General features: G+C 64.2%; 39 protein-coding genes and 1 pseudogene (1 of these 40 only partly in view). 11 read left to right on the top strand and 29 right to left on the bottom strand.

All coding sequences use genetic code 11. From position 1 onward, the window contains the following. Positions 1–601: 601 nt before the first annotated feature. Entirely contained in the window at positions 602–844 is a 243-nt protein-coding gene (locus B5F40_RS04305; protein ID WP_087193142.1) for a helix-hairpin-helix domain-containing protein, read from the top strand. Between the two features lie 780 nt (positions 845–1624). On the opposite strand, the gene B5F40_RS04300 is transcribed toward B5F40_RS04305, so the two are convergent. Next, complete coding sequence (locus tag B5F40_RS04300; protein WP_087193141.1) at positions 1625–3064, bottom strand: MATE family efflux transporter; 1440 nt, start codon at positions 3062–3064, stop codon at positions 1625–1627. Between the two features lie 359 nt (positions 3065–3423). Then, positions 3424–3564 (bottom strand): hypothetical protein, encoded by a 141-nt coding sequence (locus B5F40_RS16170; protein ID WP_162610885.1) that lies wholly within the window; start codon positions 3562–3564, stop codon positions 3424–3426. 330 nt (positions 3565–3894) lie between these two features. Between B5F40_RS16170 and B5F40_RS04295 the strand changes: the two genes are divergently transcribed. Further along, a complete protein-coding gene (locus B5F40_RS04295) occupies positions 3895–4551 on the top strand; it encodes a molecular chaperone TorD family protein (protein WP_162610884.1) in 657 nt (218 codons plus the stop codon). A gap of 39 nt (positions 4552–4590) precedes the next feature. On the opposite strand, the gene B5F40_RS04290 is transcribed toward B5F40_RS04295, so the two are convergent. Further along, entirely contained in the window at positions 4591–6303 is a 1713-nt protein-coding gene (locus B5F40_RS04290; protein WP_162610883.1) for a helix-turn-helix transcriptional regulator, read from the bottom strand. 284 nt (positions 6304–6587) lie between these two features. Between B5F40_RS04290 and B5F40_RS04285 the strand changes: the two genes are divergently transcribed. The 3 genes from B5F40_RS04285 to nrfD are packed head-to-tail and all read left to right on the top strand — an operon-like array spanning position 6588 to position 11203. After that, positions 6588–9695, top strand: a complete 3108-nt coding sequence (locus B5F40_RS04285; protein WP_087193139.1) for a molybdopterin dinucleotide binding domain-containing protein — start codon at positions 6588–6590, stop codon at positions 9693–9695. 18 nt (positions 9696–9713) lie between these two features. Continuing rightward, positions 9714–10346, top strand: a complete 633-nt coding sequence (locus tag B5F40_RS04280) for a 4Fe-4S dicluster domain-containing protein (RefSeq protein WP_087193138.1) — start codon at positions 9714–9716, stop codon at positions 10344–10346. Beyond that, entirely contained in the window at positions 10346–11203 is an 858-nt protein-coding gene (gene nrfD, locus B5F40_RS04275; protein ID WP_087193137.1) for an NrfD/PsrC family molybdoenzyme membrane anchor subunit, read from the top strand. Before B5F40_RS04280 ends, nrfD begins: the two co-directional genes overlap by 1 nt. Here nrfD and B5F40_RS04270 read toward each other — a convergent pair. From B5F40_RS04270 to B5F40_RS04260, 3 genes and pseudogenes are all read right to left on the bottom strand, one after another. Further along, complete coding sequence (locus tag B5F40_RS04270) at positions 11200–11445, bottom strand: HAD hydrolase family protein (RefSeq protein WP_087193136.1); 246 nt, start codon at positions 11443–11445, stop codon at positions 11200–11202. The genes nrfD and B5F40_RS04270 overlap by 4 nt on opposite strands. Further along, positions 11442–12655, bottom strand: a pseudogene (locus B5F40_RS04265) (ATP-binding protein). The gene B5F40_RS04270 and the pseudogene B5F40_RS04265 overlap by 4 nt, the downstream one beginning before the upstream one ends. A 286-nt stretch (positions 12656–12941) precedes the next feature. Continuing rightward, a complete protein-coding gene (locus B5F40_RS04260; RefSeq protein WP_087193134.1) occupies positions 12942–13733 on the bottom strand; it encodes an HAD family hydrolase in 792 nt (263 codons plus the stop codon). A gap of 1220 nt (positions 13734–14953) precedes the next feature. Between B5F40_RS04260 and B5F40_RS04255 the strand changes: the two genes are divergently transcribed. Then, positions 14954–16111, top strand: a complete 1158-nt coding sequence (locus B5F40_RS04255) for a helix-turn-helix transcriptional regulator (protein WP_162610880.1) — start codon at positions 14954–14956, stop codon at positions 16109–16111. Positions 16112–17178: 1067 nt separating this feature from the next. On the opposite strand, the gene B5F40_RS04250 is transcribed toward B5F40_RS04255, so the two are convergent. After that, a complete protein-coding gene (locus B5F40_RS04250) occupies positions 17179–18603 on the bottom strand; it encodes a helix-turn-helix transcriptional regulator (protein ID WP_087193132.1) in 1425 nt (474 codons plus the stop codon). Positions 18604–18790: 187 nt separating this feature from the next. Here B5F40_RS04250 and B5F40_RS04245 point away from each other — a divergent pair, with 187 nt between their 5' ends. Continuing rightward, on the top strand, positions 18791–20509 hold the full coding sequence (locus tag B5F40_RS04245; RefSeq protein WP_087193131.1) for an FAD-dependent oxidoreductase: 1719 nt from the start codon (positions 18791–18793) through the stop codon (positions 20507–20509). Positions 20510–21338: 829 nt separating this feature from the next. Beyond that, positions 21339–23261 (top strand): flavocytochrome c, encoded by a 1923-nt coding sequence (locus tag B5F40_RS04235; protein WP_204217325.1) that lies wholly within the window; start codon positions 21339–21341, stop codon positions 23259–23261. A 74-nt stretch (positions 23262–23335) separates the two neighbouring features. Here B5F40_RS04235 and B5F40_RS04230 read toward each other — a convergent pair whose 3' ends face one another. The 4 genes from B5F40_RS04230 to B5F40_RS04210 all read right to left on the bottom strand — a co-directional run bounded on the left by B5F40_RS04230 (position 23336) and on the right by B5F40_RS04210 (position 31602). Further along, complete coding sequence (locus B5F40_RS04230) at positions 23336–24958, bottom strand: helix-turn-helix transcriptional regulator (RefSeq protein WP_239442906.1); 1623 nt, start codon at positions 24956–24958, stop codon at positions 23336–23338. A 1482-nt stretch (positions 24959–26440) separates the two neighbouring features. Then, positions 26441–28291: an ABC-F family ATP-binding cassette domain-containing protein gene (locus tag B5F40_RS04220; protein WP_087193127.1), complete on the bottom strand. Its 1851-nt coding sequence runs from the start codon at positions 28289–28291 to the stop codon at positions 26441–26443. Positions 28292–28582: 291 nt separating this feature from the next. After that, positions 28583–30469, bottom strand: coding sequence for a glycosyltransferase family 39 protein (locus tag B5F40_RS04215; protein ID WP_162610879.1), 1887 nt, complete (start codon positions 30467–30469; stop codon positions 28583–28585). Further along, on the bottom strand, positions 30466–31602 hold the full coding sequence (locus B5F40_RS04210; RefSeq protein WP_087193125.1) for a glycosyltransferase family 2 protein: 1137 nt from the start codon (positions 31600–31602) through the stop codon (positions 30466–30468). The genes B5F40_RS04215 and B5F40_RS04210 overlap by 4 nt, the downstream gene beginning before the upstream one ends. Positions 31603–31733: 131 nt before the next feature. Here B5F40_RS04210 and B5F40_RS04205 point away from each other — a divergent pair, with 131 nt between their 5' ends. Then, the gene (locus B5F40_RS04205) at positions 31734–32696 is read left to right on the top strand and encodes a ChbG/HpnK family deacetylase (protein WP_162610878.1); all 963 of its coding nucleotides are present in this window, start codon (positions 31734–31736) and stop codon (positions 32694–32696) included. Positions 32697–33240: 544 nt separating this feature from the next. Here the strand turns inward: B5F40_RS04205 and B5F40_RS04195 are convergent. The 5 genes from B5F40_RS04195 to B5F40_RS04175 are packed head-to-tail and all read right to left on the bottom strand — an operon-like array spanning position 33241 to position 37606. After that, a complete protein-coding gene (locus B5F40_RS04195) occupies positions 33241–34362 on the bottom strand; it encodes a DUF1648 domain-containing protein (RefSeq protein WP_239442905.1) in 1122 nt (373 codons plus the stop codon). Then, complete coding sequence (locus B5F40_RS04190; protein ID WP_087193121.1) at positions 34356–34853, bottom strand: GntR family transcriptional regulator; 498 nt, start codon at positions 34851–34853, stop codon at positions 34356–34358. The genes B5F40_RS04195 and B5F40_RS04190 overlap by 7 nt, the downstream gene beginning before the upstream one ends. Positions 34854–34869: 16 nt before the next feature. Then, the gene (locus B5F40_RS04185) at positions 34870–35202 is read right to left on the bottom strand and encodes a DUF1648 domain-containing protein (RefSeq protein WP_087193120.1); all 333 of its coding nucleotides are present in this window, start codon (positions 35200–35202) and stop codon (positions 34870–34872) included. A 51-nt stretch (positions 35203–35253) separates the two neighbouring features. Beyond that, positions 35254–36843, bottom strand: a complete 1590-nt coding sequence (locus tag B5F40_RS04180) for a putative ABC transporter permease subunit (protein WP_087193149.1) — start codon at positions 36841–36843, stop codon at positions 35254–35256. Between the two features lie 13 nt (positions 36844–36856). After that, complete coding sequence (locus tag B5F40_RS04175; RefSeq protein WP_087193119.1) at positions 36857–37606, bottom strand: ABC transporter ATP-binding protein; 750 nt, start codon at positions 37604–37606, stop codon at positions 36857–36859. Positions 37607–37820: 214 nt separating this feature from the next. On the opposite strand from B5F40_RS04175, the gene B5F40_RS04170 reads away from it, so the two are divergent. Further along, entirely contained in the window at positions 37821–38807 is a 987-nt protein-coding gene (locus tag B5F40_RS04170) for a CPBP family intramembrane glutamic endopeptidase (protein ID WP_087193118.1), read from the top strand. Positions 38808–39169: 362 nt separating this feature from the next. Here B5F40_RS04170 and pth read toward each other — a convergent pair whose 3' ends face one another. From pth to B5F40_RS04115, 11 genes are all read right to left on the bottom strand, one after another. Further along, positions 39170–39727: an aminoacyl-tRNA hydrolase gene (pth, locus tag B5F40_RS04165; RefSeq protein WP_087193117.1), complete on the bottom strand. Its 558-nt coding sequence runs from the start codon at positions 39725–39727 to the stop codon at positions 39170–39172. A gap of 302 nt (positions 39728–40029) precedes the next feature. Beyond that, complete coding sequence (locus B5F40_RS04160; protein ID WP_087193116.1) at positions 40030–40995, bottom strand: ribose-phosphate diphosphokinase; 966 nt, start codon at positions 40993–40995, stop codon at positions 40030–40032. 140 nt (positions 40996–41135) lie between these two features. Then, on the bottom strand, positions 41136–42701 hold the full coding sequence (locus tag B5F40_RS04155; RefSeq protein WP_087193115.1) for a helix-turn-helix domain-containing protein: 1566 nt from the start codon (positions 42699–42701) through the stop codon (positions 41136–41138). Between the two features lie 57 nt (positions 42702–42758). Continuing rightward, the gene (locus tag B5F40_RS04150) at positions 42759–43682 is read right to left on the bottom strand and encodes a 4Fe-4S binding protein (RefSeq protein ID WP_087193114.1); all 924 of its coding nucleotides are present in this window, start codon (positions 43680–43682) and stop codon (positions 42759–42761) included. Continuing rightward, positions 43679–44317: a 4Fe-4S dicluster domain-containing protein gene (locus B5F40_RS04145; protein WP_087193113.1), complete on the bottom strand. Its 639-nt coding sequence runs from the start codon at positions 44315–44317 to the stop codon at positions 43679–43681. The genes B5F40_RS04150 and B5F40_RS04145 overlap by 4 nt, the downstream gene beginning before the upstream one ends. 19 nt (positions 44318–44336) lie before the next feature. Then, a complete protein-coding gene (locus B5F40_RS04140) occupies positions 44337–45005 on the bottom strand; it encodes a TorD/DmsD family molecular chaperone (protein WP_087193112.1) in 669 nt (222 codons plus the stop codon). Between the two features lie 195 nt (positions 45006–45200). Beyond that, complete coding sequence (locus B5F40_RS04135) at positions 45201–46010, bottom strand: dimethyl sulfoxide reductase anchor subunit family protein (protein ID WP_087193111.1); 810 nt, start codon at positions 46008–46010, stop codon at positions 45201–45203. Position 46011: 1 nt separating this feature from the next. Next, positions 46012–46596 (bottom strand): 4Fe-4S dicluster domain-containing protein, encoded by a 585-nt coding sequence (locus B5F40_RS04130; RefSeq protein WP_087193110.1) that lies wholly within the window; start codon positions 46594–46596, stop codon positions 46012–46014. Beyond that, positions 46586–49282, bottom strand: coding sequence for a molybdopterin-containing oxidoreductase family protein (locus B5F40_RS04125; RefSeq protein WP_087193109.1), 2697 nt, complete (start codon positions 49280–49282; stop codon positions 46586–46588). The genes B5F40_RS04130 and B5F40_RS04125 overlap by 11 nt, the downstream gene beginning before the upstream one ends. A gap of 108 nt (positions 49283–49390) precedes the next feature. Continuing rightward, a complete protein-coding gene (locus B5F40_RS04120) occupies positions 49391–50008 on the bottom strand; it encodes a hypothetical protein (RefSeq protein ID WP_239442904.1) in 618 nt (205 codons plus the stop codon). 189 nt (positions 50009–50197) lie between these two features. Continuing rightward, entirely contained in the window at positions 50198–51292 is a 1095-nt protein-coding gene (locus B5F40_RS04115; RefSeq protein ID WP_162610877.1) for an alpha/beta hydrolase family protein, read from the bottom strand. A 668-nt stretch (positions 51293–51960) separates the two neighbouring features. On the opposite strand from B5F40_RS04115, the gene B5F40_RS15840 reads away from it, so the two are divergent. Then, positions 51961–52437: a hypothetical protein gene (locus B5F40_RS15840; RefSeq protein WP_140396406.1), complete on the top strand. Its 477-nt coding sequence runs from the start codon at positions 51961–51963 to the stop codon at positions 52435–52437. A gap of 400 nt (positions 52438–52837) precedes the next feature. Here B5F40_RS15840 and glmU read toward each other — a convergent pair whose 3' ends face one another. Both glmU and nhaA read right to left on the bottom strand, forming a co-directional pair. Further along, a complete protein-coding gene (gene glmU / locus B5F40_RS04100; RefSeq protein ID WP_087193106.1) occupies positions 52838–54217 on the bottom strand; it encodes a bifunctional UDP-N-acetylglucosamine diphosphorylase/glucosamine-1-phosphate N-acetyltransferase GlmU in 1380 nt (459 codons plus the stop codon). Positions 54218–54242: 25 nt separating this feature from the next. Further along, positions 54243–55547, bottom strand: partial view of a Na+/H+ antiporter NhaA gene (gene nhaA / locus B5F40_RS04095; RefSeq protein WP_087193105.1) — the 3' portion only. It continues 564 nt past the right edge of the window; 1305 of the gene's 1869 nt are visible here — the last part of the coding sequence; its start codon lies beyond the right edge, outside the window; the stop codon is at positions 54243–54245.

Here is a 55547-nt window from a genome sequence, read left to right as displayed (position 1 = left end):
CCCCGATCCTGACCCCCGGCATCCCTCGCCCCAGCCCCTTGGCCTCTCGCCCTCCGGCCCCTCATCTCGTGCATGGACGTGAAACGCGAGCCGATGTTTCACATGAAACACTCGTTCGCGCTCCTTCCATCCATTCTCTCCTGTATAAACGCTGGCCACATGGCACTTCCTTCGCTTGCTCAAACATCGGCCCAACTCTTTCTCGCACATGCACGGAGAGCTGGGCGAACGTGCGCACCTTCGATTGTCGATAGCGCCCCTCCTCGCGTGCGAAACGCTTTGGGACTTTCCCATCGCACGTTTCTGGCATTCGGCCCCTCTTCACACGCATGCGCGGAGCGCCTCATTGCCGGCGCGCACAGGGAACATGTCGATATTCCCCTCGCAGGCGCGCGCAGAGCCCCTCGCAGTTGCCGAATCGAACAGGCGCGCCTCCATGCCCCCTTGCACGCGTGCGCGAAGCCCCCATTCGCACATACGCTCCCTATCGCTTCAGAGCCTTAAGTCGGTCGCCCGCCCCCGCTTCTTGATCTCTCACACATACCCCAACCTGGTACAATGGCCCCAATGACGTTCAACGCCACTGCGCAAAGGAGCAAGCATGGCAGATGTGACGACCATTCCCACGATCGGGCCGCGGCTGGCTCAACGCCTACGCGACATCGGCATCGAATGCGTCGAGGATCTGCGCGGCCAAGATCCCGAAGAGCTGTACGCGCGCGACGTCCTCGTTCACGGAGAGGCCGACCGATGCTGCCTGTACGCATACCGCGAGGCCGTGTACTTCGCGGAAGCGAAGCAGCCCGATCCGGCAAAGCTGAAATGGTGGCTTTGGAAGGATTGACCCCCTCTTTTTTCCACGCGCAATTGCGGCCCTCGGACATGGTGGCGCCCCATCCTTTTGCCACCCAACAGCCAGCGCAGCTCGGCTCGCCCTTTCTTGCACGCAAGCATCTTTCCTTGGCGCATAAATCACCAGATTGCCGTCGAAACCGATAGAGATCGAGCCTGTTGCTCGCACTTTTCCCGGATTTTCGGATTCTCGACCCAACGGACAAAGACGCAACCTAGGAAAATGAGGGAATTGCCTCGTCGGACGCGCCCCGCCCCCCCAAGCCCGGTAGCAATCTGGCGATTGTCGCGCCGCAGGTCGTCCGTGTCGCGCATCACAACTCTCGAACGATCACGCGCAGGGAAGCGCAGGCCTTTGCCAAGCCAGGATCGATCCGGGCTCATGTTCGCCGAGCCACGAACCGAGCCTCACCAGACCGGGCGGTGCGGGAGGCCCGTCCAGCGCGCGAGGCCTCCCGCGGCCTCGACGGGGCCTTGCCCGCCGGGTCGACCCCACCTGTATCGACCCCCGTTTGACGAAAGGAGGCCCCTTTCATGGCGGAAAATGACGGAAAACCGCTATCAGAGGATGGCGAAGGCGTCCGACATCGCTACCTTCCATTCGACGTCCCCACATATAGCCTGATCAACATGTCATTCATTCTCACTCGCCAAGAAAACGACGCTTCGTGATCGCGGATTTCCGTCGTTTTCCGCCATCAAGCCCCGCCCTCCGCGCGCCAGACGCCGAAGCCGCACGGCGCCGCTCGTTCAACTCGTCAGCGCCGCTCGCTCACTTCAGCCAGCGGGGTCGTCCAACGCATGCGCCGTGCGGCCCATCGCCGCCCAGATGCAAACGCGACCATCGGCGCACGTACGCGCGCCCGATAAGAGCAGGAACGACCGGCGAGGCCGCCTGCGCCACGAAGATGCCAACGAATCCGCAGCCGAGCACGCCGCTCAGCAAAAACGCGAGGCCGAAACGCACGGCGAACGCATCAACAAGCGAGTTCGCCAAAACGAGCCGCGGCGAGCCGGCTGCAAGCGCAAACGAGTCGAAGCTGAACATGGCGGCATAGAACAGGCCGTTCACACTGCAGGTGATACGCAGGTACAGCACGGCAAGGTCGTGCGCCGCGCTGCCAGGCGCACAACCGTAGGCGGCCACCACCGCGGGTGCAAGCAGCTGGACGAGAACTTGGACGCCCGTGGTCACGCCCACGTTGAGCCGTGCGCCGAGGCGTACGACCTCGCAGGCGCGAAGGGGCAACGCAGCACCCATGTTCTGCGCAGCAGCCGTGGTGATGGCTTGGCCGACAGCCCAGCATGGCAGCCCCGCGACGGTGCTGATCTGCAGGCCGACGCCCGCCGCGGCGGCCACGTCGGTGCCGTAACGATTGAGCAAACCCGTGACCAGCGCGTACGACAGGTTCACCACGGCCATCTGCGCGGCTGCAGGCATGCCCACGCGCAGCACGGCAGCCACGCTCGCTCCGAGGCGCAGCCCGTCGCCCAACCCGCCGAACGCGCCCGCCGCACGACCCCGTCCCGCGAGCACCCGAGCGCCCGGATAGCGCCGCCACGCGACCACGAGCGCACCCGCAGCCGCCACGCCCTGCGCGATCACCGTGGCGTAGGCCGCACCCTCAACGCCGAGCCCTGCCGGCCCCACGAGCGCAAGGTCGAGCGCCACGTTCACGAGCGCCGACATGCCCACCAGCAGAAGCGGCGTGCGCGCGTCGCCATGCGCTTTCAGAAACGCCACGGCGGCGTTCAGCAAAAACGACCCTGCGCAGCCCGTGCACACCACCTGGGTGTACGCCACCGCCGCATCGAACGCCACGGGCGGCACCGCGTTCGCCGCGAACGCCGGTCGCGCGAGCACTGCGCCCGCCAGCGCGAGCAGCCCCGCCGTGCCCACCGCCGACAACAGCGTGGCCGCGTACGCGCTCCGCTGACCGGGCACGTCGTCTGCGCCCACCGCTCGCGCCACCGCCACGCCTCCCCCGGTGGCAAGCCCCATCACGAACGCGCTCACCAGATACGCCGCGTTCGTCGCGTTCGAGATGGCCACGAGTCCCGCTTCGCCCACCACGTGGCCAACCACCACCATGTCCACGGTTTGGTACACGTATTGCAGCAGATTGAGCGCCATGAGCGGCAGCGCAAACGCGACGAGCCGCCGAAGCAGCGGCCCTTCGGAAAACAAGCTGTCGGAATTGAAGTTCGCCATGATCCACCTCGATGGTCTTGGAATGCGAAGGACAACCTCACCGCCATCGCCCCCGACGCAGGCCCCTGCCACGCCGCAAAGCGGCAAAAGCAGAGGACGCACGCCCGCACCGGAAAGTCCACGACCCCCTCAGCACGCCCGCAATGTCGCGCTCGAAACCGAATCCGCAGGCAGACGTAATGAAAACGCAGTCGACACAAAGGACGAGAGGAGGCCCGAATCGAACCGGACGCCGCATGGATTCTCGGCGGCAAGGCGCGCCGTCGGCAATGGGGCCGTCGGTACAAAAAAGCGCCGCGGACGAAGCCATCCGCAGCGCTTGGAATCACCGGCATTCCGGCATCGACAACGCAGCGCGCCTACGCGACGCGCCTCCCGATGCCGACGATCATACCCGTTCCCGCTCCGTGCGGCGCTTCATCGGCGAACGCGCACAGAGCAGCTGCCCTGCAGAGCTTCATGAAATCCTCCCGAGAGGTGAACATAGCGACTAGAAGCATACCTCCGGCGCTCCTTCACGTCAACCGCAGGCGGCAGGCTGCGCCAAAGGGGTCGCTCAACGACACTCGGGGCCGCATCCGCAAAAGCCGCTTCGCACCTCCGACAGCCCAACTCGCCCGATTCGGACGATGCTCTCGACCCCGCGCCGCTCACGTGCGAGACGGCCCGGCTCCATGCCGACAGGCCGTCCCCATCCGCTGCTGGCGAATGCCGCGCGAAGCCTCGTTCGGCCGTCCGCCAAGCCGCATACGCGGCAAAATGGTCATATCGTGCCCATGCGAAACCAGCTCCAGCAAGGTATCGTAAAGGCGCTGGAAGAAAGGATTACCATGACCGATAGCAACGACAGCGCGCCGCTCGTTCGCGGGTTGGGCGTAGTGCTCGACGCATGCGCCGAAGCGTTCCTGAACGAACCGACCTCGCAGGTCGTATCCGACATGCGCCGCGTGGCGAACGTGCTCGGCGCACCCGGATTCGACGACATAGAAGCCGACGACGGCCTCAAACAACGTTACTACGACCGGATGTTCGTAACTTCAAGCCCTCTGTACGTGCCGCTCAGAGAAGGAAGCATCGTGGGAGGAGGCGTCGACCAAAACGGGGCCATGCGCTACGCGGGAATCGAGAGCGGCCGCGCCGACCACGTCCTTCGATGCTACCGTGCAGTTGGCTTCGACCATCGGGCCCTCGTGGGCTATCCGCTGGCCATCTCGACGCTCAAACCCGACTCAATCGCCTCAGAACTGGCATTTCTCGCATTCTGCGTGCAGCGTTGCGCCAAGGCGAACGAAGCGGGGCAGCGCGACGAAGCCGCGCGTTGGATCGAGCTTGCGCAAACGTTCGCCCGAGACCACGCTTGCACCTGGATCCCTGCAGCCGCCGCATGCCTCGAACGCACGTATCGGGACTTCTACGCCCGCGTATGCACTTTGGCCGCCCAAGCGGTTCATGCCGTTCTCGACGAAGCCCTCCGCAAGCCTTCCTAAGAAAGCGGCAGTAAGAGGTAGCCACCCTCATCGCCGACATCAATCCCGGCAGTACGCCAGATCGATCAGCTCCTGCTGGGAATGAACGTCGCATTTCTGGAAGATATTGCTGACGTGCGAGTGCACCGTGTTCAGGGAGATCGTCAACTCGTCGCGAATGTAGGGGCGAGTGCGTCCTGCGAGCAACAGCTCCAATATCTCCGTCTCGCGCCTGGTCAGCCCATAGCGTTGCTGCAAAGACCGCGCCTTGAGCTGAAGCAGGCGCTCAAGGCGCACCTCCTCGCGCTCCGGCTCGTCCCCATCGGCATCCGAGGCGCCATCCGCAATGAGAGCGCCAGCCGAGAGGCCGCGGCTTTCGCGTGCGTTCCGTTCAGTCTCAAAGCCCCCTTCGCACGTCGTCTCTACGGCCAAGTCCCTTGTACCCCTCGCATCCTGCCCGCCCAGCCTTTGCGATCGGGCGTCCAAGCGCCAATGGGGGTTGAACCCCGTGAGCATCGTCGCGAACACGGCTATCGCCACCGCCGCAAGGGCGGCCCCAAGCCGTACGTCCATCGGCAGCAGGTTCACCGCCGCAAGCCCCGCAGAGCACCCCAGCACGATGCCGAGCCCTTGCCCGGCGGCGATCCCCAGAAACACCGCCGTCGCCAATTCGCGGCGTCTCCTCAAATGCTTTGCGGCGGCCATCCAGCAGCTCAGCTGAATGCCGAACATCCCCATGAAATTCATCGAGTAGGCCACTATGCGCGCATACAGGTTCTCATGCCCGAGCCAGAGCACGCTCAAAACAAGAAGGGCGAACGGTATCTCCCAGCGGTACGACAGCGTGATGCTGATATAGCGCGCGTAGCGCAGAAGCAACGCGAACAGGGCCACCGCCACCACGATGGCGCACAAAAACGGAATCAGGTAATGAAGGTAGCGGTCGTAAGCGCCCACCGGAGCAGCCACGACGCGCATGAAGGAAACAAGAAACCACAGCGCCGAGATCATGGCGAACGTCGAAAGCGAGCGCCGCATTTCGCGGCAAAACGCCCCTTGCGAAGCCGGCGCCCCTTCGAGCTCACGGAGCCCGGGCGAAGCCCCGTCCCTGAAGCGGCGCGACCCGGCCTCCTCGGCACCCTCCCCCGCAGCCGCGACAGCCGTTGCGGTCGGCGTCTCGACCGCCTCGGCAAGACCGGCTTCAACCCCGTCCGTCCGACCCTTCGACCGAAACGCCAGATACATGGACGCCGCCGGAAGGGCGGACGCCACGATCAAGTCGACCACGCCGTACAGTTTGATGGGAAGCGTGACGCAGTACAGCGCGAACGCGATCACGAAACTCGCCATCGTGTCGAACTCGATCGCCGAATGGGAGCTCAGCGAAAAGCGTCCGCCCCACACGGCCGTCATGACGGCAACGCCCACGCCCAGAAGGAGGCCTGCGATGGCGAACGTCGTCCAATACCACTCTATGACGATGTAGCTCAACCATAAAGCGATGTTGCCGGCAACCGCGCACGCCGCCCCCGCCACACCCCAAGAAGGGTGGTCGAGGGACACCCCGCAACGCGCAAGGCCCAAGCCCGCCAATGCGCACACCAACTCCGACACCGCCGACGCTATCCAAATGAATTCAAGATTGTAAGGAACGAACGTCCCTACGGCCATGCCGCATCCGAACAGCGCGATGTAGTTCCACGCCAGAAAGAACGCGAATCCTATGTTACGCGTCACGTACGTCCGAATGCTTCCCGCAAAGCCTTCCGCCATGAGCCTTCCTCTTACGCAAGACGCCACGCGCCCCCGCACTGCTTCCCTAATTGACACCAAATGAATCAAGTATATCATAACACCTGTTCGCAGATCGTGTTCCAACCGATCTGGTCACATCATGGGGATGCCCTCCCCTCGTGCTTCTCACCCCGTTCTCACCATGCGCCGCCTCGCTTTTACGCCCCACGACCAACAAAATGGTCACGACCTGCCCATGCGCGCCGCCGACCCACGCACCACAATAGGCTGGCTTTCAACCCACGAGACGAGAAGGAGGGAGCATGGAATCGGTGAACCTGAGCCGAAGGAGCTTCGTGAAAGCGACCGCCGCAGCGGGAGCCCTTTCGGTTATGGGAGTAGGACTCGATCATCAAAGCACCGCCGCCCTTGCGAGCGAGGCCGACTTCCCCGCGCCAAAGCAAGGACAGCCTGTCGAAGCGACGGTCGACCCCAAAACCGGCGAGGTGACCGTCAACGACGACGTCATCATCCGCTACAGCACCTGCCTAGGATGCTACTGCGATTGCGGCAACCGCGTGAAAATGGACCGAGAAACCGGACGCGTCCTTTCCGTGGCCGGCAATCCGTACCATCCGAACTGCTCGTATCCGGTGCTGCACTTCGAGGAGCCCCTTGAAGAGGCATACCGCTCTATGAGCTATTCGAGCGCCAAGGGACAGGCCATGCCCGGAACCATGTGCGCGCGCGGCATGGGAACATGGGACGCCTACAACCAGCCAGACCGCATTACCACGCCGCTCAAGCGCGCCGGCGCGCGAGGCGAGGGCAAGTGGAAGCCCATCAGCTGGGAGCAGCTCATCCAAGAAGTGACCGAGGGCGGCAAGCTCTTCGCCGAAATCGGCGAGGATCGGCACATCGAAGGTCTGAAAGCGCTCCACGACAACGAGACCCCCATCGACCCCCAGCAGCCCGACCTGGGAGCCGTATCCAACCAGGTGCTGCTCATGGGCGGTCGAGCCGACGGTCGCCAGGCTATCTGGCAGCGCTTCGGAGGGGCCTACGGCACCACCAATGTATTCGGCCATTCGGCCAGCTGCGGCGGAGCGCAAGTGGCCAAGAACATGTCGAAGATCGGCGGAAAGGGAGCCATCTCCGATGTGGACTTCTGCGAGTACCTGCTGTGGTGCGGATCGTTTCCCGGAGCCACCGGCAACAGCTTCCAGGGCATGGCCAAGCGTTCGGCGACGCGCCTTGCGGCAGGCGAGTGCACGATGGACGTCCTCGACCCGGTTCTGGGCAACGGCAATGTGACCCCCACCATGAAGGGCATCAACTGGATCCCCATCAAAACCACCACGAACGCCGCCTTCGCCTGCGCGGCATCGCAGTGGATCATCGACAACGAAGCGTACGCCGAGGACTACTTGACGGCACCGTGGATCGAACCCGCCTGGGAGGCCGGTTACGCCTCGTTCAGCAACGCGACCCATCTGGTCATCGTGGACGAAAGCCACCCGAACCATCGCAGGCTCATGCGACCGGCCGATGCCGGCCTTGAAGAGCCCGCTTTCGAAGGGAAGGCGGCCGACAAACCAACGTACAAGGTGGTGATCGACGCCGCCACGGGGCAGCCGACGGTGAACACCCAGTGCGAGAAGGCCGAGTTGCGCTTCGAAGGCGAGGTCAACGGAGTGAAGGTGCGCACCGCCTTCTCCCTGTTCGACGAGTCGGTGCACGAGCGATCCATCGAGGAGTACTCGGAGGAATGCGGCGTGCCGACATCCGAGATCGAGCGCATCGCCAAGGAGTTCACCTCGCACGGCACCAAATCGTCGGCACGCCTCATGGGCGGCTCGGCATGCGTGACCGGCGTGGACACAACGTTGGCCTACCGAATGCTCAACGCGCTCATCGGCTCGGACGAGATGATCGGCGGATGCGGGCCTTCGAACATGGGCGCTAGCACCACAGCCGACGGCAAGCGCTACAAGCTGGGCACCGTCGAGGGCAAGCCCGACATCTCGAAAGCCCAATGCATCGCCCGCAACGGCAAGGCGTGGGAGAAAACCGACGAGTACAAAAACCGCGTGGCCGCCGGAGAGAAGGATCCCAAGCCGATGCTGCCATGGTTCCCCGTGGAAAGCTCTGCCGACAGCCAGGCCCTCGCCTCCATCGTGAACCAATACCCTTATCAGGCGAAGATCATCCTCAACTGGATGCGCACCTCGCTCGAATGCATTCCCGGCGCCATGCGCTCCGAGGTCATCGACAAGCTGAAGGATCCCGAAGTGGTTCCGCTGTTCATCTCCTGCGACGTCGTCATCGGCGAGGACACGCAGTACGCCGACTACGTGGTTCCCGACACGAACCCCTACGAAAGCTTCGGAACGCTCAACATGGAAGGCTGGGTCGGCTACGGAGACGCCCTGCGCTGGCGCGTCAAAGAGCCCGGCTCCATGAAACTCGACGACGGTCGCTACGCCAGCATCGAGACGTTCCTCGTGGACGTCGCCAAAGCCTGCGACGTGCCCGGCTTCGGCGACAAGGCCGTGCAGGACGCCGAGGGCGCCTGGTGGCCCATCAACGACGCCTGCGACTACTTCATGAAAGCCTTCGCGAACCTCGCCTTCGACGGCGAGCCCGTAGCCGATATCTCCGAAGAGGATGTTCGTTTGCAAGCGCTCGACGACCTTCCCGAAGAGTGGAGACAAGCCGTCACCGAGGAAGAGTGGCCGAAAGTCCTGAACGTGATCTCCCGTGGCGGTCGGTTTCATCCCGTTGAGGACGCCCTCGACCCCGAAAGCGGACGTAACGCCTACATCAAGCGAGACAGCACCGCTCCTTTCGAGGCCCTCTTTTACAGCGAGGTGCGCGCCACGCGCAAAAACGACTACGATGGCAGCTATTCGTCGGGCACCCTGTCCTACACGCCCCAGGCGTTCGCCGACAAGCGTCTGTTCACCGATGTCTACTCCGAAGAGGAGTTCCCGTTCGTCTCCACGAACTACAAGCCGCGCTTCCGCTCGATCTCGATGCTGGCGAACAGCCCGCTCATGCGCGACCTCTGCGAGCACAACTACATCGAGATCAACGAGAACGATGCTGATGAGCTGGGCATCAAGGACGGCGACACGGTGCGCGTGACCAATCCCACGGGCGACGTCATGGAAGGCGAGGCATGGGTGCGCGGCGGCGTTGCGAGGCGCACGTTCGCCGTGGCTTACGGATACGGACATCGCGCCTACGGAGCCCAAGACGTCGAGATCGATGGCAAGCTCACCAAAGGCGATCCCGCCATCGGCGCCGGCGTGCACCTCGACACGATGCTCGATCCCACGTTGGGCGACGACGTCGTCTACCCGCTCAACGACAACGACTCCGGAACGCCGGGACGTTCGGGCGGCATGTACAAGATCGAGAAAGCGTAAAGGAGGGTCTGAGCGATCATGGCTGATCGAAAGTATGAGATGTTGGTCGACCTCTCGCGCTGCATCGGCTGCAACGCCTGCGTTATAGCATGCAAGATGGAAAACGAGGTCCCGCTGACCAAATTCAACACCTGGATCGAGAGCTGGGATGTGGAGGACGGCGCCGGATTCATCCGCCGGGCAAACCTGCCCAAGCTGTGCAACCACTGCGAGAATCCCGCTTGCGTCCACGTATGTCCCACGGCCGCAAGCCACGTCGCCGACGACGGCACGGTTCAAATCGACGTTGACAAATGCATTGGCTGCAAGTACTGCATGGCCGCCTGCCCCTACGGCGTGCGCTGGTTCAACGACGAATCGGGCGATGTCCATAAGTGCACGTTTTGCGAGCATCGCGTAAGCAACGGACTGCTGCCAGCATGCGTGGGCAACTGCGTGACCGGAGCCCGCATGTTCGGCGATCCGAACGACCCCGACAGCGATCTGTCCCGCCGCCTTGTCGAAGCGCCGGGAACCGAAGTGCTGCTGGAGGACATGGGCATGGCCCCCTCGGTGCGCTACGTGGGACTTGACGACACAATGGGCATGACGCGCGTCTCCGCCATCCACCAGGGCGGCAACGTGAAGACGCCCTACGAGGGGAGGCAGTAATGGTTTGGGACGGCATCGTCGCATGCGACCTTTTCTGCGCGGGAATGGGCGCATGGACGTTCATCTTCACCGCGCTCGCATGCCCGCGCGCCGAAAAAGCGCGCACCGTGAGGCTGGCTGGGTTCGTCGTAGCCGCGGCATCCGTGGCCTTAGGCGCGCTCATCTTGGCAGTCGACGCGAAAGGCGGGCTTTTGCATCCGCTTCGCTACTTCAACCTGCTGGGGAACTTCGGCTCCGTGATGATGTGGGGCGTCGTGCTCATCAGCCTGTTCCTTGTCGGAGCGCTCGCATGCATCGTTTCGCTGGCGCGCTGCCGGGTCGTCCCGCGAGCGCTTGAGCTTGCCTGCGTTGCACTTGGCCTGGGCGTTTCGCTGTACACGGGCGTTTTGCTGGGAACCTCTCCGGCATTTCCGCTGTGGAACCTCGCCGTCTTGCCTATAGCCTTCCTCGTATCGGCTGCGTACAGCGGGTACGCAGCGTATGGGCTTATCGACCGCTTCGCCGGAGGCGAGAGCCACGACCTGCCCGCATGGGTGCGCGCCGCGGGCATCGCGCTTCCGATGCTGCTGGCCATCGCGATCGCAGCCCTGCTCATGGTGGCGGCAGGCACGCAGGGCAGCGGAGCAGCGGCCGCAAACGCTTCTGTGTCGAACTTGGTTTCAGGATCGTACGCAGCACCGTTCTGGGGAGGCGTCGTGCTCGTCGGCATTGTAGCTCCTCTCGCACTGGCCGCCGTCCGTCTGCGACGCGAGAACGCGGCGAGCTGGCTTCCCCTTGCGGAGTGGGCGCTCATCTTGGTGGGCGGCTTCGCGTTCCGCTATGTCGTGGTGATGGGAGCCGTGCCCGTCTTCGCTTAGGACCCCCCCGGCATGAGAGACGCTGTCGAGCTGCGCGATCCCCTCAAAAGGGCGCGCAGCTCGGTCTGCACCGCGCGCTCGGCGTTCGTCCCGATCGCGCGAGAGGCGATCTGCCTGATGGCGGGACGCACGTTGCCCATAGACACGCTTGCGCCGGCCATGCGCAGGATCTCGTAGTCGTTCATGGAATCGCCGAAGGCCATCATCTCGTCGGCGGCGGGCCCTTGGTCCGCAAGCCTCACGCCCCAAGGGCCCGTGCAGGAACCACGAGCACTCCGTCATCGCGTCGAAAGGCAAGGGAACCAATCCCCTCGACAACAGCGAGGAACGAAGGCTCGCGACCCCCTGCGGACACGATCTTCCGTTTGAGCTTGAGCAGGTTCGCCGCAGCCGCATCCGCTTGATTGTGCCCTAGCTTCACCTCGATACCCGCCCAAGCCCCGTCGGACGCTTCGATGATGGCATCGACTTCGAGTCCTTCTTTGTCACGATAGAAGAACACCTTCGCATGGCCTCCGCGTAAACGAGCAAATCCCTCATGCAAAGGGATTCGAACAGGAACCCGAATGTGTTGAGGTCGCCAAGCAGCTTCGCGCTCGACGCTCCGAGGATGGCGGCAGGAAGGGAAGGGTCGACGAAATGGTATTTCGGCTTCTTGTTGACACGCAAAGACGACCGGAGGTTGGGAGCCCACGAGGGAATCTCCTCAATGACGAATACCTTCTCCAATGCCCGGAGGTAGTCGGCAACGGTTTCGGCCGAAAGAGGGGCGCTCGACGCGTCGGCAGTCATGTCGCGTATGAGCGTCTTGTCGGTTGTCGCCTGCTCCATGGTGCGCGCCAGCGAATGCAGGAGTCGGGAAACCTTCTCCGGATCGCGCCTTATTCCGTCAACGCGAGACAGGTCGTCCGAGGAGAGCGTGTCCACATAGTTGCGCGGCATACGCTGGGCCGAGGATTCGGCAGATTGAAGCGATCCCGGCCATCCACCTCGAACCACCAGATGGATAAGCACCTCGAGCGTCGTCTCAGGAGCCTTGCGCAAAAGGACATCGCCTTCGAACAAGCCATGGAGAGAGACTTCGGCAGTTGAATCCCCCGACTCCTGAAGGGTCATGGGACGCATCTTCAGCTTTTCGATACGGCCAACGCCACTGTGCCTCGGCTTGCTTTCACGGGGAACCGCCGACCCAGTCAGAACGAACGTGGAGGACTTGCCAGTTCGGTCAACCTCGTTTCGCACCGCGTCCCAAAGCGATGGCACCTCCTGCCACTCGTCAATGAGGCGGGGCGGGTCGCCCTGCAGAGCAAATGACGGCGCAAGCTCTGCCATTTCCCGGTTTTGGAAGCTGCCCGACGGATCGAGCAAACTTATCTCGCTGTTCGAAAAACTGCGCCCGGTCCACGTTTTTCCGCAATATTTGGGCCCTTGGATGCATACGGCACCGAACACCTCCAAATCCTCCGCAATGCGCTTGTCGAGGAGACGCGGAAGTTATCGTTCGTTTTTGAGTTGCCCGTACATAAGGGTGTATCCCCCGATCCATCGGTTTACCCTGCATTTTGGAGATACTTTCCTCTTTGTTTTGCCAATATTCAACTCTTTGTTTTGTCGAGAATCTATCCTTCATTTTATCGAATGAGTTGATTGCCGAATAATCGTCCCAATGGCTCTGATCGCCCTCCATGTTGCCGAGAACCGCAAGGGCAAGGCGGGACGGCATGCGAAAGCGAAGCCCTCACCGCGCTCCCAGCAGGCGCTCCAGTTCGCGCTGCACCGCGTGCTCGGCGTTCGTCCCGATCACGCGAGAGGCGATCTGCTTGATGGCGGGACGCGCGTTGCCCATAGCCACGCTTGCGCCGGCCATGCGCAGGATCTCGTAGTCGTTCATGGAATCGCCGAAGGCCATCATCTCGTCGGCGGCAATCCCGTGGACGGCCAGCACCTGGCGAACGCCGGTGGCTTTCGTCACGCCGCGCTGCATGACGTCGATCCACCGGCGGCCCGAGGGCGCGAACACGAAGTCGTCGCCCAGTTCGCGCGAGAGGATGTAGGCGAGATCCATTGGGTCGTCGTCGCAGTACACGGACGCCTTCAAAATGTGAACCTGGGGTGCGGGCACCGAGTGGATGCGCACGGGGCTCGGCAGGTTCTTGTCCTTCTCGCGCTCGAAGCGCGCCTCGTCGTCGAGCAGGTAGCTGCGCGTCTCGTCGAACAGCGCCAAATGCATGGCACCGAACTCGTCCACGATGCGCGCGAGCCGCCGCACGGCCGCATGCGAGAACACCTCGAGATCGGCCAGCTCGCCCTCCACGTACACCTGCGCGCCGTTCGACGCCACGAAGTCCATGCAGTCCGCAACCGGTTCGAACAGCTCGCACAGCGTGTCATAGCGCCGTCCCGACGACGCGACGAACCGGATGCCCGCATCGCGCAGCCTCCGCACGAGGTCGAGCGCGCCTTCGGGCACGCGTTCGCGCTCGTCGAGGAACGTTCCGTCCATATCGCTGGCCACAAGCTTGACCGCCATCGCTTCCTCCTGCCTTTGCACCCTTTGCGCCTTCCAGCATGGTCGGCATCTTCATGGTAAGCCACGAGGCGCGACCGACGCGACCGCAAACGAAAGCTTTGCGAGGATTTGATCCAGCGGTTACAAAACGGGGAACCCAACTTCTGCGCCGACCGCGCTCCGATCCGGTCGCGCGCCCGCAGCCGCTTGACGTTCGCCACCGACCCCGCACCCCGCCGCACCGGCGATTCAAAGGATGATCGGCCCGGGGTCCTGCCAAGCTCCGAGGAATCAGCACATTGGCTGCGACCCACCGACCCCGCTCGCGCAAAACGCATCCGCGAACCCCCCCCCTTTTTTTCGAATTCGTCCGCAGAGCAGCTTGAGGCCGACCCCACCAAAAGGCAAGAGCGGAACGGACCGACGCTCGCAGGATCCCGGATCGCGCCCCTGCGACGGGACGAAGCGAAAAGCCGCTCCGTCGGACAAGGAGCCCCACGCCGGAGAGATCTGCGTTGCGGGCAGGCTGGCCTCTGCCGATCTTGGTTTGGCGGCGTATCGGCCCCATCCGCCGCCAAACGGCCGTTGACACGGACACGCGTTCGCGGATATCGAGCCGAGCCCTCCGATTGAGCGTTTCAGGCTCCCCCGCCCGACGAGCGGGGCCTCCCGAAGCGCTGGCAGGGCCTTGCGCAACGAACCGACCCTATCTCTGCCAACGGCGGCTTATCGACAGACGGCCCTTGCGAGGCACGCTATTCGCCAGATCGCCATCGACCTCGGCAAAATCGAGAGCCTCCATCAAAACATCAGGTGCGTTTTCCCAGATCGCATGTTCTTCTTACAGACCGCAGGGCAGCGAATCCGGGGCACGACGCAACAAAGATGCGACTTTGATGGAGCCCGATAGCAATCCGACGCATTTTGCGTCGATGGAAAGACGGGAGCAACGGCGATCCGCGCGCAGCGAATCATGGCGCCAAGGAGCGAACTCGAACGAGCGGATCGAAATGACGACGGCGGCCCGCGCAAGAAGCAACCGACCTTACGCGCCCCGCGGCCCGCTCGAACAAACCCCCAGCTCACGCTTCCGCAACCTGAAGGTGCGCAAAAAACCGCGAAACGCGCGCTCAAGTTGGTGGAGTGGACGAGAGGACATCGGCATAATGGGCCCTGCGAAGCGCCACTTGACCGAAGGCGTTTCGGATATCATGTAAGCAACCATGAAGAAGGAGCCTCGTATGAGTTTCGCCGAAAACCTTGTCTGCCTGCGCCAGCTCCATGGCATCACGCAGGAGAATCTTGCAGAGCAGCTGGGCGTGTCGCGCCAGACCGTGAGCAAATGGGAGGCGGGAGCGAATCACCCCGAGATGGACAAACTAATCGCGCTGTGCGATCTGTTCCATGTGGGCATGGACGATTTAATGCGCGGCAACGTTCGCATCGTCAAGGAGAGCGACACGGAACGCTATGACCGTCACATGAACCTCCGCAGCGCATCCATCGCCATCGGCGTTTCGTGCATCATCGCAGGCGCAGGCCTGCAGCTGCTGTTGGCGGCGGTTGGGCTGCCGGGCAACCTGCAGGTGACGGCGATGCTGTCGTGTCTGGTCGTCGCAGCGTCCATTCTCATCGTCGCAAGCCTTGGCCATCGAGAGTTCAAACGCCGCAACCCGGACATTGAGCCCCACTACGCCGACAAGACGCTCGACCGGTTCGGCCGTCGCTATCCCGTGTTCGTTGCAGCAGGAGTCGCGCTCGCCCTCATAGGCATCATCGCGATGATCGGATTTGCACCTTACGGAAGCGCAAGCCCAAGCGAAAACGCGCTCGAAAGCCTTTCCACTCCCATTTTCGTGTTCACGCTCGCCGTGGCCGCGGGGCTTCTCGTCTGGGCCACCATGCAAAAATCGAAGTACGACCTTTCCGAACTCACCCACATAGCGCACGGCCAAGATGCCAGAACGGTATCGCCGGCCACCGTTGCGGACAAAAGCTTCGGTCGCGTGCGCGCCAAACGCATTATGTGGGCGGCCTGCGGCGCCATCATGTTGCTGGCCACCATCGTGTTTCTCATATGGGGCTTCGCACCGTTGCTCGACCAGATCGGCGCAGGAGGCAGCGTGAGCGGCAAGGCTCTCGAAGACACGCTGCGGGATGTCGTTCGCGAGGGTCGGGGAGGCTTCGCCGTCAGCTGGATCTCGCTTGTGGCGGGCATCGTTGCATGCGGCATCGTGTGGATGGTCGGCAACGCAGCACTCAAAACGGAAGGCTGCTGGGCAGACGCAGCGTTCAAAGAGAACGCCCGCCCGAAACGCACTCAAGACGACGTTCCGCAAGATCGGCGGCCATGCGGCGTCGAAGGGAGGGGCGCCACGTCGTGCGAACGGACGCGATAAGTTTGCACCATCGCAATCACGCCGTCTTCTCTGCAGGCAAAGATCCTCAGTAGAGTGTTTGAGGCAAGCAAGGTCGCGATCAGATACCACATGGCCGCTGGCCGATCGAAAGCGAGAGGAATGCGCACCCAGCTCTGCAGACGGCTTGCGCGAAGCTTGCATGCCAATCCGCCGGACGTCGGAAGGATCTCGTCGCCCGGCGGATCGAAAGCCAGCTTCCTCTGCCCAAAGCGCACGCCGACCGAACCGTCCCGCTGGACGAGGGCACCGCATGGCGCAGGAGCGTTTACGCGGCGTTCACGCTGTAGCGCCACAAGGTGGACACCGCGAAATCCTGCCGTCGCAAACGCAGAGGGCCCCGCATTCTGAATGCATAAGCACGGGCAATCTGCCGCGCACCGCCCATCACGAACATGCAGAATGGGGAAGACCACCCGCATCGTCAATGCCGACAGAACCAGGCAACGCCCCCTCCACATCAAAGGGATGAACATCTATGCGCAACTTGCCCCAAAGGGCAAACGGCTTCCCTCATTCGCACGCTCGACTGGGACTTCCTTGGATTCGACCTGTGCCGAGCTTGGATTTCCCTCGTTTTCGCATTGCCCGCGCCGGCTATGCCCGCCACCGACACGGCCGAAGAGGCCCGGCCCTTTCTCCCCACAGCAGCCGCGCGCCTCTTTTTGCTCGTCACCTCGCGAAAACCCCTTCGCCATAAATACGCGCTTGCGCTCCCTGCGGCAGGGGCGTTTTCATTCTGCGGGATTCTTCTGGCTCTGGCAGGAATGCAGACGGAGCGAGGCTTTCTCGCGATAGTCGGGCCTAGACGAACTTTTACCGAGCGTCCGCCATCGCGCTGCCTGTGCGCCCGTCGCCGCGGAAACGGCGCGCAGACGCCCGGCGCGTGCGCGCCGACAAGCGGCTTCGCCGTCCCAACCCAGCTGCGGCCGCGGTGCCGAGCGCAACCTGAACCCGACGAGCAATAGCAGAACCCCTCCCGCTCCATTCCCGCAGCACCTTCACGTCGCGCCCCGATCAGCAGCATCCCTCCCGATCCGCACAGCCACCTACCCTCGCAGCGCCGCAACGAACTCCTGGAGTTCTTGGCGATTCTTCACGCCCACTTTCCGGTAGATATGCCGCGAATGGGTCTTCATCGTCGAATCAGCCACATACAACTCCGCACCTATACGCGCAAGCGTATAACCGCGCATCATGAGCACGAGCACCTCCTCCTCGCGGCGCGTCAGCCCATAGCGCCGAGCCACCCGCGCGCACGTCTGCGTCGTGCGCTCCTCCTCGTCGAGCACCGTGAGCAGCTCAGTCCCCTGGCTGCGACTCGCGACGCCCCAAGTCGTTGCGAAATCGCGGTCGGACACAAGCGTCATCGACAACGCCACCATCAACACGACGAGCCCCGAGATGACCACCACGAGCATCGCGGGATCGGCGTAGAGCGGCTTTCCGAACGTCGAAGCCAGATTGCCGACGAACGAGCCTATCGAGCGGCTCGCTTGCGTGATGCCGAAGATCCACACCGCATTGACGCCGTACCGGTACGAGATGCCGCAGAACACCGCCGTGACGAAGATCGAGAACAGCGCGTAGGCCGCGTTCGAGCATAATGCGGCGGCCACTCCGCTCCATCCGAAGCTCATGAGCACGAACAGAAAACCGGCCACCAGAACAGGCACCGAAACCTGGTACAGCGATTTCACCTCGAATCGGTCGATGCGCCAAAACACCGCCACGAGAACCCCGAGCGCCGCAACGCACACTCCCAGCAAAACGGTCACCTGATCCTCGGTTCCGATGAATCCATGGATGGTGGCGTTCGAGAACCCGAAGGCTCCCAGCAGCAACAGCGGTCGCACCGAGATGGTCCACCCCGTTTTCTGCCGCTCGCCTTGACGGTACGCCGCGTTGCGCGTTCGGGCGTTCGCCTTCAGCAGCATCGCCAGCGATCCGAGGGGCATGAACGCGGCGATGACCGTGACGGCGACCTGAGAGGCGATCGATTCGACGAAGAAGGTCGTCAGGGCCGACGCGAAATGCGTCAGCGTGAAGTACACGAGCACGTGCATGAGCCCCATCTGGGAATAGAGCTCCAACCACGTCAGATAGAGTACTGCGAGCCCTGCGTTCAACAGGATCGAGAGCAAGGCCGCCGCCGTCCACAGCGGCACTCCCGAAAGCGCCAGCGGAGCCGCGGCCAGGCCGGCGGCGCCTGCGGTCATCATCGCCGCCGCTCCCGCCACCAACGCAGTGCGCTCGAGCACAGTGCTCAAGCGCCTTGCCAGCAAGGCAAGCGCCACGAACACGGCCGGCCGCACCAACTGGGAAACCCAGCCGAGAGGAAACGGCCCCGCATCAGACACGGCTCCAGCCAGCCGCATGCCGACGATCGTCGAAAACGACACGACCAAGAACAGGCCGAGACACCACCCGCTGAACTCGAACCGCGCTTTGCCTTGAACCTGAGAATCGTCCATTCAGCACCCCTTTCCTATAGTAAAGCAAAAAAGGCCGTATTCATCCCACGCAACATGCAGGGTGGACGAAAATCCCCCCTTGATCCCCCTTCGCCTCCACTGTGGCTCCCACGGAGAAGACACCATACTGGCGACATTCAGGCGGGAGCAGCGATCCCGGGGATATCCGTTCCAAGGAGGGAGCATCATGAAGCAAGAATTGTCTCGCAGGTCTTTTCTCGTGGGAGCAGGAGTGCTGGGCGCCGGACTCGCCGTGTCCATGGCAGGATGCGCGCCGCAGGCAGCCGGCAGCAAAGGCGCGAGTTCGCAGGCGACCACGGCGTCAACCACCGACGGCCCGGCATTCCTCGCCGCGCCCGAACCCATCACCGATGTCAAGGAAACGCTCGAGGGCGACGTGGTCGTGGTGGGACTCGGCTTGGCGGGCGTGTGCGCGACCCGTGCCGCCGCCGAGGCGGGCCTGAAGGTGGTCGCCTTGGAACGATGCCCGGAGCCGTCCGCCCGATCCGGCCAATTCGCCGTCTTCAACTCAGACCGCGCTCGCCAGATGGGCATCGAAGATCTGGACACCGCCGAGCTGGTCAACGAGATGATGGTCCAGACCGGGCATCGAGCCGACTTCCGCATCCTCAAGACATGGGCAGACAACTGCGGCGAGGCATTCGATTGGTACACCGGCGCATACGACGGGCTCTTGTGGCAGATGCCGGACGGAGAGAAATACGACGCCGATTCGCAGGTGTTCATCAGGGCGAGCAACGTGTTCGAGCCGTATCGGTTCGGCGTCGACCATGAGCGCGTGTTCTCGGGCACGATGTCGTTCAGCGCCCCGGAACGCGGCGGGCACAAGCCCGTCATGCTTGCCAACTTCGAGAAGGCGCAGGCCACCGGCAACGTGGACGCTCGCTTCAACGCCCGAGCCCGCCAGCTGGTGAAGGACGGCGAGCGCGTGGCGGGCGTGATCTTCGAGGATGTCACCACCGGCGAGCACATGCAAGTGAACGCCAAGAAAGGTGTCGTTCTGGCAACCGGCGGGTACGTGCGCAACGATGAGCTGCTTGCATACTACATCCCGTGGATTTACAACATGAAGGACAGGTACGCGTTCACCTATGCGCACATGGATGTCAATGGAGACTTCACTGACCAAGGAGACGGCATGCTCATGGGGCACTGGGCAGGCGGCCATATCGAAGAGGGCCCGCACTGCGCCATGGCTCATGGAGATCTTGGCAAGCTGGGCGTCGATGCGTTCTTGCAACTGAACGCGCTGGGAGAGCGATACATAAACGAGGATCTCACGAACGATCATTTCGGCTCGGCCATCGTACGCCAACCCGACGCCACCATATACCAGATATTCGATGCGAATTTCCCCGAGCAGGTCAAGCATATGCAATCGAGTTTGGGAGCCGTCACGAGCGTCTCTCCCGAAATAGCGGCAACGGTAGACGAATGGACTTCGGCCCAAGGCAGCACTATCGACGAGCTCATTGAGAATCTCGACGTGGACGCAGCGGTGGCCGCAACGATGAAAACCGAGATCGAACGGTACAACGAGCTGTGCGAGAAAGGCTTGGACGAAGATTTCGGGAAAACGCCTGAAAGGATGTTCGCGCTGAACACGCCTCCGTTCTACGCTATCCGCTACGAAGTGGACGGCGGTCCGAGCACCGAGAACTCGAACGCACTGCGCTGCCTCGTCACAATGAGCGGCCTATCCACCAACAAACATGCGCAAGTCCTCGATGAAAACCTTCATGTGCTGCCCGGTCTTTACGCCGTCGGCAACACGCAGGGCGGGCGCTTCCTAGGCGATTACCCCACGACCATCGCTGGTGCCAGCCACTCCATGGCTATGACGTACGGCTACCTCACCGGCAAATTCATCGCCGAGCAAGGCTAGGGCCTCTCCACCCGCGACGGCAGCTGAAAACCGTCTGCGCCCTCCCTGTCCGCGACGGCAACTGTAAGCCGCCGTCGCACTTCTGTAGCCCGCGGCGACCCCTCCCGCCGCAGGCACCGCAGATGCCCCATGCGGCGAATGATTGAACGGCGGAACCTTCCGTCAAACCAGCATCGCGCGATCCACCATGCATGGCCAAACTCCTTTACAACGCTTCAGCGCAAAATCCGCCAGATTATCACCGGTTTCGGCAAATTCGAGAGCCCCGATAAAGCATCCAGCGCGTTTTCACGATTCGCACCTTCGCTTGTCGGATCGCAAGGAGGCGAAACCGGAGGAAGGCATAAGTCCCGCTTCCACCAGAACCTAGCAGCAATCTGGCGATTTTTGCGTCGAAGAGAGCGTCTCCGCCGTTAAGCAGGGAGTGACAGAAGCCAAGCTGGCTTGCCACCCGCGACTCCGCCGGCACCTCGAAAGACCCTCGCCCGTCGAGCGAGACGGGGACTTCCCAGGCGCCCGAGCAGGGCCCGAACCAGAGATCCGGCGAGCGCGGACCCGGGCCGGCGGCGGTTGGCAGGGAGAAGGCAAACTCTCCGCCAACCGCCGCCGGCCCGACAGAAAACCCCGCCCCCTTTTTTCGGGCCGATGACGTTACGAGACAGCCCGAACGCATCCCATCGGCCCCGTCTGCGAAAAAGTACCTTTTGGACACCGGTGAGTACCCTTTGCGTCTAGTCCCCGCACCCTCCCCAGCCCTACGATTCCGAGCCGTAGGAAACACCGAGTGCCCGCACAGCGCGCAGCGCAGCGGGCGAAGGAGGGATCGCACATGAGGGATTCTCACCACAGCGACGCACTCGAGGCGGTCGCGAAGCACGGTGCCGCAAGCGGCGCGGCGCTGTTCCAGCGAGGCGGCGTCACCCGACGGACGTTCTTGGAGGGCGCGGCATTCATCGGCGTCTGCGGCTCCGCTATGGGCTTCGGCCTCGCAGGATGCGCGTCGCCGAGCGCGGGATCGGGCGCGAACGGCACAGCGCAGGGTTGGAAGGCGGGCACGTACACCGCCAACGTCACCGGCCACAACGCCCCGTTCACCATCGACGTGACGTTCTCGGAAAGCGCCGTCACCGCCATCGACACCGCCACGAGCCAGGAATCGCTCGGTGTGGGTGCCTCGGCGCTTGAGACGCTTTCGAACCAGATCATCGAGTACCAAACGCTCGACATCGACTCGGTCACCGGCGCCACGCTGTCCAGCATGTGCCTGCAACAGGGCGTGAAGGACTGCGCCGAGCAGGCGGGCGCCGCAGACGCGCTCGAGGCCGCCCCCGGACCCGACGACAGCGTAGAGGCGTCCTACGATGCCGACGTGTGCGTCATCGGGGCCGGCGGCGCGGGGCTCACGGCGGCCATCGCCGCCGCCCAAGCAGGCGCCCAGGTGGTCGTGGTGGAGAAATGCGGCATCACGGGCGGCTCGACGAACGTCTCGGAAGGAGCGCTCAACGCGGTCGACCCCGAGCGCCAGCAGAAGCAGGGCATCGAGGACTCCATCGAGCAGTTCTACCAGACCACGTACGAAGGCGGTCACGAGCAGGGCACGCCCGAGCTCATCCACTACCTCACCGACAACGCCCTCGACTCGGTTCACTGGCTCGAATCGCTCGGCGTGGAGTTCAAAGAGGAGGTGGGGTCGGCCACCGGATCGCTCGGCGAGCGCAGCCACTACCCCGCCACGCCGTCGGGCAACACCTACATCCGCTCCTTCGAGGCGTTCATCGAGGAGCATCCCGACCAGATCACCGTCCTGCACGAGACGCGGGCCACGGAACTCGCCCTCGACAGCGGCACGGTGACCGGCGTGAAGGCCGTGCACCGCGGCAGCCAGAACGTGGCCGTGAACGCGAAGTCGGTCGTCATCGCCACGGGCGGGTTCGGCGCCAACGTCGAGTACCGTCAGCAGGTCAACGACGGGGTGTGGGCCGACGTGAAGCTAGACGACTCCATCGGCTGCACGAACATCAAACCCTGCGCGCAAGGCGAGGGCCTCAAGCTCGCCGAGAAAGCGGGAGCCCAGCTCATCGGCCTGTCAGACATCCAATTGCATCCATGCGGCACTCCCGGCACCGGTCTTATGGAGGACATCCGCACCTCGGGCCGCAATCGCGTGTTCGTGAACAAGGACGGCGAGCGCTTCGTCAACGAGGGCGCCGAGCGCGACACGCTGTGCAAGGCCATCTTCGCACAGCCCGACTCCACGTACTGGATCGTCGTCAACAAAGTGCGCTACCCCTCTGAGACCGAACCCGACTCCAACGGCGCCACCATCGAGAACATGCTGGCGCTCGGCCATATCGTGAAGGGCGAGACCATCGAGGATCTCGCGCAGCAAACCGAGATGGACGCCGCGAAGCTGCAAGCCTCCATCGACGGCTACAACCAGGTGGTCGCAGGCGAGATCGAAGACCCCTTCGGATTCACGGCCAACAACACGGCCGACGAGCAGATGACCGAAGGCCCCTGGTACGCATGCCGCAAGGTGCCGACGGTCCACCACACCATGGGAGGCATCCGCGTCAACGTCTCGTCGCAGGCCCTCGATGCGAACGGGCAGGCCATCCCCGGCCTCTACGCATGCGGCGAATGCACCGGCGGCATCCATGGCAGCAACCGCCTCGGCGGCAACGCCATCGCCGACTGCATCACTTTCGGTCGCAACGCCGGCGCGCAGGCGGCTCGAAACGCCGGGGCTTAGCCCGAGCACGCTTGGCCCGAGCAGCTTCTAATCCGAGCCTCGCCTGACCCGAGCAAACTCTGGCCCGAGCATGCCTAGCTCGAGCCGTCAGGCTTCGCGCCCGCAGAGCCTTCCCTGCCGAGGCCCGCGCCTTCGCCGTGGGCCTCGGCCACTTTGTCGAGCAGCTCCTGCTTGGAGTGGACCTGCGCCTTGCGGTACACCGTCCTCGTGTAGTTCCTGATGGTGTTCTCCGAATAGCTGAGCGCCCGAGCGATGAAGGCGCGGCTGCGTCCCTGCGCGATGAGCGACACGATGGCCTCCTCGGTTTCGCTCAGGCCGAACCGCTGTGCGAAGGCCTCAACCGGACTCGCAGGGCCTCGCCCGCAAGCGGCTGCACCCGCGCTTTCGACGGTGCGCCCGCTTCCGGTCGCACGCGCATCTGCGCCCTCGGCCTCCCCCTCCCCTTCGAAGGCATCGTCCCTCGCAGTTTCAGACGCGCCGCGGCACAGCTCGAACCCGACCGGCCAATCCCCCATGAAACGCGGGCGCATGACGAGCGTCGCCTCCACCAAAGCCACGATAGCCATCGCGATGAGCAGCCACAGGCCGTGGTCGAGCGCAGGCCCCACCGCATACACCACGATGCGCCCCGCGGCCATGCACAGAAGCGAGCCGCCGTACGCCACCGCGTACACGATCGTCGTGGGCTGGAGCACGTGGCGTCCGATGCAATAAGAGAAGAACACGAGGGGAATATAGAAGCAGGTCACCGCGTTGGTGAGCAGAAACGCGCTCGCTTCCTCCGAGCCGGCCTGTCCGCTCATGAGAAAGCAGATGCTCGCCATCATGAGCGCGTTCTGGAACAGCCAGTACCCCGAGAGCCGAAACGAACGCCCCCGCACCAGCACGAGCCACACGACAAGCGCAACCAGTGCCACGACCAGCACCTGGTGAATCGAGCGCACAGCCTGCGACAACTCGCGCTCGCGCCCGTCGGGATACCCCAGCGCCATGCCCAGCAAAAACGCGTACAGGAAGAACGCGGCCAGCGTCTGCGCCACGCCGCGCCGCAGCGGATCCTGCTCGTACAGCGTATCCGCGCCCGGAGCCTTGCCCGCTCCCTCCCCGGCGCTCCCTCGCTCGTCGAGCCGCGCCATGGCCTGCCAGTAGGCGAACACCGACAGAGCCGGCACGAACAGGTTGACCATGCCCGAGACGGCGGGATCCAGATACCCCATCGCAAGCGACAGCGCGCACGAGAGCGCCAGCCCGCCCGCCGCATAGAAAAACGCCTCGCCGGGCCTGAGCCGTTCGAGGAAAAACACCCAGATGACCTCGCCTCCGACAAGCCCCACGCCGCCTACCACCACGCGCAGCGCCTCGAAATCAGCCGTGTTGAAGAAAAGATCGATCAGGTACAGCACGCTCGAAGCCGTCATCAGCACAAAACCCGACCACGCGAACACGCCCCGCGTCGCCCGCGAGAAGCCGTTCCGATGCGCGAGCAACACGAGCAGCGCCATCACGGCCACGCGGGCGATGTTCGCGCCCACCGTCACCATGCCCATATCCGCGGAAAAGTGCAGGTTGTAGAAGTTGAACTGGTACCAGAGACGGTAGAGCCCGATCCCGAAGAAGGCGAGGCTCAAACCAGAGAGGAACGTCGCCTTGAACGCCGCGAGCGAACCGGTATGAAGATACCGGTCAACAGCGGGCACGCAAGCGCCGCCTCCCCTTTTCTCCCCTTCGATCATAGCGAAATCATATCATAGCAGGTTCCCACACGGAAAATCAGCCGAGTGCGCCTTTTCGCGCCGCCCCCTGCGCGACAGCGGGCATCCCGACCTTCACAAGGCGGAAAGCCCCGGCGACCCAATGCCTGAACGAGGAGGGCGAGCCGATCAAGGGCATCCCGACACCCGCAGGGCGGAAAGCCCCGGCGACCGACGCACCCACGGCGTTGACCCCGAGCGTCGTGAGGGCTCCCGGCACCCGCAGGGCGGAAAGCCCCGGCGACCCCCTCGCGTTCGCGGAACGGCGAGCTCCGGCAGCCCCCTCCCCGTATCCGCAGGAAAGGGACGTCCTGGCGGACTCTTCCCGCATCCTCAGGACAGCGAGCTCCCTGCAGCCCCCTTGCGTCCTCATGACGGCGAGCTTCGACAGCCCAGTCCTTCGAGACATTCGCCCGTCGCCTCTTCCTGACTCCGGCACCCGCAGGGCGGGGAACCCCAGTGACCGCCTCGCGTTCGAAAAACAGCGAGTTCCGACACCTTTCCTCGGCAGCCTCGGAACCCCCTTGCTCCCGCAGAAAACCTGCCAGCACGGATGCCCCCGACGACCGCAATGGAAGCTCTTTCCACAGCTCCCTCCGGCACACAGAAGCAAAAAGCACCTAAAATCCCTGCCCGCTTCGTTTGGATGGGAAGCATGCCTCTGCCAAGCCATGACCGACACGAGTTCGCGTCCGCTGGGTATTGAGCCCAAGCTCTGCGGCCGGGTGTTGCGGAAGCCTTCCGGCGGATGAAACCCATGCCGTGCCGTCGAAGCTGCATGCGGCAGGTTGGATCGGCTCACGCCAACGGCGGCTTAGCGGAAAAGAAAGCACCCCTCTGCTAAATCACCGTTGGCATGAATATGCGTTCGCCTAGCCCCAAGCCGAACCTCCTCCTATCGGGTGTTTCGGACTCCCTCCCTGCCCAACAAATGGAGTCCTTCGAAACGTCGGCGGAGCCTTGCGCGGCGAGCCAGCCCAGCCTATGCCAATGGCGGTATTGCGACGGAGAACGTGCATTTTGGCACAAAATTGAACCTGTGGCAACGATTCGGAGGGTTTTTGAGTCGATTTCCAGCTACCTCTTTTCAAAACCGCAGGTCAGCTTTTTTCAATCATCCGATCTATTGCCACAGGTCGAAATTCGTGCCAAAACGCTGGGCAGAACCATTGAGCCAGGAATTGGCAGCGGCGGCCCTTCCCGGCGGCCCTTCCCGGCGGCCCTTCCCGGCGGCCCTTCCCGGCGGCCCTTCCCGGCGGCCCTTCCATTGCGCCCGCAAAACTACCTACGCGCATGCAAGCCTTTCAGCGGGCGCAATGGAAGGGCGCCCTCAACAAGAACCTCGCAAGCAGTTTCTCGAAGCGCGATGTCTCCCAACCGGAATGCGCAAACCGCATGCCCGCCCTTCGGCATCCGGCCGCCCGCCGCTCACTCTCCCAGCTTCTCGGCAGCCTCGAGCCACTCCTCCTCCAACGCGTCGATCTGACGCTGCAAATCGTCCACCTGGGATTGAAGGTCGCCGAGAACGGTGAAGTCGGTGGGATCGGCATCAGCCATCTGTGCGCGAACGTCGTTGATCTTGCCGCGCAGCGTGCCCGTCTTTCGCTCGTTTGACTGCATGAGCTTGCGCAGCGCGCGCTGCTCGCCGCCGGAGAGTTTGGCGGCCCGGGCGGTTTCGGCCGGCGTTCCCGCTCCAGAGGGATTCGAGGCCCCGGGGCGCGCAACGCGCTGGCCGACAGGACCGCCCGCCGCAGTGGCGAAGGGACGGGAACTCAGCTCCAAATACTCCTCGACCCCGCCCGGAAGATGGCGCAGCTTGCCGTCGATGAGGGCGAATTGATGGTCGGTGACGCGCTCCATGAGGTAGCGGTCATGCGTGACCAAAAGCAGCGTGCCGGGCCAACCATCCAGCAGGTCCTCCACCACGGCCAGCATGTCGGTGTCCAGATCGTTTCCCGGCTCATCGAGGACGAGCACGTTCGGCTCGTCCAGCAAGATGAGCATGAGCGCCAACCGGCGCCTCTGCCCGCCCGACAAATCGCGCACCGGCTCGTTGAGGTCGGCGCGCGAGAACCCCAGCTTCTCGAGCAGCTGCGCGGGCGTCATCTCCTTGCCGTCGAGCATCGTGCGGCGGCTGTAGCGTCCGATCACCTGCCGCACGCGGTCGCCGCCCACATCGGACAGGCCGTCGAGATGCTGCGACAGCACGGCGAAGCGCACGGTCTGGCCGATCTTCACGCGCCCCGCGCTCGGCTTCTGCAAGCCTTGGATCACGCGCAGAAGCGTGGTCTTCCCCGCGCCGTTGCCGCCGACGATGCCGAAGCGGTCGCCCGGGCCGACGATCCAGTCCACGTCGTCAAGCACCGTGCGCACCGAGCCGTCCTCGCCCTCGAACCGCACCGTGACGTGCTCGAGGTCCACCACCTGCTTGCCAAGACGCGCCATGGCCATGCGCTTGAGGGCCAGCTCGTCGCGCAAGGGCGGCACGTCGGCGATGAGCGCCTGGGCGGCGGCCACGTGGAACTTCGGCTTCGTCGCGCGCGCCCGCGCTCCGCGCGAGAGCCAGGCCAGCTCGCGGCGCAGCTCGTTTTGACGCTTCTGCTCGGCGAGAGCCGCCAAGCGGTCGCGCTCCACGCGCTGCATGATGTAGGCCGAGAAGCCTCCTTCGAACGGCTCGACCGCGCGGTCGTGCACCTCCCACATGCGCAAACACACCTCGTCGAGGAACCAGCGGTCGTGCGTGACCACGAGGAGCGCCCCCGCCCCCTGCCTCCAACGACCCTTCAGATGCTCCGCCAGCCACGCAATGGCGCGCACGTCGAGATGATTCGTCGGCTCGTCGAGCGCAAGCATATCCCAATCGTCGATGAGCAGCCGCACGAGATCCACGCGCCGCCGCTGACCGCCCGACAACGCTCCCACCCGCGCATCCCAGGGAATGTCGGAAGCCAGCCCGGCGATGATGTCGCGGATACGCGCGTCGCCCGCCCACTCGTACTCGAGCCGATCACCCACGACGGCCTCGCCAACCGTGGCATCGTCGTTCAGATCGTCGAATTGCCCCAACACGCCAACACGCACGGCGCCATTTCTCAGAACACGTCCCTCGTCAGGCTCGAGTCTGCCTGCCAGAAGATTGAGCAAGGTGGACTTGCCATCGCCGTTGCGTCCCACGATGCCGATACGGTCGCCTTCGTCTACGCCGAGCGACACGCTCTCGAACACCGTCTTCGTGGGGAACTCAACCCGCACTTTCTCGCATCCCAGAAGAAACGCCATGCCGCTCCGTTCTTCGCCGTCATCGTCCGCAGGCGATTATAGCGCACGCACGGCTCGGCGGGCGGCATCCCGCCCGCCGAGCCGCCAAAGCTCCGCCGACCGAACCGTTCGGAGAGCGCGCAAGTCCCAACTAGCGCGGGGCGGCGCCTCGCCACCGCCCCGCACGCGTCCATGAGAGAACCGCACCGCCGCCGCAGCCCCGTCGCCCCCGCGCGCTCCCACAGCCCCGTCGCCCCCGCGACGAGCACGCCGCAGACGCTCCCCGCCCACCGGCGCCCTGCGGCCTCGACCTCACGCCTTGTCCATCACGGCCACGGTGAACCAAGTGCGCTCATAAGGGCGATAGAACGTCTGCGATTCGATCAGGGAGAATCCGTCCTTCTGGGCCAAGTCGGCCACATCGCGCGGCAAGCCTTCCCCCTGCGCCTGGCCAAGCGCGATGAAACGACCGTGGAAATCCTCGAAGATGAGCTCCCACGATTTCTTGCTCGTCAGCACGGGGGCGTACGCCTCGTACGCCAATCCCCAGTTCCCCTTCTGCCAATCCAGATAAGTTTGGGAGATCGAGGGAAGTGCGACCGCGGCCACGCCCTGAAAGCCGATGTCCGAGGAAGCGACCAAAGGCGCGGACCCTTGCTCTTCGACAAGCTCTTCAACCTGCTCCTCCAAGCAAGAAAGGGGCTCGCCGTTGCGTTCGTCGTAGCTGTCCATCACCGAAAGCGCTTGGTGGACGACGGACACTCCCAGCAAAACGGCACACGCCGCCCCAACAAGCGCGCGGCTTCGCACCCTCGCGAGCGCACCCGCGCACGCGAACAGCAGAGGTCCGATGGCCACGAACAGGTAGCGATAGTACAAGATGAGGGAGTCCAAGGCGAAAGAGGCCGCCCAGGCGATGCCGTAGACGCCCACGTACACCCCGAGCGCCAGCAGCACAGGCAGCACGGCATCCGACACGGCCCACGAAGCCGCACGGCGCATCCAACGCGCCGCAACCTCGGACGGCGCGCAGCGCATGCGACGCGCGTCTTTGCCAGGACGCGCCGACGACGCATCCTGGCTCGCTGCGTCCGCGTCATCGCGCGCCAAGGCATCGCGTCGCACGCGGCAAGCACCCGCAGCCGTCCGCGCGGCGCGCAGCGCGAACGCCGCCGCAACCGCCGCCGCCGCAACCGCCAGCACGTCGAGCGCGATCTTCCATCCCTCCCCGTACGCCCCGCGCAACGCGAAGGAAACCTGGCTCGTCAACACGGGATAGGTGGCCAATTCGATGTACGTCGTGGGAAAGACGATGTTCGCCCAGTACGAATCGGACACCACGCCCGCCTGCTGCAACAGCACGAGAAGCCACGGCGTATACAACGCCACCTGCACGACCGAGCCTGCGAGAAACACAGCGAGAGCCCCGCCCCCGCCGCCTCCGACCCGCCGCAGCCGCACGACGCGCCCCAGGAGGAAGCACAGAAGGAGGGCGTTCGCCACAAATGCGGTGATCGCACCAAAATAGTGGAGGTAGGCGCTCGCCAAGCCGGACGCGAACAGTACGATCCACCAACGCCGCGGCACGCCCTCCCAAAGCCGCAGGCCCTGCGCGCTCGCGCAGATGCCGATCGGGCCGCGCCGACGCAGGACGCTCGCGATGCGATAGGCGTACACGCAGCACAGCGTGACGGCGAATGTGGCCCACGAGTACATGCGCACCTCGACGGCCATCGTCGCCACATAAGGCGTGAACAACGCGAAGAACGAGAACAGAACGCCCGTGCGCGCGCCGAAATCGCGCCTCAGATGCGTATAGCCCAAGCAGGCGAGCGCGACCGCCCCCGCCACCGTGAACAGACGATACACCAGCACGTTCTGCCCGAACACCAGATTGAGCACGTGGAGCGCCCAATAGAACAGCACCGGATGGACATCGCCCGCCCCGATGCGCCAGATGTCGGCAAAGGAGTGGTTCGCGATGGCCACCGAATAGCTCTCGTCGAACCATACGTTGCCGTGAAAGGCGTCCGTCAGCAGAAACGCCGTGCCCGCCAGCAGCACGGCCGCGTGAAACGCGCGCGATCGGATGGCCGAGGGCGCTTCGGCTTCCCGGGCCTCCGACAACCGTCGGCTTCCTGAAAGCCCGCCTTCGACCGTAGCGCACCCACGCCTTCGCGCGACCCCGGATGCGCTCATGCGCGAGCTCCGTCCCCTCGATGCGCCTGGGCCTCGAGCACGCGCAGCACGGCTTGCCGCACCGCCTCTTCGACATCGACTGCGTCGGCAGCGCGCCCTGCGCCATCTCTCGGGCATGCGACAGCGCCGGCATCCTCGATCACAGCCGAACCGCTACCCAGCTCCCCCGCAACCGGCGTCGCGCGCGAAACGAACTCCTCGCGCGCGATGTACACCGGGCGCCTCTTCGTCTCAACGTAGGCGCGCGCCACGTACTCTCCGATCACGCCCAAGACGAACATCTGCACGCCGCCCAACAGCAGCACGACCTCCAACAGCGTCTGGCTCATGGACAAAGGGTCGGACGAGACAGTGTTCTGGTACACGTCCATGCCCAGAAGCACAAGGGACACGAGCGCCAAGATCATGCCTATCCACATGATCGCCTTCAGCGGCCACGTGGAGAACGCCAGCACGCCGTTCCAAGCGTACGAGAACAGCTTGCGCACGGTCCAACGGCTCGTGCCCGCAAGCCGGTCATGCACCTCGTAGGGCATGACGTACGTGTCGAACCCCACCCAAGAGAACAGCCCTTTCGAGAACCTGAACTGCTCGCGCATCGACAGCAGCGCATCGGCCACCGGCCTGCGGAACACCCGGAAATCGCTTGCGTTCGCCACGATGCGCAGCTCGCTCATGCTGTTGAACAAACGGTAGAACATGCCCTTGAACAGCCTCATCGGCATACTCTCGTGCCGACGGTCCTGAACGGCGGCCACGCAGTCGAACTCATCGTGATCGCGCAAAAAGCGCATCATCTTAAGCGCGACGGCGGGGTCCTGCTGCATGTCGGCATCGATGAAGCCCACATACGCACCGCCCGCCCGCTCCAAGCCGGCGTACAGCGCGGACTCCTTGCCGAAGTTTCGAGACAGGCGCACCGCCGTGAACGAACCGCGGCCGCCGGGGCGCGCGCGCCGATACGCATCGATCTCGGCGCGAACCACAGCCATCGTGCCGTCCGAGCTCCCATCGTCCACAAACACCAGTTCGTAAGACAAACCAGCGGCATCCAAGCACTCCGTGGCCGTCGCGAAAAACGTGCGGATGTTCTGGGCCTCGTTGTAGCAAGGCACGATCAGCGAAAAATCCATGGCGAAAACCTCAGTTCCCTCGATTAGGAAAGTAGTCTATCATTGAGGGAAAGCATGATCAGCACTCGAACAAAATGCCTACGAAGATACTCCCAACAGAGTATGGACGGCTCCCACTAGGTGAGGTACCGATGGAGAAGCTGCGCCCGCCCCTCATACACCGCCCTGCCGGCGACTCCGCTCCCAAGAGCGCCGAACGCGCGCGCCCGGCAGCGGGCAGCGTGCTGTTCCATGCGGACGATTACGGCATCACGCTCGACCAGGCGCGCGCCATCCTCGCGTTGTCCGACGCATGCGGCGGGCGCGGTGTTCTCGGAAGCACGAGCGCATTCGCGAACAGCCCCGCCTTCTCCGACGCCGCTGCGTTGGCCGCGCCGTATGTGAAGGGCGGGGCGCTGCTCATGGGACTGCACCTCAACCTCGTGGAGGGCGCCCCGTGCTCCGACGCCTCCGACGTACCCCTGCTCGTGAACGAGCGCGGGATGTTCCGCCACGACTTCCTCGGACTTGCACGCCTGGCCAACGGTCCGCAGCGCGAAGAGGCCCGCGCGCAGATCGAGCGGGAATGCGCAGCCCAGATCGAACGCTACCTGAAGTCGTTCCCCGAACAGGAGCGAAACCTGCGCCTCGACAGCCACCAGCACACGCACGCCATCCCCGCGGTCCTCGACGCGCTGCTCGCCGCCGTCCGCAGCCGGGGCTGCGCGCTCGCGCACCTCCGCACGCCCGTCGAGCCTCTCGGACCGCACCTTGCGCGAAGAACGGCCGCGCCGCCCGCGAACATCGCGAAGGACGCCCTGCTCTCAATGCTGTGGAGAGCCAACCGGGACAAGCTTCCCGACGCGTGCGCCACATCGCTGTTCTGCGGCGTCGTGCTTTCGGGACGCATGGAGCGCGCCGACGACGCCCTCGTCGAGTCGTTCCGCGCGCTCGCCGCACGACGGGACCAAGCAGTCGAGGTGCTGTTCCACCCGATCAGCGTGCCGCGCGCGCAATGCCTCGATCCCGAAAACGAGCCGTTCGCCGCCGCCTGCGCCTCTCCCGGACGCGACGAGGAAGCGCGGACGCTCCGAACGCTCTCGCCGACTCCCTAAGGCCGAGAGAGCAAAGCGCGCAGAGCACGAACCGCCATCGGGGCGGGCACTGCCGACGCGTTGCAGACCCCTCACCGAGCTCACGCGGCGGCGTCGTCGAACGCGCGGCAGCAGCAAGCACTCGCGGCCAGACGAGCTCGAAAAAGCCCATCGGCACCCTCGAGCGCCTTAACGAACGACATAAGCGTCTCATCGGGAAGATCACGCGAACCGCTCCGGTGAAACCGACCCCCCCCCCAAAAAAAAAGATCGCGGATCGCCGCTAAAGCAAGCACCCGCCCGCAACGAGCTCATCCAAGCCGGGCCCCGTCCTTCCCCGCAGCCATGCCGCGCGCATCGACAAGAGGGGGCTCCTGCCCGAATCCAAGCGCGAACCCCTCAGAACAAGCATCCCGACCTGCGCGCACCACGACCGCCCGCCTTCGCCTGAGTCCAGCGCGGGAAGCCTCGCGCCAAACCGTTTCAAGCGTTTCGACCGCCCACGCATCCCTGCAAAAGCAGCACTCGCGGATCCTTGCCCCGCCAGCCAAAGCCCCGCCCCTCCCTACGTCACGATCGACAGTGCGAACACGAACGCGGCCGTCGCTACCGCGCCGCCAACCACGATGACCCACACGGCAGGGCGCGCCCAGTTGGGCGTCCAGCCAACGCCGAATCGCTCGGGCAAAAACAGACTCGCATCGTCGGGATTGCAGTAGAACACGCCAAACTTCCAGTACCGGTCGTCGTCCACGAACAGCCTGTCCGAAGTCTGCATGCGTTTGAACACACGGGACCCCGCCTGGCCGTACACAAGGCTCACCGCCATGCCGCCGACGCACAGCACAAACACTGCCACCATCACGAACACGGCCGCCTGCCCCATGCTGATGGCGTTCGCGAACGAAAGCGGCATGGCGATCATCACCACCGCCAACACAAGCCCGCTCGCCACCAGGTAGATGCTCTGCGCGCGAGCGAACAGGCCATACGCAAGAGCCGACGTTGCCGGCGCGCCGGGTTCGGCCCATTTCTTCGAACGGGCGATGCTCCAGTGAGAGAACGTGAAGCACAGAGCCAAGAACCCCTGGATGAGCATGGGCATCCACAAAATGAGCGGGGTCTTCTCGGTCCACTCGTTCACCGTGCCGTCGAGACCCATGTGCATGGGGATCATGTCGGGCATGTGCGCGTAGCCGATCGCGCCCACCGCGAACGTGACGGCCATGACGGGCAGGTACAGCAGGTTCCACTTGAGCGAGATGGCGTGTGGCACGGGCTGCTCGCCCACCACGGCCACGGATTCCTGCACGTCGGCCACCCACCCGCGAGCATCCTTGTACGCGACCATCTTCGAGCGAAACACCAACATCAGCGCATAGCCGCCCGCAGTCAGCGCCAGCGACCCGACGATCAGCACGCCCATCACGCCGCCCTCGTTCCCCGCGGCCGCGCAGGCGAACCCGGCAAGGGTGAGCACAGCCGTCGCCGCACCGACGATGAGCGCGTAGCGGCGCTTGAGACCCCTCACGAACGGGTCGCCCTGCTCGGACGTGGGCACAGTGACGGCGAACACCTCGCCGCGGCGCATGAGGTAGGGCGTGATGGCCATGAACGCGCCGATGATCGGCACGAGCAGCGACGTCACCGCCATGATGACGCTCGTGTCGAAGCCTTTCACTACCACGCACCTCCCTCGATCACCCGTTCGCACGAAGCCGCACGCCCATCGCCTTCGCCCTTGGCACGCGCTGAGGCGGGAGCGGCGTGCGCATCGGCGCGCTCGCCTGCCCCGTACGCACGCGCGGCCTGGCGCTGCGCGCACTCCAAGAACTCGCCCCAGCTGCCGCCGCGGGCGCGATGCGCCAAGGCCAGCTCGAACAGCTCGTCCTCCATCTTCGCCAGCTCGATCTGGGCGCGGTCGGCGCGGTCGTCCTCGCACGGGTCGGCGATATAGGCGCCGCTGCGACCGCGCATGAGCACATAGCCCTCGTCGCGCAGCACGGCGTACGCCTTGTTCACCGTGTGCAGGTTGATCCCCAAATCGCTGGCGAGCGACCGCACGGAGGGCAGCGCGGTTCCGGGAACCAGCTCGCCGCGCGCGATGGCCGCGATGATCTGGCTGCGGATCTGCAGATACAACGGCTCTTCCGACATCTGGTCTATGCGGACGATCATACGGCCCCTCTCTTCGCTACACCGTGAACCCGTTCGTCGCAATGTTGACGATCCCGATCAGCACGCCGATGGCGGCCACCAGCAACGCCCGCCTATCGCGGGAGACACCCAGCCATATCGAGCCGAACAACCCCAATCCCGTCGGGATCAAGATGGATAGCCATTTCGGCGACCAGCCGTTCGCTTCGCCCGTAACGCCGAAATGCGTCACCACTTGGTCGGGCAGCAGCATCCACTGAGCTACGGCCAACGCTGCCGCAACCACGCCCAGGACACCAGCCGCCACCAGTCCGGCGCGCCCTTCGAGCGCGGCAACCCGGTTGCGCCCCCTGTTTTCTTTCGTTCCCATGATACCGCCTTTCGCTCGTCTTCCGATGACGCTTTTGCGTCCCGCGCCCGCTCACGCGGAAAGCCCCCGATTCGTGGCGCTGCGGTAAAGCGCAACCGAAGCCGCAACCGCCGCCAAAACCGCCAGCAAAGAGACCGCGTGCCCAAAACGCAACGTCGCCACCATGCCCGCCGCCACAAAACCCATGCCGACGAAGACCACCACGAGCACCGGCATGCCGCGCTTCACCGGCTCGTACACGGTCGTCCAGTCGTAGCGCGGACGGCGCGCGTCGAGCGCCAGCCCCAAGCTCGTGGCCAGCAAGCACGACGCCGACGGCACCGCGAACAGCGCTGCGACGGACAGCGCGTCGAGCGGCAGCGACACCGCCACGAACACGGCAGACACCAGCAGGAACGGCAGGCCGATGGCCAGGTTCACCGCCGCTTTCGACCACAGGACGGTCGAAGCGGGCACGGGCGCCGTCAGCATGAGCCAACGCGAAGAGCCCTCGAGCGATACCGACGCGGCCGTGGTGGACGAGATGCTGCAGAAAAACGCCAGCCCCCACGGAAGCACGAGCCCGATGGCGGAAACCAGCTCGGGCGGCAGCAGGTCGAGCGACAGCGCGCCCGTGAGCGTCCCCGCCGCCACGGCGATAGCCGCCACCAGCACGAGCACGTACCCGATGCAGGCGTTCATGAAGTAGATGGGCGTGGCCACGAGAAGGCGCGCCTCCTTCGCCATGAGCGCGCGCAGCGGGGATCCCGCCTTCGCCGCCGCAGCGCCCTTGCCGTCGAAGGAGAACGTCCCGCGCGGGCGCGACGACATGAGCAGCGAGTTCACCGGCACGAACAGGCGCACGACAAGCGCGAGCACCGCGCCCGCCACCACAACGTTCACGGCAGAAAACGCCAGGAACGCCGCGAGATCGCCCCTTACGATGCCGGCCGTCGCCCATGCCGCCGGGGGAAACACGGTCGCAAGCTGGGACGCGAGCTGGGTGCCAAGCGCCGTCATGGCCGCCTCGTCGCCAGCCTGCGACGACAACGCCAGCGAACCGAACACGAGCGCCAACGTGGCCGCAAGCGTGAGCGCGATCACCGCAATATTCGCATGCCTGAAACGTGCCGACACTGCGGCGACGAGCACTGCCAACACGATGGCCGCCGCCAGCGGCAGCAGCGGAGCCAACACCACCGAAAGCGCCATGCATGCGACACCCACTGCACTCACGCCCGCGCTCGCCGCATACACGACGAACGCGGGAACCATCGTCAACAGACCGAACGCCAAGCTCATAGCGTACAGCGACGCGATGCGCGAGAGCACCACCGACGAGACGGGCACAGGCAACGACATCACGAGGTCGTAGTCCTTGAAGCCGAACAGCACGCCGTTCGTCTTGAGGAACGCCGCCACCGCACCGGCGACGGAGCCCACGAGCACAGCGACGAGGGGCACGACCTCAGTCAGCCCAATCTGCACGAACGATCGCGCGATGCCCGACGAATACGCCGAGACCACCAGCACGACAACCCCTGCGCCCAAGGCCGCAAGCGCCAATATGCGCCTCGCCTTCGCCGGATCGGCATGCAACGCCCTGTTGATGCCGAACAGCCCCAACAGCTGGATTTTCGAAAGAAGAATGAGCGAGCGCATATTCACCACCTCCTTACCGCACGCCGCTGGCGCCAGCGCCCGCATCGCGCTCGATCATGTCGAGGAACACGTCCTCGAGACTTTCGTCGCCCACAATATCGGCAACGGGACCGCATGCGCGCAGCCGCCCCTGCTTGATGATGGCAACTTTGTCGCACAGCTTCTCCACCACTTCCAGAACATGGCTCGAGAAGAACACGGCCGATCCGCGGTCGGCCAGCTCGCGCAGCATCTCCTTCACGTGGAACGACGCCTCGGGATCGAGGCCCACGAACGGCTCGTCCAGCACGAGCAGCGCCGGCTCGTGCACGAGCGCGCCGATAAGCACGAGTTTCTGCCGCATGCCGTGCGAGTACGACGAGATGAGGTCGCCGAGCGCCGAGGTGAGCCCCAGGCGGTCGGCATACTGACGAATGCGGTCCTCGCGCACCTCGACTGGCACCTCGAAGATGTCGGAGAGGTAGTTCAAGTACTGGATGCCCGTGAGGAACTCGTAGACGTCGGGATTGTCGGGCACGTAGGCACAGACGCGCTTGCAGGCCAGCGCATCGGTGCGCACCGATTGCCCGGCGATGCGGATGTCGCCCTCGTCGAAGCTGCCTACGCCCACGATGGCGCGGATGAGCGTGGTCTTGCCCGCACCGTTGTGCCCAACGAAGCCGAAGATGTCTCCCGGCATGACGTCAAGGGTCACGTCGTCCACCGCGCGCTTCGCGCCGAACGTCTTCACCACATGGTTGACTGACAATACCGGAGATGCCATGTCGCTTCCTTTCCTTGCTTGTTTGTTATATTTATGCTATAACAGATGGAACAAGAACGCAAGGGGTGTATGTGCGATCGACTGCACGAAGAGAAGGCGCTCGCAGGCCGGATGTTTCATGTGAAACATTTGTTTGCGCGAACCGATGTTTCAAGTAAAACATCGGGAATGAGCAGGATGCGAGCCGACGATCGAGGAGGGAAGGAGCACGACCATGAAGCGCATAGCGATTTTTCTGGCAGTCACCTTTGCCCTGACGTGGGCGTACGAGTTCGGGGTGGTGTATCCGGCGTCGTCGGGGGCGCTCACCGGCATCCCGCCGGTCGCCACGCAGTTCATCACCGGAGCGGCCATGTTCTTCCCCGCCATCGGCGTGCTGGTCACGCGCCTCGTCACGGGAGAGGGATTCAAGAACAGCGCCATCAAACCGCGCGGGTTCAAGAAACCGCTGCCGTGGTTCCTTGTAGCATGGTTCGGACCCCCTGCCCTGGTTTGCGCGGGCGCAGCCGTGTACTTCCTCGCGTTCCCGCACGACTTCGACCCCTCGATGTCGCTCATGCTGACCGCCGTTCAGCAGCAGGCGGAAGCCGCCGGAGGGGTGCAGGTGCCTGCGGACATGCTGCGCTCGATGCTGCTCGCACAGCTGCCCTTCGCCATCTTCCTGGCGCCCGCGCTCAACATCCTCACGACGTTCGGCGAGGAATGGGGCTGGCGCGGATACCTAGTGCCGAAGATGTCAACCAAGCTGCGCATCGTGCCAACGCTGCTCGTCACCGGTGTGATTTGGGGCCTATGGCATGCACCGCTCACCGCCATCGGGCACAACTACGGCACGGACTACCTCGGTTGGCCCGTCACGGGGATCCTCGCCATGTGCGGATTCTGCATCGTGATGGGGATCTTCCTCACCTACGTCACCGTGCGCACGGGCAGCTGCCTGGCTGCCGCCATCGGCCACGGAGCCCTCAACGGGTTCGTCAGCGCCGCCGTACTGTTCTCCGCAACCGGCGGCAACCCCTTCGTGGGGCCGCTGTCCACCGGCATCGTCGGCGGCAGCGCCTTCATCGTGGTGGCGGCCTTCATGTTGTGGGATCTGCATCGCCGCGAGAAGGCGGGCACGCTCGACATGCCGAAGGCGGGGCTTCCCGACGACGCGACGAGGGACGACCACACCCGCGAGACGAAGGGATCCAGCTCCTGACGAGCCCTTTCACGAACGCCACGCGCACGACACACGCTTGCCGACCGACTGCGCCATGCGTCAATGAGCCGATCCTCTTCATGCGCTCCGAGAAAACCGCAAGATCGCCGCCGAAGCTCGCCAGACCGGCCCCCTCTCAAGCTCTCTTCCAGCCTTCTGCCACCCTTTTCCGCGCCTGCTCCGTCCGAGTCAGCGCTCCATGCGCCCGCCCGATCCGTCCGAAGCCCCTCCCCCGCCGTCCCCCTTGCGCCCGAGAGCGTTCCCGCGAACGCATCGAGACGGGAAAAGGCTCGCCCCTTCCTCCCCGACGACGAAGCGCCTCGTCCGCATGCGCTTTCCGCATCAGGATCGCAGAAGCACGCCTAGTTGAACGCCTGCTGCGTCTTCTCGAGGCCCACCTGCACCAGCGAGAGCGCCGCCTGGGCGCCGCGATCCACCGCATACGCGAAATCTTCAGCAGCGTCCTTCTTCGGAAGCGACAGCACATAGTCGGCCACGTTCATACGCCCCGGCGGACGGCCGATGCCCACGCGCACGCGAAACCAGTCGCGCGTACCCAGCTTGTCGCAGATGGAGCGCAACCCGTTGTGCCCCGCATGCCCACCGCCGAACTTCACGCGCACGGTGCCGGGATCGATGTCCAGCTCGTCATGCACGACGATCAGGTGCTCCGCGTCCACGCCGTAGGCGCTCATGAGCTGCTTCACCGGGCCGCCCGAAGTGTTCATATAGCTCTGGGGCTTGGCGAGCACCAGGTCGTGGTCGCGGTAGACGGCTTTGGCCGTGAACGAGCCGCACTCCGTCTTCCAATAACGCGCGCCCACCTCGCCCGCGATGGCGTCCACCGCGTCGAACCCGGCGTTGTGCCGCGTGTGCGCATATTCTTCGCCTGGATTTCCCAAGCCTACGATCAGGTACATTGGCGTGCTTCTTTCAAATACTCGTACGACTCGATAAAGTCACCCGAATGCATCCGAGGGGTGCACAGCATCCGCCCAAGCTTGGCCGAAGAGCCCTTCAAGACGCCCCTCGCGCCCCCGACGCGAAACAAGCGCCTCCCTCGACGCAGTAAGCCAGCGGAACCGACCGCGATACCCGACATTGGCGGAATCGCGAAGGCGAAACGCGCTTCGACGCGCGAGCCTTTGAGATCGCGGCAAGCCCGGATGCCGAGGTGGGCCGCAGCGTCGGCCTCGTCATGGCGGTCGGCAAAGCGACGGAGCTACTCGAACAGCGACGCAACGGAGCCGTTGTTGTACACGTTGCTGATGGTCTTCGCGAACAGCGGTGCCACGGAGAGCACCTTCACCTTGCCGGTCTGGCGTGCAAGCGGCACGGGCACGGCATTCGTCACCACGACCTCCTCGATGCACGAGTTCTCGATGCGATCGTACGCCGGGCCGCTGAACAGGCCGTGCGTGGCGCACGCGTACACCTGCGCCGCGCCCTTCGCCTTGAGCGTGGCGGCGGCGGCCACGAGCGAGCCCGCGGTGTCGATCATGTCGTCGTTGAGGATGCAGATCTTGTCGGTCACGTCGCCGATGAGCGCGGTGATCTCGGCTTGGTTGTGCTTCGGGCGATCCTTGTGCATGATCGCGATGTCGCAGTCCAGCATCGTGGAGAACTTCTTCGCGGCTTTCGCGCGGCCCACGTCGGGCGACACCACGCACAGGCGGTCGTGGTCGAGCCCCTTGCTCTTGAAGTAGTCCACGAAGATGGGCATGGCCGTCATGTGGTTCACCGGCTGATCGAAGAAGCCCTGGATGGCATCCTGGTGCAGATCGATGGTGATGACGTTGTCCACGCCCGCCGCGGCCAGAAGATCGGCCACGAGCTTCGCAGTGATCGGCTCGCGCGGAGCCGCCTTGCGGTCCTGGCGCGCGTAGCCGTAATGGGCGACCACGGCGGACACGGAGCGTGCCGAGGCGCGCTTCGCCGCGTCGGCCATGATGAGCAGCTCCATGAGCGCGTCGTTCACGTCGTAGCCTTCGCCCGCGCACACCGACTGGATGAGGAACACGTCGGCACCGCGCACGCTCTCCTGGTAGCGCGCGTATATCTCGCCGTTCGCGAACTTCTCCAGTTTCACGTTGCCCAGAGAAACGCCCAGCTCCTTGGCGATCTCGTCGGCAAGCTCGGGATTGACCGACCCCGAGAACAGGGCCATGCTCTTCTGCACTTCCGTCATGCGCGCGCTCCTTACGTCACCCCGGGGCCGCCGCACCCCGCAGCCGTCGCCCCGCTCTCCTGCCCCTATTGTATCCGCAGCGGTCCCGCACGCACAGGGCCAATCTCCGCATCTTCGCAGATTGAGCGCATGAATGCGCGCTAACGAAAGGCCCCCGCTTGCAGTGCGCCTTTGCGTTGTTCGATGAGGCTTTGCAGCTCCTGCTTGGAATGCACGCCCGCTTTCGCATAGACATTGCGAATATGACTCTTCGCGGTGTTGAAGGAGATGCCCAGCTCGCCGGCAATGTGCTCGATCGTGTAGCCCTTTGCCAGCAAGAACAGCACGTCGCGTTCGCGCAAAGACAGGCCCGCTTGCTCGGCTAGCGCATTGCAACTCTTCGTCCAAGCGCCTTCGCGGGGAAAACCGCCCGCCCCGCCGTCGCTCCGTTCACCCGAAGAGGGATCGCAAGCGGCCTGGTTGGCTTGGGAGTTGCGCGTCTTTTTCAGCGCTTGGCCGATGGTGCGCTCGTTGAGCACCACCATCGACACCACCAGCAGCACAAACACCATGCCCATGGCGAACGCCACCATGTTGCTGGGATTCTCGAGCAACAAGGGGGCAAGCGACGAACCTGCGAACCAGCCGATGGTGGTGCCCGCCGCAGATGCTCCACGGCCCCAGCCGAACACGCTTGCATACGCAAGGTCGGTGCGGTTCGCCACATTGGCAAGCAGGCACCACACCATCAAGATGAACAGATTGTATGCGATGCTCGCCAGCTCTCCCTGGATAACGCCGAACCCTCCGAACAGCGGCACTGCAAGGTTGCCCAAGCATGCGAGGATGATGATAGGGTAGTACAGCTGGCTCGTGTCGAACTCTCGCACCAACAATCCCACCAGCACAAACAACAGCACCGCGGTGCAAGCCGTGGCGAACACGATAATGACGCCTTGATCAGTAACCGTCGAAAGCGGCTGCTGCAGCGCCATGAACCCCTTGGTGACGCCCGCGATGACCGAGAACACCGCCACCGAAACCGCAAGCCGAACGAAATAACCGCGGGGCAATTCGCACATGGGGACAATGTCCTCGGAGGGCGCAACCGGCCCGCGAGTCGCCGCCATGGTGAACGCGGTCGCAACAAGAGGAAGCATCGCAGTCGCCAACAACCCCACCGGATGAGGGAGCCCGATGCATACGAAAAACAGCATGCCTGCGAAGATGAACGAGCCAGCGGTGTACATGAGCGCCTGACGCGCACCTACCGTGCTGTACACCGATCCCAAACGCAAAGCAACGAACGCCGTGCCAACGCCCGTCAGCGCACAACTGACCATAAACAGCGCATCCTGCGAACCGGAAGGCGACGACCAAGCGGCCGTCAGCGTAGCGACAGCGGCAACGCCCGCCATCGAAAGCACCGCCGACCGCGATTCCACGATGCGGGTAGCCACGTTGTGGAAGACACCGGCCGCAATAAGCACGACGCCGAGCGCCGCCGTGGAAGCCAGATACATGGCGAGCATGGCATTGCTTCCCACCGCGCTACCCGCCCAGCCAAACAGCACATCGCTGTTATAACAAAGAAATATCCAGGCATAATAGGCACCGAAACCCAGAAATTTGAGGCTCGGCCACTGCTCGTCCAAATCTTCCCACAAGCGCGTCGCCGAGAAGCGCGCACGACCGTCCCGCCTTCCGCTCGCCTTGTCTGCCCCCACAGCGTTCTTCCCCCTTCGCAAAACCCGACCGCAGCGCGCACCCCGTTTCGCGTCGATTTATTGTAGCATCCGATCCTTCTCTTTCGCCTCCGGCGAAGCTCCCTTCTCCTTTGTCGACTTCGGCAAGAAGGGAAAGGTGATGGCGTGCATCGGGCAGGCGTCGGCGCATGCGCGGCACTTCGTGCACTCGTTGAGCGGTGCCGATGCGGCCGGATCGTGAAGATCGATGCCCTCGGGACACGCCTCGGCGCACCGATGGCACGGCTCGCCCTTCGACGAGCGCAGGCACGCTCCTTCGTCGGTTGCCGGACGAAACGTCCGGTTCAGCCGCGACAGCAGCGACAGCAGCGCACCGAGCGGGCAAAACTGGCTGCACCATTTTCGCAGCACCGCCAACTCTAACACAAGAACGGCCGGAAACACCACCAGCGAAAGAGCCACTTCGTTGAACTGGAAGAGGCGCCACAACGCCACGATGGTGGCAAACGTCAAACCCACCGGACATATCAGGCAAAACACCGGGAACCCGAACACGGCTGTGGACAAAAGCGCGCCTCCCAGCACCCAATTGCGCGAATCTCCCGCCCCGCCTCGCTTGGAGTTGGGGATGTCGAGCGCATCGAGTTTGGAAGATCGGAAAAGCCTCTTGCGCTTGCCCGCACCGTCTTTGGCCGCTTCCCGAGGCGAACCGGATCCGAAGATGCGCCGCAGAAGCGGCACTGGGCACCCCCAGGCACAGAACGCGCGCCCAAACACCAGCACAAGCACCACGCCGATGGCAAACGCAATGAGCATCGGCGGCACCACGGTTTTAGCGGCAAGAGCCACCTCCACCGCACCGATCGGGCAGATCGCCGCGATGTCGTAGATGCCCCAGGCCGAAGGAGTGCCCGTTCCGGCATGGAAGGCCAAGCCCAAACACACAAGCGCCACCACCGCCAAAGCGGACAGCGTGCGCAGCAGCTTCGCGTCGCGCTTCATGAGGCATTCATCTCGCTCTCGTTCTCGACGACGGTCGTGCCGAGCGCCGCGAACCGGCTCGGGCTGACCACCACGATTCCGCGTCGCGCACCACCGGCAAAGCTGCGGTATACGAGCGCGGGGCATATCTCCTCGCAGACGCCGCACCCGTTGCAGCGCTCGGCATTCACCACCGGATGGCCGGCATCGTCCAGTTCGACGGCCTCGAAGGGGCACGCTCGCTCGCACTCGACGCAGCCCTGATAGTAAGCAAGGCAGCGATCCTTCTGCACCACCGCCACGCCCACTTTGTCCACATCCGGATCGAAATTCCCGATCGCCCCCGTCGGGCACACGCGCAGGCAGTCTCCGCAGAAGTCGCAGCTCCCCCGATGAAAGTTCAGCTTGGGCGTACGGGCGCGCACCACGCCATCTCCCACCTCGGCCACCCCGATAACGCCCGTATGGCACACGCTGCGACAACGGTCGCACTTCACGCACGACGCCAGAAGGCGCAGCTCGTCCTGCGCTCCCGGCGGGCGCAGAAGATCGGTTTCAGACGCGCCGTCAAAGGCTTTTACCACCCCGCCGAATCCCGCGAACGCCGCAGCGGCACCGCAGAACCCCATGAACGCGCGACGCGTGTACTCGACCACGGCTTCCTCCGTTCGCCGCTTATGCCGCTTTGCCGACCGGCTCGATCACCTGATCCTCCAATGCGAGGAATCCTTCGGTGATATCGGCGATGCCGCGATAAAACGCCGTGCGCGCATACGCGCGGACATCGGCGCACAAGCGCGGCACCCATCCGGCCAGATGCTCGTCAAAGAACAGGCGCTGTTTCTCGCACAGCGCGGCGTAGCGCGCATCGTCTCCGGCCTCGAGCGCCGCCTGAGCACGCTCGATAAGCTTGGCCATGAACTGAAGCTCGAAGGACAGATGGTCCTCGGGCATGGTGTTCTCGGCCGGCAAACCCAGCCCTTCGCTCAGGTAGCAGGCCACCACCTCGTCGCGCGCTTCCTGCATGAGCAAATGCTCGGGGCTTGTGTACACCGACTCGTACGGCGGCGCGGTAATCTGCTCGTACATGCCCGCGCCCAAAAACACGCGCGCGTAATCCACCGCAAGCTCCTGACGTGTGCCGGAATCGCGATGACGCAGGTATTCCTTCACTGCAGAGTACCCCGCACCCACGAATTCGTCGTCCGCAGGAAGATCGCACTTCGCCAACGACTCGATCTGCTCTTCGGTCAACTCCACTTTGTACACGCTTGCCAAAAACTCGTAAAAGCCCTTGCGAGCGGTGTTCATCGCGACCAGCTCTTCGCGCTCGTGCAGCCCCATGCCGTCCTCCTCGCCTCTCGTCCTCTCAGCCTCTCAACCTCTTAGATTCGTCGTGATCCTGCTTGCCCTTGCCTCGATCGTTCGGCTAAGCCCTGCGCCTGGAGAGAAAGGCGCTTGCGGCCTGGCCGCGCGACCAACCACGGCAGGTGGAGGCTGCCGCCCACGTAGCGCACAGCCCCCACCTTGCAAGCGTCGCTACAGCGCGATTCCGAAATAGTTGGCCACCGCCGTGCCCACCATCCACATGACGGCGCGGAAAGCGACCGAGCCGGCGATGCCGCCCGCAAACGCAACAACCCCAAGCGCGAGCGTCGATGCCGGCTTGCTGCAAGCAAGCCACCCGCACACCGCAGGCACCACACCGCCGCATGCAAGCGAAACCCAGAACACGGCTGCGGAATCGCCCATAGCCGCGCCAGACGCGAACCCGAAGGCCAAACCCGATGCGATTGCAAGCACGCCGCCGACAACCGTTTCGATGCCGGCCAGCTTAAGGGCCTCGTCGCGCTCTTTCTTCAGAGCGGCCAGCAGCAGGTACAGCGCCAAACCGCTCGCCGCAGCGAATCCCAGGTAGCCAAACGGCAACGCGATGGTGTTCCACGTGGGACGAGCCTCCATCATGTAGGAGTAACCGCTCGCGAAGCTGAACACGACGCCGATGACGGCGGCCGCCACCGCCACGGCCTTGCGCACGCCCGCCGAAACGCCGCGGGCGAGCAGGATCAGATACACGACCTCTGCCAAAATGAACAAGCCGATGAGGAGTGCTTCAAGGAAGATACCCGGAGTGGGATGTCCGAGCACCGCCATGATGCGGTCGGGATGCGACAAGTGCGTCACCGACGCGATGCCGCCAACCACGGCCAGCACCAAAGCCACCGCCGATGCCAAACGATTCGTGCGCTCGGTCAGGCCACGCAGCTCGTCCACCGCAACACCCACCGACGCCCAGGTTCCGCAGCCGGCGACAGCCGTGAACAGAACGAGGGACCATTGGATCTCCATGCTACTCAACCCCTTCCATCCACTCGCCGTGCATGCTGGTCATGATGTACTTCGTGCAGGGGTTGTTGCCCACGTTCGGAAGCTCGTGGATGTCCGCCTCGTCGTACTTCGCAAGCTCCTGGGACACATCCGAGTTCGGATCGTCGAGGTCGCCGTAGAAGCGGGCGCCGGCGCTGCAGCTTTTCACGCAGGCGGGAAGCTCGCCGTTCGCGGTCAGATGGCCGCACAACGTGCACTTCTCCACCGTCTGAGACGCCTTGTTCCAGTCGCGCACGCCGTAGGGGCAGGCCATCATGCAGTACTTGCAGCCGATGCACTTCTCGCGGTCGATAAGCACCACGTTGTTGCCGTCGCGGTAGCTCGCGCCCGTCGGGCACACGTGCACGCACGGCGCATCGGCGCACTGCTGGCACATGGTGGGCAGCGGATAGCGAACCATGTTCGGGTACTCGCCGAAGGGCCCTCGCTGCAGCATCTTGTTCCAATACTCGCCCAAGGCGACGTCGTTTTCCATCTTGCACGTGATCTCGCAGGAATAGCAGCCCGTGCAACGGTCGAGGTTCACGACGATGCAGTTATGCGCCATATTCGAACACCTCCTCGGTGGGATCGCTCGGCTGCGGCATCCAGGGCTCGAACTGCTCGGGCTCGGTCCACACGCCTTCCGGAGCGGCCGCGTCAGGCGTGACCTTCACCTGGAAGCCGCGCAGGGTATAGGTGCCGTACTCGGGGTTGTACGGCTCGTCGTTCTTGGTCAGCACGTTGATGTTCATCACCTTGTACGCGCGCTCGGGATCGCTGTCCAAGAGCTCGGGCGCCCAGAAACGCTCCTGGTAGATGACGCCCTTGGCGATGGCCGTGGTCACGCGCGCCTTCCCGTGCGTCTCGCCGCGACGGCTGGCGATGGTGCACCACTGGCCGTCTTCCACGCCGTATTTCTCCGCGTCGTCCGGATGGATCCACATCTCGGGCACGGGGTAGATCTCGCGCAGGTACGGGATGTTGCGCAGCGTCCCGTGGTGGTACATCGGCAGGCGGCCTTCGGTCAGCACGAGGGGGTACTCGTCATCCGTGAGCGGGCTTTCCGCCGGCTCCTTGTAGTAGCACAAGGGCTCGTAGTCCTTCGACGCCGGCTCCAGGACCAGGGCCTTCTCCTCGAAGCACTGCGACCAGGGGAAGCCCGTGCGGCCCAGGATGGTGTTCGACTCGCAGTACACCTCGCACTTCTTGGACGGGGTGCCGAAGCCCTTGGGCTTGCCGGTGGCCTCGTCGATGCTCTCGTACACGTAGTACGTGCGGTACTCCTCTTCGGTGCACCACTCGAACACGCCCTTCTCGGCCGCTTCCTCCCATGTCATATCCAACTTGTCCAGATGAAGCTTCTGCTTCTCGTACTCGTTTTTGTACATGGGGATGCCGTTCGTGCCCTCGGCTGTGAAGGCCTCCTGCGCGTGCACGTTGCCCATCTCGGCCATCTTCTGCACGATCTGCGTCCAGATGAGGCCCTCCTCCACCGTCTCGAACAGGTGGGTGACCGCCTGGCGGATGACGACGGCGTTGAGCTGCGGGATGACCAGGTTGGTCTCAAGCCACTCCGCGGAGGGCAGCAGCATGTCGGCGCACAGCACGCTGAATGCTGTTGGGTACATGAACACATGGCAGATGAAATCGAGGTTGGGAACGATCTCGTCGAGGCAGGTGGCGTTGCCCAGCATTACATGCTTGTTGCCCGAGCGCTCGATCCATGCGTGGATCTGGTAGGGATCACCGTCCTTCATGGCTTTGAACACCGCGGGGATGAACGCCATATCCCAACTGAGCAGGCCTTTGTGCTCCTGCACGCCCAAACGCTTGAGGATCTTCTCCTTCTTCATGAAGCGAGGGGTGTTGGGGATCTGATCGCGCGCCGGGCAAAGCTTGAAACTTTGCAGCATGGAGCCGGGCCTCTGCACGTTTCCCATGAGGTACTCGAGGTTGAGGGCGCCGAGGGCGCACTGCTGCGACTGCTCGTACTGGTCGATGGCAACACCTTGCATGATGCCGGACTGGCCCGTCGTGTAGATTTCCAGCGCCTTCTCGATCTGGCCCTCGTCGAGCCAGCAGATCTCGGCCGCCTTCGCCAGCGTGAACTCCTCGACGCTCTCCTTGAGCAGCTGGCCGCCCGTGGGATACTGTTTGCCGTCGATCTCGTAGCTGCCGAACAGAGGCGGCTCGATGCCCTCGTTCATGGGGTACTCGAGCACAACGGGCTTGTTCTCGACGGGATCCCAGACGACGTAGTCTTTCTCGGTGCCCTCGAGGCCGCACTCGGTGGGCTTGAGCGTGAGGCGCGTCTCGGGGTTCACGAGGTAGGGCATGTTCGTCCAGGTGGTGCAGAAGTCCTTGTCGTACTTCTCGTTGTCGATGATCCACTTCGTCCACGCCATGAGCAGCGCCGCGTCGGTGCCGGGGCGGATGGGCAGCCACACGTCGGCCTTGGCGGCGTCCATCGTCATGCGCGGGTCGATGACCACCGTCTTGAGGCCCTTCTCGCGGGCACGCAGCTCGGCCAGCGCGCGACCGCCCGTGGCCACCGAGCTGTTCGACGGGTCGGTGCCCCACAGCACGATGGAGTCGACCGGCGAATCGGTGAAGTAGTAGTCCCAGCCGTTCGAGTCGGCAAAGGACAGGTTGTTGGGCTTGCCCATGCCGTTCGACAGCTGCGAGGCGCCCATGCGCGGCAGGTAGCACTGCGCGCAGCCGGGCTCCCACACGTTGGGCGTGTTGATGGCCTCGCCGAAGCGCTTCACGTTGCTGAAGTGCGGGTTGCCGCCACCGCCGGTGGACACGGCCACGCATTCGGAGCCGTACTTCTCGTCGATCTCGATGAGCTTCGTCGCGATCTCGGTGATGGCCTCGTCCCAGGTGATGCGCTCCCACTGGTTCTGGCCGCGCTCGCCCACGCGCCGCATAGGGTACTTGTTGCGGTTGGGATGGTAGAGCGCCTGGATGCCGGCCATGCCCTTCGCGCACAGGCCTCCTCGGCTCATGGGGCTTTCGGGATTGCCCTCGATCTTGATGACGCGCCCGTTCTTCACATGGGCCAGCACGGCGCAGCTTGCGATGCAGGCGCGGCAGGCCGTCTTCACGATCTTCACGTCGCCGCCCGTATCGGCGTGCGCCGCATCGACGTGCACGAGGTCGTCGCTCACGGCGACGCCCAGGCCGCACGCGGCGCCGAGCGCCGCCGCCGACTTCACGAAACTGCGCCTGCTGATGGTAGGCTGTGTCATATTCCCTCCTCCTTCGTCTCGTCTTCGCTGATGGTTCTGGGTGTTCTGCGGTTCTCTATCCCGAATGGGGCGCTCGCGCTCTCGGCGCCGATGAGGCCGGGCAGCGCTTTACCCGACCATGGCCAGCATCTGCCGGCCGGGCTCCGTGGTTTTCCACGAGCCGTCCCATGCAAGACCTCCTACGGTCTCCAGCTTGGAGATGAAGTGGCTGGGGTACACCTGCTTCGGCGCGCTGAGCGCCTCATCGCCCGAAAGCGCGCGCTCGATGGCGGTCTTCGTGGCGCCGCCGTTTTCGGCGCAGAGGGCAAGCACGGCGGCGTACACGTGCGCGTAGCCCGCGGGCTCGTCGCGCAGCGTTTCCGCGAAGCGCCGCGTGGGCTCGAAGCGTTCGAGCGCGGCGCGGCCGGCCGCGGTGGTTTCCACGGTGTAGCCGACGGGCATGTCCTCGGGCTGCGCGTCCGGCGCACAGTCGGGCTCGGACACCTCGACGGCTTCCACACCGCCGCAGTCGATCATGATGCGCACGAGCGCGTGGGCGTTCTGCGTGCTGAGGCGCAGCTCGGGACGCGCGTCGATGAGCGCCTCGGCCTCGCGGTACGGCATGCGCGCCTCGCACACGGACAGCACGGCGCACAGCGCGAGCGTGTTGGCATGGTTGGCGTTGAGTCGCTTGACGACGGCCTCGACGGCGTCCGGTGCTGCGGCGTTCGACGTTTCCCGATCCATGGTTCCCCTCCGTTTCCGCTCGTTCGTCATCGGTATCGAGCGGCTTCACCTTACGGGGCGACGGGCGCAGGGGAAACGTCCGTTGTTCGTGAAAACGCGGCGGACGGGCGGATATTTATGGGTGACCGAGGGGGCGAAAACGCCACCAATAATGGATGAGCGAAACGAACGACCTGGGGTAATAGGCGCTTAACGCACCTGCTCGTCGTAGAAGGACACGATGTTGCTCATGAGGTCTTCGTCGAGCATGAGGCAGGTCCTCTTGTCGAAATGCTCGGCGCGCCATGCGTTCATCAGGTCGGCGTCGTTCGCACCGTCGTTGGCCTCCCGATACGCGTAGTAGCCCTCGTTGAACGCGGCGATGTTGTCGCGCGCTTCATCTGAATAGTACAGGAAGCTGTGACCACGATCCTCGAACTCGACGAACGTGAAGCGCGGATCGTCGCCGAATTCCTCGCGATACCGGTCGATGCCCGTCTCGGGCGGCACAGTGGCGTCGTCGGCGCTGTGCAGCACGAGCACCTGGGCCTGCGACGACGCGAACCCCTCGAGGGAGGACGCGTCGGCGTAGGAGCCGAACTTGAAATGCTCGTACAGCGACAGGTACGGCATCAGCAGCGCGATGGCGCCGCCCGCCATCTGCCGGCCCTGGCTTTCGAGCATTGCCGAAGAGGTGTCGAAACCCGCAACGGACACGACTGCCTTCACCTCGGGATGGTCGGCGAGTGCGCTGCCCACCGCGTAGCCGCCCCAGCTATGGCCGAACAACATGACGGGAAGGTCGCGCAGGCGGTCGTCCTGCGCCACGGCATCGAGGGCGCGATCGAGGTCGATAACGCCCTGCGGCAGCCCGCCGACGGCGTCGCCCTCGCTGCGGTCGTTGCCCGTGGCGTCGTAGGCGAACACCGCATAGCCGCTGGCCGCGAAGCGGTTCGCCACGTCCATGTACGTATTGCACCCGCCGCCCAGGCCGTGCGCGATCACGACGACGCCCTTCGCACCCGTGCCGTCCTCGGCCACGCCCGCATCGGTCGACGTGTAGAGGTAGCCCGCGAGCCGCTGGCCCTTGTCCGAAACAAACGTGGACGCACTCTCACTCAGGGCCGGAAACTCATCGAGGGTGCGCTCCATGAACGCCGGCGTTTGCATGCGCGAGCCGAAGTTGCCCTCGTAGATGGCCACAGCCAGCGCAAAGGGAACCACGAGCAGCGCCAGCACTACAACGATGCCCAAAGCGATGGCCGCATGCTTCCAACGATGCCTGCGAACGGATTTGTTTTCCATAGCTGCCACCTCCCTCGAGCACGATGCTGTCGTCGGCATACCTGACACCTGGTGGGCGAAGGGCTCTCCTTTCCCAAGCTGTCCGGAACAGAGTTATACCATACGTATAGCAGATCACGTGCAGGAGATGCGCTACGGCAACGGACTCCGTGCAGAAGAACACGCGTATCAGCCGCTCGCTCAAGGAGCGCGTCGGTTACACGCCGTCGCAGGCGATTCGCAAACTGCGGGACAACGCCGCGCGCAACGCGCACAACCCGCATGCCGCACAAAGCCTGTTCGACACCGAAGATGAAGCGGGCAAACCCGAAGCCGAGGAAGAGAGAGCGGGGACGGGAGATTGCACCCAGGGGGGGGGCGAACATCGTCGCCTATCCGTACGAACAGTACGGGATCAAACCTTCGAATTGAGCAACGAACGCATCGTGCGAAGAGGTGCGCGACAACGCCCCGCTCGAGCGCCTTCGGGAACGGCTTCTCGATGCCTAACCGGCAAATTCCCCTTTCGATCGACGCGAACATCCGACTCAACTATTTTTCGCCAACCGTCCATGACATGGCCTAGCAACGTCCCTCATGCTGTGCGCGCATGAGCACGGCTCTCTGCTGCCGCACCCGGCGTCGCCAAAGACGAGCTCCACCCGACCGCGAATGCCTTTAAACGAGACATGCGCAACGAGAGAGGCGCGCTCCGAACGCGACACGGCGACGGCGACCGAAACGGCCTGGGAATGCGCAAGCAGCATGCGAGAACAGGCCACAGCCGCAGAAGCAGACGAATCGGGCCATGGACGGCATGCGGCTTCCGCAATCTCCGCAACGACCTTGAGGACAACCTGATCGCCGCCGCGCAGCGGTTGAGCGCAATGCATTTGATCGCCGATGACGAGCTGCTCGTAAAACATGCCCCCGTAGCTGCGCTCACGTCCCATGACGCGCTCGCGCTGCTGCAAGCGACGCAGCAAACCGAGACAAAGCACGGCGCATCCGCCAGTGTCGCGCGGCAGCTCTCGACCTTGGTGTTGCGCGCCTCAGCCCAGAACGGCACGGGACCCGCACCGCCCTTAGAAGTCGTTCCGGAGCGCGCAAAACGAAGGAACCTCGCGTTTTCGGCGATTCTCGCGATGCAAGTGGGCAAAACGTAGGAACCTTGCGCTTCGGAGGACAGAGGGCACGTCCTTCCGGCCCGCCTCGGAATCCGGGATCAGCGCACGTCCTCGATGAGGCTTTGCAGCTCCTGCTTGGAGTGCACGCCCGCCTTGGCGTAGACGTTGCGGATGTGGCTTTTTCGCCGTGCTGAAAACGAGGAAAGCCACTTCGGCGTTCGAAAAAAAAAGGGGGGGGGCGGGAGGCGGATGCACAGTTTTTGACGATTTGAAGCTCATGGGCGCATGAGGAAGAAGGCGCGCTTTCTCCTACCTGGGAAAACGCGCTTCGTCCTACGAAAAGTCGCGTCCGGAAGCTGTCCGGACGCGACTAAGGGCTTCAAAGCGACGATTTCCGTGACTCGAGAGCTCGTTTTCAAAGAGGAAGGAGCCGAGCTCCTTACCCCTCGATCTGCCGAGCGCGCTTCTTGGCGGCCCAACCGGGAATCTCATGCTGCTCGGGACGCGTGAGGGCAAGCGCATCGGCCGCAACGTCCTTCGTGATGCACGAGCCCGCGCCCACGATGGCGCCCGCGCCGATGTCGACCGGCGCCACCATCATGGTGTCGCTGCCGATGAACGCGCCGTCGCCTATCGTGGTGGCGTGCTTTTTCCTGCCGTCGTAATTGCAGGTGATCGACCCGGCTCCGATGTTCACGCCCTCGCCGATGGTCGCATCGCCGATGTAGGATAGGTGCGGCACCTTCGAGCCCCTGCCAATCGTGGACTTCTTGATCTCCACGTGCGTGCCGGCCTTCGCGCCCTCGCACAGATGCGCTGCCGGGCGCAGGTAGGCGCGCGGTCCGCACGTAGCGCCGTCGTCGATGCGCGCCTCGACGGCCACCGTCTCGTCCACGATGCAGCTCCGTCCCACCACCGTGTCGGTGAGGCGCGAGTTCGGGCCGATCACGCTGTCCTCGCCCACAGTCGTGGAACCCAAAAGGAACGTCTGCGGCAACAGCTCCACGTCGCGTTCGATGCGCACATCGGGACCGATCCACACCTGGTCGGGATCGGTCATGGTCACACCGGCCGCCATATGCGCAAGGTTGATACGACGCTGCAAGTGCTTCGTCGCCTCGGCCAGCTGGATGCGCGAGTTCACGCCCAAGCACTCGGCGGGATCCCCGCAGGGAAGCGCCAGCACAGGACGACCTGCGTTGCGGCATATCTCCAACACGTCGGTGAGATAGAACTCGCCTTGGGCGTTATCGTTGCCCACCTGCCGCAAAGCCGAGAACAGCGCGCGAGCATCGAAGCAGTAGAAACCGGAGTTGCATTCGCGGATGGCCTCCTCCTCTGGCGTCGCGTCCTTCTGCTCCACGATGCGCGCCACGGCTCCGTCGGCGTCACGCACGATGCGTCCGTAGCCGAAGGGGTCGTTCAGCTCCATCGTGAGCACCACCGCAGCAGCGCCCGCCCGCTCACGGACGCGCACCAGCTCGGCGATCGTCTCAGACGCGATGAGCGGACAGTCCCCGGAGAGCACCACAAGCGATCCGTCGTAGTCCGCCAAAGCATCGGCGCAGACAGCCACCGCGCCCGCCGTGCCGTTCTGCTCCTCCTGCACCACCACGTCCGTGTCTGCTTCCACAAGCGGGATCACCTGCTCGCGCGCATGCCCTACCACAGACATCACGCGCTCGATGCCGGCCTCGCGCGCCGCATCCACCACCCAACGGACAAGAGGCTTGCCCAAGATCTCGTGCGCGACCTTCGGCGTCTTCGACTTCATGCGGGTTCCTGCGCCCGCAGCCAACACGACAGCAGCTGCTTCCATGTTGCTCCTTCGCTCCGTAGCCTTCCTATTTATCGGATTTCCGCCCATCGGAGCCGTCGGACCACTCGATCCCGCCGGATCCGCCAGCCCCATCGGCTTCCTCAGCTTCACCAGAGACGCCCTCCGCGCCCTCGCCCCCACGGGACACGCCGCGCAAACGACCCTCGTCTCCCGACCGGCGCAACGTCTCCTCAACTCCGACGAGCGGCGACTTGCCTTCGCGCTCCTCGAACTCGCGCCGCACCTCTTTCGCCGAATCGTTCTCGCCCTCCTCGCTCAGCACGCGCACCGCCTCATCGCGCAACGCCTCGCGCACTTGGTTGATCGAGCCGTCTTCCAAAAGCCCACTCTCGCCCAGATCGACGACGATCTCGAACACACCGCCGCGCCTCTTCGCAGCCTCAACCTCGCTTTGGAGAGCCGGGCTCTCGATGTCGCGCAACAGCTCCTCGGCATCGCGCGTCGCCTCATCACCCGCTGTCTGACGCGCCACGTCGTCGCCGCTGGCCGACAGGTAGGCCACGCCGCGCCTCTGCGCCGCTTTCGCCTGCAGCAGCAAAAACACGAAACCCAGCACGCCGGCCAAAAGCGACGCAGCCAAAATGCCCAGCTTGGCCGTAGCCACGTGAGCCTCATCGGTAAACGCGAGGTTCGCCACGAAGATGGCCATGGTGAATCCGACGCCGCCCAAGATGGATGCACCCAGCATATGGAACCAGTTCACGTTCTCGGGCAGCGATGCCAGCTTGCTCTTCACGATGGCGAAGCTCATGAGCATGATGCCTATCGGCTTGCCCAGAAGAAGGCCCAGCATGACTCCGTACAGAACGGGATCGGCCAACATGGCGCCCACGTCCATGCCGGAGAAACTCACATCCGCGTTCGTGAGCGCGAACAAAGGCAAGATGCCGAAGTACACCCACGGGTACAGCCGATGTTCCAAGCGCGTCGCGGGCGGAACCACCTGACGAGCAACGCGCGACAGAGACGACACCGTCTCTATGTACTCGCCTTGCGCAATGACGGGCGTTTCAGGCTGGAAGGCATCGTGCGCCTCGCGAACTTTGTCCCCCGACCAGGCGGTGAAGCTTTTGAGGTTCACGCGAGAACCCGACGGAATGACGAACGCCAGCAGCACGCCAGCGATGGTGGAGTGCACGCCCGACATGAACACGCAGTACCACAACACGCCACCCACCAGCAAATACGGCACAAGCGAATAGATGTGGATACGGTTCATCAGCACCAACGCCACCAGCACCGAGGCGGCCGCGCCCAGCCAGAACAGCGATGGACTGTGACCGTAGAAGATTGCGATCACCAGAATGGC

The sequence above is a fragment of the Gordonibacter sp. An230 genome (assembly GCF_002159915.1).
GTDB lineage: Bacteria > Actinomycetota > Coriobacteriia > Coriobacteriales > Eggerthellaceae > Rubneribacter.
The sequence above is the reverse complement of the archived record's forward strand: the minus strand, read 5'-3'. Positions and strand labels throughout refer to the sequence as shown.

Bases quoted from the DNA above. Each gene is read 5' to 3' on its own strand.
- B5F40_RS04235 (WP_204217325.1), top strand. From the start codon at position 21,339: ATGAGGGATTCTCACCACAGCGACGCACTCGAGGCGGTCGCGAAGCAC.
- B5F40_RS04290 (WP_162610883.1), bottom strand. From the start codon at position 6,303: ATGGCGGAAGGCTTTGCGGGAAGCATTCGGACGTACGTGACGCGTAAC.
- glmU (WP_087193106.1), bottom strand. From the start codon at position 54,217: ATGGAAGCAGCTGCTGTCGTGTTGGCTGCGGGCGCAGGAACCCGCATG.
- B5F40_RS04245 (WP_087193131.1), top strand. From the start codon at position 18,791: ATGAAGCAAGAATTGTCTCGCAGGTCTTTTCTCGTGGGAGCAGGAGTG.
- pth (WP_087193117.1), bottom strand. From the start codon at position 39,727: ATGTACCTGATCGTAGGCTTGGGAAATCCAGGCGAAGAATATGCGCAC.
- B5F40_RS04135 (WP_087193111.1), bottom strand. From the start codon at position 46,010: ATGGAGATCCAATGGTCCCTCGTTCTGTTCACGGCTGTCGCCGGCTGC.
- B5F40_RS04130 (WP_087193110.1), bottom strand. From the start codon at position 46,596: ATGGCGCATAACTGCATCGTCGTGAACCTCGACCGTTGCACGGGCTGC.
- B5F40_RS04305 (WP_087193142.1), top strand. From the start codon at position 602: ATGGCAGATGTGACGACCATTCCCACGATCGGGCCGCGGCTGGCTCAA.
- B5F40_RS04120 (WP_239442904.1), bottom strand. From the start codon at position 50,008: ATGGATCGGGAAACGTCGAACGCCGCAGCACCGGACGCCGTCGAGGCC.
- B5F40_RS04185 (WP_087193120.1), bottom strand. From the start codon at position 35,202: ATGGGAACGAAAGAAAACAGGGGGCGCAACCGGGTTGCCGCGCTCGAA.
- B5F40_RS04150 (WP_087193114.1), bottom strand. From the start codon at position 43,682: ATGAAGCGCGACGCGAAGCTGCTGCGCACGCTGTCCGCTTTGGCGGTG.
- B5F40_RS04175 (WP_087193119.1), bottom strand. From the start codon at position 37,606: ATGGCATCTCCGGTATTGTCAGTCAACCATGTGGTGAAGACGTTCGGC.
- B5F40_RS16170 (WP_162610885.1), bottom strand. From the start codon at position 3,564: ATGCTTCTAGTCGCTATGTTCACCTCTCGGGAGGATTTCATGAAGCTC.
- B5F40_RS04160 (WP_087193116.1), bottom strand. From the start codon at position 40,995: ATGACGGAAGTGCAGAAGAGCATGGCCCTGTTCTCGGGGTCGGTCAAT.
- B5F40_RS04260 (WP_087193134.1), bottom strand. From the start codon at position 13,733: ATGGCGGTCAAGCTTGTGGCCAGCGATATGGACGGAACGTTCCTCGAC.
- B5F40_RS04220 (WP_087193127.1), bottom strand. From the start codon at position 28,291: ATGGCGTTTCTTCTGGGATGCGAGAAAGTGCGGGTTGAGTTCCCCACG.
- B5F40_RS04170 (WP_087193118.1), top strand. From the start codon at position 37,821: ATGAAGCGCATAGCGATTTTTCTGGCAGTCACCTTTGCCCTGACGTGG.
- B5F40_RS04295 (WP_162610884.1), top strand. From the start codon at position 3,895: ATGACCGATAGCAACGACAGCGCGCCGCTCGTTCGCGGGTTGGGCGTA.
- B5F40_RS04205 (WP_162610878.1), top strand. From the start codon at position 31,734: ATGGAGAAGCTGCGCCCGCCCCTCATACACCGCCCTGCCGGCGACTCC.
- B5F40_RS04250 (WP_087193132.1), bottom strand. From the start codon at position 18,603: ATGGACGATTCTCAGGTTCAAGGCAAAGCGCGGTTCGAGTTCAGCGGG.
- B5F40_RS04140 (WP_087193112.1), bottom strand. From the start codon at position 45,005: ATGGGGCTGCACGAGCGCGAAGAGCTGGTCGCGATGAACACCGCTCGC.
- B5F40_RS04180 (WP_087193149.1), bottom strand. From the start codon at position 36,843: ATGCGCTCGCTCATTCTTCTTTCGAAAATCCAGCTGTTGGGGCTGTTC.
- B5F40_RS04210 (WP_087193125.1), bottom strand. From the start codon at position 31,602: ATGGATTTTTCGCTGATCGTGCCTTGCTACAACGAGGCCCAGAACATC.
- B5F40_RS04115 (WP_162610877.1), bottom strand. From the start codon at position 51,292: ATGGAAAACAAATCCGTTCGCAGGCATCGTTGGAAGCATGCGGCCATC.
- B5F40_RS04125 (WP_087193109.1), bottom strand. From the start codon at position 49,282: ATGACACAGCCTACCATCAGCAGGCGCAGTTTCGTGAAGTCGGCGGCG.
- B5F40_RS04190 (WP_087193121.1), bottom strand. From the start codon at position 34,853: ATGATCGTCCGCATAGACCAGATGTCGGAAGAGCCGTTGTATCTGCAG.
- B5F40_RS04215 (WP_162610879.1), bottom strand. From the start codon at position 30,469: ATGAGCGCATCCGGGGTCGCGCGAAGGCGTGGGTGCGCTACGGTCGAA.
- B5F40_RS15840 (WP_140396406.1), top strand. From the start codon at position 51,961: ATGCGCAACGAGAGAGGCGCGCTCCGAACGCGACACGGCGACGGCGAC.
- B5F40_RS04255 (WP_162610880.1), top strand. From the start codon at position 14,954: ATGAGTTTCGCCGAAAACCTTGTCTGCCTGCGCCAGCTCCATGGCATC.
- nrfD (WP_087193137.1), top strand. From the start codon at position 10,346: ATGGTTTGGGACGGCATCGTCGCATGCGACCTTTTCTGCGCGGGAATG.
- B5F40_RS04285 (WP_087193139.1), top strand. From the start codon at position 6,588: ATGGAATCGGTGAACCTGAGCCGAAGGAGCTTCGTGAAAGCGACCGCC.
- B5F40_RS04300 (WP_087193141.1), bottom strand. From the start codon at position 3,064: ATGGCGAACTTCAATTCCGACAGCTTGTTTTCCGAAGGGCCGCTGCTT.
- B5F40_RS04280 (WP_087193138.1), top strand. From the start codon at position 9,714: ATGGCTGATCGAAAGTATGAGATGTTGGTCGACCTCTCGCGCTGCATC.